Source organism: Sediminihaliea albiluteola (genome assembly GCF_014077625.1).
Classification (GTDB): domain Bacteria; phylum Pseudomonadota; class Gammaproteobacteria; order Pseudomonadales; family Halieaceae; genus Sediminihaliea; species Sediminihaliea albiluteola.
Genome location: NZ_JACFXU010000013.1, coordinates 980414 through 1038084 on the forward strand (window position 1 = coordinate 980414; position 57671 = coordinate 1038084).

Genomic DNA, 57671 nt, shown 5'->3' on the forward strand with positions numbered 1-57671 from the left:
GCAATCCCTGCTGCCCCCATTTTGACCCAAGAGGCCTGGATATTATCGATCAGGCCATTGAACACTAGGCGAGCCACGGCGTGCATCAACAGCGCCTCACGGAAACTGGGGCCGCGCCGCGCTTTACCGCGCAGAAACATCGGCGCTTCCATGTGCACAAAAGGCAGTGGCACGAATTCAGTAAAGCCACCGCCGAGCTCTTGCAGCTGCCGAATTTCTAAGAGGTGTCTTGCCCAGTGGCGCGGCTGCTCAATGTGGCCATACATAATTGTGGCGGTAGTTTTAAAGCCAACCCGGTGAGCAGCTCGCATAACCTCCAGCCACTGCTGGGTATTTAGCTTGTCGGGGCAGAGGATCTCGCGCACCTCATCGTGCAGCACTTCTGCTGCGGTGCCAGGCAAAGTATTTAGGCCCGCCTCTTTGAGCTGCTGCAAAAAGGCTTCCGGTGTTAAGCCCAGGGTTGCCGCTCCCTGCCAAACTTCAAGCGGCGAGAAAGCATGAATATGCATATCTGGGGTAGCTGTGCGTACCGTATGCAGAATATCTAGGTAGGTCTGCCCTGTATAATCAGGGTGGATACCACCCTGCATGCAGACCTCGGTGGCGCCGCGCTGCCAAGCCTCAGTGCAACGCCGTGCTATTTCTTCGCCACTGATGTCGTAGGGCTTGCCGCGCAAGTCTTCATTGCCCTTGCCTTTAGAGAAGGCACAAAACTGGCACTTAAAATAACACACGTTGGTGTAGTTAATATTGCGGTTAACCACATAAGTGACTGTCTCGCCACAGCGACTGCGCCGCAAGTCATCAGCGGCCCGCACAATATGGACATAATCATCACCGCGGGCTTCAAATAAACGCGTCACTTCCTGTTCCGATAAAGCCTGCTGTGAACGACAGCGCTCAATCAGCTCGGCCACATCGGCCGATACTGGAGCCAATGTCCGGTCTGGCTGCAACAGCCAAGCATCCTCTGCGGGAACGGCCATTTCTGTCCCAGGTGACCAAGAATCGCGGCGTGCGAAACCACTGGCATCCATCTGCCGCATCACCGGGCCATGCAGGGCTGGATCTAACCAGCGCTGTGCCTCGCGGGCATACTCTGGATAAATGGTCAGGCGCTGCTCTAGGTATTTCCCGGTCGCACGGGTCTCGCGACTGAGGCGGTCGAGATGCGGCCACGGCGCTTCTGGGTTGACGTAATCTGGGGTCAGCGGCGACACACCGCCCCAGTCATTGATACCCGCCGCCACCAACTGCTCCAATACGCCTGGACTCAGATTCGGCGGCGCCTGAATATTCATGCTCGGGCCAAAGATCAAGCGCGCCACCGCGATACTCCACAGCAACTCGTTTAAGTCTGGCTCCGGCGCCTCCGCCATCAAGGTGCCAGGCTTAGCCCGGAAATTTTGGACAATGATTTCCTGCAGATGGCCGTAGTCTTGATGCAGACGGCGCAGCGCCAACAGCGACTCAATGCGCTCCACACGCGTTTCACCAATGCCAATTAGAATGCCGGAGGTAAAAGGCACCCCCGCTCGCCCGGCCTCTTCGATAGTCGCCAAGCGGCGCGCCGGTTCTTTATCTGGAGAGCCGTAGTGAGGCATCCCCTTTTCGGTCAAACGCTCGGCAGCCGACTCCAGCATAATGCCCATGGAAGCGCTCACCTTGCGCAGCTCAGCCACTTCCTCTGCGCTCATACAACCAGCGTTAATGTGTGGCAGTAAGCTGGTCTCTCTCAGAATTGCTTCGGCGACTGCGCGAACATACTCTAAAGTGGTGCTGTAGCCCATCTCAGCCAGGGCTTCACGAGCAGTGCTGTAGCGCAGCTCGGGCTTCTCTCCAAGTGTCAGCAAGGCCTCTTGGCAGCCAGCCAACTCCGCCGCACGGCACTGCTCTAAGACCTCCTCGATACTCATATAAGCTCGCTCTACACGCTTGGGAGTACGTGCAAAGGTGCAGTAGTGGCATACATCGCGGCACAAATGTGTCAGCGGCAGAAACACCTTGCGCGAATAGCTGATGACATTGCGGTGCCCTATATCTCGCAGCACACTCGCTGCTGCAGCAAGAGTGGCGGTATCTTCACAGTCCGCCAGCGTCATCGCTAAAGCCTCCGATGGCAGCTCACCACCATCCCAACTAGTGATAAATTGATCCGCTAGTGCCTTGGCACGCTCATTTATCATGGCCGCAATAATCCTCTGAAAAAGTAGCTTGTGGTGACCCCTGCTCATCATCGAGGTCTGCCAGTGCAATGTGTAGACGCGCCGCCAACTTAGGCTCAGACAAAAAGGCCCGGGTGGACGCACCTAGCGCGCTGTTAGGGTCCAGACTGGCCTGCAAAAGCATCAGCACGTCCCGGGGTTGATCGACATCTCGAGCTACCCCCGATGTTTGCAAAACCTGCGCAGGCAGACCAGCTTGACGAGCCCAATCTTGGTGCTTAGCACAACTATCAACACCAAAGTGAAATAAGGGGCGCTCATTTGCAGCAAACAGCAAGAGGTTAGTACCGCTCTGCTCGCAGTCAGTACCAATCACTAAACCGCCGCTTTGCTGTTGCCGCTCTAAGGCCAGCTGTATTTCATGGCCCTGTAAAAAAGGTAAATCAGCGTGCAATACTAAGATCTGTGTTTCAGCCTGTGGCGATATTCGCTCACAGGCTGCTGCCAATACCGCGTTCAAGCCCTCAGCAGCGAGCTCCTGCTCCGGCAGGTGCTCAATAGCGTAATTAGCTGCCAGTAACGAAGCCCCAGGGTCATCAGACACTAAGGTGACAGCGCTCAGTCCTGGATGATTGCTCAATACTGCAAGCACATCTTGCGCCATCGCCTGCATCAGGCCGCGACGCTCTGATGCCGACAAAATGCCGGACAAACGCGTCTTAGCGGCGACCAAATCCTTTAGGGGTAAGAGCGCGTGGGCCACAGAGTCAGTGCCCTGCCCGTGACAGCACAAATCGCGCCAAGCGGCGCTTGTCGTCCAAGCTTTTCATCAGTGTATCAGTAACCGCCACAGATACCCCTAAGTCGGCAACCTGATCTGCTAGAGCAGCATCGCTTTGATCGATGACGAAGGTATCAATAAAGCCTGGGTAATGCGTACTATAGTGGCGCATCACTGCTTCGGCGCTGACCTCCTGACCCAACTCGCCCAGCATTTTTGCTGCCGGACCTTTAACTGCCTGACCAGCAAGGATCGGGGAAACTGCCACCACCGGCACCTGCAGGGCAGCGATTTTTTGCCACAAGCCGGGCAGCTGTAACACCGGGTCCACACTGACAAAAGGGTTGGAAGGACAGATTACCACAGCTGCCACTTGTCCAGAGTCAAGCAACTGCAGCAGCTCTGAACTGGGGCTGGCCTGCTCAATCCCCCGAAAACTGAAGCCGCTGACCTGAGGCTCGCACTGGCGCCGCACAAAATAATGCTGGAAGGCTAAGTCACCCTCGTCACTATGCACCACAGTACTGACGCTATCATCTGACATGGGCAAGATACCAACCTTTACTCCCATGCGCTGAGCAAGGCCCCGTGTGACCGAACTTAAGCTCTCTCCCGCAGCCAGACGCGCCGTGCGCCATAAATGGGTGGCCAAGTCATTATCGCCAAGGCGAAACCAAGTTTCACCACCGAGCTCTTCCAGGGCCTTCATCACCTGCCAGCTCTCGCCTTCTAAGCCCCAGCCTAAACTGCGGTTGCTGCGACCCGATAAGGTATAAAGCAAAGTGTCAATGTCGGGACAAATCTGCAAACCCAAGTGGCGAAAATCATCGGCTGTATTGACCAATACTGCCAAGGCTTCAGGCTCGAGCTCATTAGCTAAGCCCAAGGCTAGCTTGGCGCCACCTACACCACCGGAAATAGCCAGAACTTTAGCCGTGCCTGTCATCAGCGGAACATATCCATATTGCGGTCCCGCAGCAAGGCAGCTGAGCCGCCTACCGAAGGACGTAAATTAGCGCCTCGCGCCAACACCACTGGGCATGCCTCAGCCGCTTGTCCCTGCACTAGAGAGGCCGCAGCCGCAAGCTCATCGGCCACTGCAGCTTCGGTGACCTCCAGCACATTATTGAACAGGTCGCGCTCACCCACCTGGTTGTAAAGAGGGTCCAGCCCCGCCGTGCCAATCGCTAAACCGACCGTGCCATTACGCCAGGCCCGGCCAACACTATCATTGATAATCACCATGGGCGCATTGCTTGGCGACAGCCGCAGGGCACGGCGTAATTCTTCCGCTGAGCGGTCTGGGTCAACAGGCAGCAACAAGACCTGCGGGTCACCGTCGCTTTGGCTAATATTCGACTTATCGATACCAGCATTAGCCATTACAAAGCCCAAGCGGTGTTCGACAATGATCACACCTGGGCGCACCCGCAGTACCTCCCGGGACTCGCGCAGGATGCACTCCATTTGACGCGGGTCTTTATCCGCTTGTTCAGCGAGCAGCTGAGCGCGCTCCGAGGGCTCCACATCAGCAAGGCGCACATAGCGACCCTCCGCCTTGGACACCACTTTTTGCGCTACGATCAATACATCGCCAGGCTGCAACTCAAGCTGATTAGCCCGCAGACAATCACCAATCAAAGCAGCAAGGTCATCGCCGGGTTCAACCAGCGGAAAACCCTGCAAAGCAAATAGTTGCAGGCCGGGCTTCATTCAGTGCGGTCCAAACCAGAAATAGTGATACCGGCGTGACAGCCATACTGCTTATTAATAGTGATTAGCACAGAGGTCAGCGCTTCGGCTGCGGCAGCATTATTGATCATGCCCGCGTGAAAACCGCGCATTCCCGCTGCCTCAACCAACTTAATCACTTCAGCTCGGGCATCTTTTTTGTTGCCACAAACCAAAACATCACAGTCTAAGCCACTGCCTTCTTGGAGGTGCGCCGCCGCCACATTCTGAAATGCGGAGACCACGTGAACATCTTCACCGAGTAGCTCTTGGGCGATCTGGCCGGCGCTACCTTGCGGTGGCAGTTGGACTCGAGCTACGCGGGGCGGCACCAAAGGCACGGTCACATCGATCAGAATTTTACCTTGCAGGGCATCCTTAACCAGTTCTAGTGTTGAGCTCTGGTGACTAAAAGGCACGGTCAATGTGACAATATCCGCCGCGCTTGCTGCCGCTAGGTTATCCATTGCATCCACTGCAATATCAGCCAAGCCACGCTCTGCCATCACTTCACGCAAATCTGTCACCGCAGCCTGGGCTTTTTCTTCTGTACGGGAGCCAATAATGACGCGGTAACCGGCCTGCACCCAGCGGCGAGCCAGCCCCGTGCCGAGATCGCCAGTGCCACCAAGTATCGCCAGAACCGGCAAAGTATCTGTTGTCATAATATATTCCTAATTGGGCTGGATGGAGTTGGGGGGTTCAGATTTTACGACCAGTAGCGTTTCACTGAGCCAGCGAAACCTTCACTGCGGTCCTTCGCTTGCTACCACCCATAATTGAGTTAGCATGCGCATAACCACAGCATCTTATGGAAATCACTGAACAATCACAAGGCAGCCCGGAGCTCTACACACTACGCTCCGAGGCCTCGTCATAAGGAGTTAAACTGAAATGGACACACCCCTGGATTTTAGCGGCAAAGTGGTACTGGTCACCGGCGGCGGTAAAGGTGTAGGTCGCGGAATTAGCGAACGTTTTTTGGCGGCCGGAGCCGATGTTATGATTTGCGGTCGCAGCGAACCGGAGACTTTGCCCGAAGTCGACGGTCGCCAAGCTGTCTTTACCCCCTGCGATGTACGAGACTTCGAGCAAGTAGAAGCCTGTGTCGAAGCCACTATAAAACGCTTTGGCCGACTCGACGTGCTAGTTAACAATGCCGGCGGCGCTCCCTACGCTGAGGCCGCAACGGCATCACCGCGCTTCTCTGAATCGATTATTCGACTCAACTTGATAGCGCCGCTGAACTTCTGCCAGGTGGCCAACCGCTATATGCAGCAGCAAGAAAGCGGTGGCAGCATCGTAAACATTGCCAGCGTCAGTACTATCCGTCCCTCGCCTGGCACTGCGGCCTATGGCGCGGCTAAGGCAGGACTGGTCAACTTAGGCACCTCGCTAGCGGTGGAATGGGCACCTAAAGTTCGCGTTAACGCGGTGATTGCCGGACTGGTACAAACCGAGCAGTCCCACCTACACTACGGTGACGAAGAGGGCATTGCCGCAGTGGGAGACACTATTCCACTGGGGCGCATGGCCGTACCTCAGGATATCGGCGATGCCTGCCTATTCCTCGCTTCGCCACTAGCCTCTTACGTGAGCGGCGCCAGTATCGCAGTACACGGTGGCGGCGAAAAACCGGCCTTCCTCAACGCCTCTAACTCCGACGTCGGCAGCAAGGCGCAATGAAGCCAGCAGCACTGCTACTCACCCTGCTGTCGAGCAGCCTGCTAGCGGGCTGTGAAACTGGCGCCGAAACACCAGCGGCGGCGGCTCAGGCCAATAAGACTGAAAAAGCTGTCGCCGAATGGACTATGTACGGAGGGCAAGATGCGAGTCGCTTCTCGCCCTTGGCCGACATCAATGTCAGCAATGTAAAACAGCTGGAAGTCGCCTGGGAGCATCGCTCTGGCGACATTTCCGACGGCACTGGCGAGTGGGGTTTTAGCTCACTGCAGGTCACTCCTTTGGTGAGTGATGGACGACTCTATTACTGCACACCCTTCGGCCGAGTTTTTGCACTAGATGCCGAAAGCGGTCGCGAACTGTGGCAGTTTGATCCCCAGGTAAAAAACAAAAAAAGCGGTATCTACCCAGCGGTTTGCCGCGGCGTGGCCTTGTGGCAAGCCCCTGAGGGGGAGCGTGACAAACCCTGCGCTACGCGAATTATCTACGGCACCCGCGACGCCGAGTTGATTGCACTCGATGCCCAAGACGGCCAAGCCTGTGCCGACTTTGGCCACCAGGGTCGCATTTCCCTGAAAGAAGAAATCGCTGGGGCCAAGCCCTGGGAGTACTACCCAACCTCGCCGCCTTATATTCAGGGAGATATAGCGGTTATCGGCGCCTTAGTGCCTGATAATGAGCGGGTTGATGTCCCCAGCGGCGTGGTGCGCGCCTTTAATGTACGCAGCGGCAAACTGGTCTGGGCTTGGGAGCCAGTGAGCGAGGAGTACCGGCAACGTCATCAAGACGCAAGGGGGCAAACTCAATATCACCTTGGCTCACCCAACGTCTGGGCTCCCATATCTGGCGACCCCGAGCGCGGCCTAGTGTATGTGCCAACTGGCAACCCCTCACCCGATCTCTACGGCGGCGACCGCGACGGCATCGACTACTATGGTTCATCGACGGTGGCGCTAGATGCTGCCAGCGGCCAGGTTCGCTGGCATTTTCAGACCGTACATCACGACGTATGGGACTACGATGTCGCCTCTCAGCCCACGCTATTTCAACTGCCAGAGGTTGGCGGTGGCCGCCCAGGTCTTGCCCAAGCGACCAAGATGGGCCACATCTTCTTACTGGATCGAGAAACTGGCGAGCCTTTATACCCAGTGGAAGAGCGCCCAGTACCCCAAGGTGGCGTAGCCGGTGAACACTTATCGCCGACTCAACCTTTTCCTACCCACCCAGCGCCACTGCATCTACCGGAACAACTCACGGCAGATAATATGGATGGTTTTGTTTGGTTCGACCGCAAAAGCTGCCAGAGAGAGTTAGCTAAATACCGCTCCGATGGAATGTTTACCCCGCCCAGCCTGCAGGGCAGCGTGCTCTACCCTTCGACGACCGGTGGCATCAACTGGGGTGGCGTCAGCATTGATCCATATAATGGGCTGATGCTGGTTAACCAAATGCACCTAGCCAGCGTAGTACAGCTGATTCCACGCGATCAATACGATGCCGGCAATTACAGTATCGACTACCCGCTGGAGTACTACCCGATGGAGGGCAGCCCTTACGGGGCCAAGCGCTTCCCCCTACTGTCCTCGCTGGGTGCACCTTGCAATCCACGGCCATGGGGCAGCCTGACAGCGGTTGACCTGGCCAGCGGTGAAGTTGTGTGGCGCAAGCCTTTAGGTACAACTCGCGGCCAAGCCCCCTGGCCGCTGTGGTTTAACACGGGCAGTCCAAATACTGGTGGGCCGTTGACCACCGCCGGCCAACTAACCTTCATCGGCGCAACTAGCGACGGTTATTTCCGCGCTTTCGACAGCCGTAGCGGAGAGCTGTTGTGGCGGACAGTCCTCCCCTACACCGGCAACTCAACACCGCTGAGCTACCGCGCGCGTAAAAACGGCCGGCAATTTGTCGTAATAGCAGCTGGTGGCCACGGCTGGTCTGCCCCCGGCGATGCTATCGTGGCTTTTGCCCTACCCGAAGACTGAGCAGACAAACCTACCTGAGGCTGACGCCCTGCAGCCTCAGGCCCTGTACAGTTGTCCACTACAAATAAGGGGGTATACTGAATCATAGGGCTAATAATCTAGCCTATAGAGCGACTGTGCACAGTCCTCTTTCTTGGCAACCTAAGCAGAAATTGCATGATAAACCTCAGTATTCTCACACCCCGCAGCGCTGTGCTTGAATTGCCTGACAAGCTCAGGCTGTCTGGTCTGATTGAGCTGGAAGACGATAATCAATTGCTGCTGCGTGATCTGAACTGGGCCAATACCGCCCCCACAGAGCAACAACTGGCTTTGGGCACGGCAGCTACCCTTTGCATCCCCGAACTGACCGACACTCGGGGCACAGTTCCTAGCATCCCAGTTTTTATCACTGAAATTACCCAAGACGCGCTTTTATTAACATTCGCCCGCGCCGACAACTCGCCATCAGTCAAGCGCTATCTAAAAGCGCTGAGTAGCCAGCCTGCGCTTAATGATGGGCAACAAAGCCAAAACACAAAACTCAGGCAGACTCAGGACTTATTAGCTAGTTTTGAAAGTTTGGGGCTAAGCACGCTCGATCAGATGTTCCGGCTTTTTATTCAGCGGCTCGGCACTTACCTATTCGATGAATCTACCACCCCCGGGCGCAGCTCTATCGCGCTGAGGGAGGCACTGCGCCTCCTGCAATACCATCAGCGAGCTATTGGCGATAACTTTATTACTCGTATCCAACAGCGCTGTAGTGATTTAACACCCGCGCGGCAGCAACGCTACCAACAAAGTGACAGTGAGATAGCCTGGCAATCCCTGCATTTAGTAAACCTCGACGAGTTTGAAGAGTCGCTAGCGCTAGATCGCATGATCAATACCGGCAGCCAGGCGCAGGAGCTTACACTAGAATGCCTAGTGATCCGCCTTGCCACTGCGATTGGCGTTGACCCACTTGAGCTGCGCCTCCCTTTTCATGTGACCGAATTGTGCAGCAGCCTTCAGCAGGCACTGCAAGAGCATGATATCGAACACCCTGCCACAGTTTACGTTTACGATTATTTTGTCGGGCAATTTCTCAGTCAGCTCGATCAGCTCTACCGCCCTCTGAATCAGCTGCTCATAGATGCTGGACTATGTCCTGGCCTAGAGCAGGACATTAAAACCCATGGTTCACAGCTACAGCGCCCAGCGGCGACTTCCGCAGCCCGCCCAAAGCGCAAGAAAATAAGCCCTGAGCCGGCGCCAGATCAGCAGACTGAGGCCCAGCAGCAGGCCCCAAACAAGCCGAGCACTGTCGCGAGTCTGAGCCCCGAAATGCTCTACCGCTCGGTGATCGATGCACTGAATTTCAGCCGTCACCACAGTGAGGCCCCAAGCAGCCATGAGAGCAGGCCAGAGCAGCTCGCCGATACTGCCACACTAGTTAATGCCCTTGCTTTACTACAAGAGAATGATGAGGCGAGGAAACTTATCGAACAAAGTGGCTCGCTGCGCGATTACCTGAAGCAGCACTCAGAGAGTATCAGCGGCCTCGAGGGAATCACTGCCCTAAATACTGACAGCATGAATCAGCTCGACCTAGTGGACAACCTATTCCAAACCATCCACTCACAGCGGGAGCTGAGCGCAGAACTGCAACCTGCCATCGCGGAATTACAACTCCCCCTAGCTCGACTTGCGCTGCTCGAGCCGGGCTTCTTTTTCGATCAACAGCACCCTGCCAGAGAGCTAGTGGATAAGCTTTCTCAACTGGCCAGTGCAGACAACTTTCCCAACCGGATACTGGAAGAAAAGCTGTCCAGTATTATCGCCGAGATAGTGACAGGCTATGAGCGCGATAGCGCTGTATTTAATAGCGCCTTGGAGCAGGTCAACAAACTAATTGCCCAGCGCAATAGCGCGCATATACGCAATGTTGAACGAGTGGTCAAAACCCAAGAAGGACAGGAGCGGCTACGCCAAGCCCGAGTGGAAGTCGACCGCGCCATTGTCGCTGCTCTGCCAAGACCTCAGCCCCCCAAAATCTTGCTAGAGTTGATCGACAAAGGCTGGCGTGATGCCCTGGTTCTTATCTATATAAAGGAGGGCCCGACCAGTGATAGCTGGCAGGAGCAAATGCGGACGCTGGAATTACTTGGCGAATGGCTCACCGAGCAACAAAACGAATTTAACAGCGTGCAGCGCGCCTTAGAAGCAGCGCCTTTTATCGACTTACTGGCCCAGCAGATCGCTGTTGTCAGGCCCGCTAATATTGAAATAGAAGCGGTCTTTGATGAGCTGCGCAGAGTCTTATCCGGCGAGCAAGCCGTGCTCAATTCTGAGCTCAACAGCGAGTCTTTGATCAACGCTCAGGAAAGCAGCAATATCCAACAGCGCTTACAGCGAACCCATCGCCTGCGCCGCTGGATAGAGCGGGTCAACCAGCTCAACTTAGGTGCTTGGCTGAGCTACAGAGATCGGCATGGCGAACGGCGGCGTATGCAGCTTGCCTGGATCAATGCCGATCGCGATCGATTTATGTTTGTCAATGAACACGGCCAAAAGGTCACAGAGCTCAACGCTGTACAACTCGCTCGCCAGTTGAGTCACGGCGCCAAACCGCCATCACAGGCAGAAAACATGCCCCTGGTCGATCAAAGTATGTACGGCACGCTAGAGCAAGTGCAGCAAACGCTGAGCTTTGCCCGCCATCGCGATAAAGTGACTCGCCTACTCAATCGCGAAAGCTTTATAGAGCAGCTCAACAAAGCCTTGCGACATGCCCAGCGTCGATCGTCCCAGCATGCAGTGCTCTATTTGAATATCGATCAGTTCAACTTAGTCAATGAGATTTACGATCGAGTGTCAGGGGATCAAGTACTGGCTGAATTTGCCGAGCTATTATCACAGCTGCATGACAAAAAATTCTCTTCCGCACACTTGGGAGAGGATAATTTCGGTATTCTGCTTGCCGACCATACACTGTCGGAAGCACTCGCAGTTGCCGAAAGTATTCGCAGTGACATCCATGCCAACAACTTCGATATCGAGCAAGAGCCTGTCCAGTTAAGCGTTTCAATCGGGGTTGCAGCTCTGCGTCACTTCAGCCCCGACGCCGATTCAGTGATCGAGGCTGCAGAACAGGCTATGCAAGCAGCCAAGCAGGGTGGTGGCAATCAGGTGCAGCAACATATTGCAGCGGCAAACAGCATTACACGGCACAAACAGGATCGCCGCAAAACCCGTCAAAACTTGGAGCAGGCTCTGACCACAGAGCGCTTTGTGTTGCGCGCCCAGCCCATTGTGCAAAACGCAGTGGCCAGCCAACAACCCTCGAGCCAACATTTTGAGCTTCTATTGGGCATGCGTGAAACGGATGGCTCACTGAGCTCTCCCAAGCAATTTATCAAGAGTGCCGAACGCCACGGCTACATGAGCTTAGTTGACCGCTGGGTGATCCGCGAAGCCTTCCAATGGATCAGCCAGCTGATGGATGCCCAAAAAGTGGTGCCCAACCTGTCGATCAACCTTTCCGGCACCAGCATCACTGACGATGCTTTTATGGAATACCTCTTCGAGCAGATATCTGAGTTCGGCGTCGGCACCAGCCGTCTGTGCTTTGAGGTTACTGAAGCCGCCACTATGACCAATCTAGTGAAGTCTGCTGACTTTATTCGCGCTTTTCGCAATATTGGCTGCAAATTTTCCCTGGATAACTTTGGCACTGGCTTGAGCAGCCACAACTACCTGCGCGAGTTATCTGTAGACTATGTCAAAATTGACGGCGCTTTTATCACCGGAATCAACGATAATCCCAATGATTACACGATGGCCAGGTCAATCAATGACTTAGCGCACTTTTTAGGCCAGGAAACCATTGCAGAGTCGGTGGAAAACGAACGAACTATTGCCCGCCTACACGAAATTGGCGTGGACTACCTTCAGGGCTGGGGCATTGGCCACCCTGAGCCGCTAACAGACATAGTGGGGCAGCTTCAAAGCCTCCAAAAGTAATCAGAGTGTGAGCAGCACAACGATGAGTCTCGCGACCGACAAAACGAGTCAGTTAAATCAAGACGCTGAATACGACCACTTAATCAGCCTCATTTACCAGGGGCCGCTGGAAGCTAGGCCCTGGCAAAGCGCCCTGCCCTACCTGCGTGAATTGTTTGATGCTGAGGCTGCCTCACTGGTGCTGCGTCCACCGGCAGAAGGTGACCGCGGCGTAATCCTCAATAGCGTGCGAGGTAATTCAACGCGCAGTGACAACACACTGGCAGATCCCAACGACTGGCAGGTCACCACCTATCGCGAGCAGTTCTTCGCTCTGGATCCATTTATCAACCTGCCACTGAATAAAGTGGTGACCCTGCAAGATCTACTGAGTGACGAGGAGCTAGAAGCATCTGACTACTACCGTCACTATCTCCAACCGGTCAATCTATTTTATATTCTGGGTGTCGATACCGCCGAACCCGACGGCATGGTGGCGCGCCTGCGTTTCTCGCGGCGTCGTGAAGAGGGTAATTTCAAGCAGTCCCAGAGAGACTTACTAGCGCGCATATCGAGCCACCTTCAACGCGCTATTCACATCTTTGCCAAGCTGAGCCGCACCACTTCCGAGCGCGATCTCTATTCTGGCGCCGTGGATCAACTCGCCGTGGCCACCATTATCCTTGATCAGCAGGGGCGCCTGCTCAACACCAATGCCTTAGCCAAGGCGCTACTCGATGATCGCCGTGGGCTGGGCTTGAAAGATGAGCACCTGCATGTCGGTGGCAGAGAGCAAAATCGCGAGTTACAAGCTGCTTTGAGCACTGTGATTAGTGCCCAGCAGCGCGGCGAAACCTCTGTGATCCGAGCTCTGCGCATCCCCCGGGATGGCGGTCGCTCAGATTTAGGGCTGGTAATACGCCCCATTCCAAGCTCGGAATGGGGGGAAGGCCAAGGCAGCCCCTGCGCCGCGGTATTTATCAGCGACCCAGACCTACGCGAAACCGCCTCCCAGCAAACCCTGAGCGAGCTGTTCAGCCTGACACCAGCTGAGGCCAATTTAGCCATCTTGTTATCTCGGGGCCTGAGTTTGGCTGAGGTTTCCGAGTCACAGCACATCTCCCAACACACCGCCCGGGCACAACTTAAGTCAATTTTTGCCAAGACCGGCGTGTCTCGCCAAGCTGAGCTGGTGCGACTAGTATTAAAAAGTGTCGCATCATTGGGCTAAAACACGGCTGTTGAATTGGTAAGCGCAGTGAATTGCGCTACAATAGCGCGGCGGCATAAGTGGTGTTGATGCCGCCCAACAGGATCGTCTCGGAGCCTGTGCTCGAGACACAGAATCCGGCTCGAAAGACTCTTTTTCGGGCATCTTATAATCAGGGCATATGACTGCCATCCCGGCGGCTATAACCTTGGGGGAGAAGCAAACACTATGATCCAACATACCTTTGGCCTGCTGGTAAAACCCAGTGCTCAGTGGCGTACAATCGCCAAACTACCAACACCATCGTTTAATACTCTGATTCTCTATCCTTGCTTAATGGCTTTACTGCCAGCGATTGCCTGGTACTACGGCACCAGTCGCATCGGCTGGTCAGTGGGTGATGGGGGACAGGCTATTAAACTCACCATGGAGAGTGCACGACAAATCAGCATTCTCTTCTATCTGGGCATGGTCGCTTGTGTGCTGGCCATTGGCTACTTTGTGCACTGGATGTCGCGCACCTATGGTGCTGATTCCAGTTTTGCCAAAGGTATCGTGGTGGCCGGACTTACCGCTACACCATTGTTTATTGCCGGCCTAGTCGGCTTTTACCCGGTGCTATGGGTAGACCTACTCATCGGTGTTGTTGCGATCAGCTGGTCCATTTACCTGCTGTATCTTGGCATACCGATTGTCATGGGCATCCCTGAAGAGCGTGGATTTCTTTTTTCCAGCGCTGTCGTTGCAATCGGCCTGGTCATTTTGATTGGCCTTATGGTGACCTCAGTGATTCTTTGGGATATGGGCGCCGCACCCGCCTTTACAGATTAGCCGTGCACTGGCACGGGACCTTTAACCCTCTCATGAATGGAAGCAAACCATGAGCGAACTTAACTCCGCCTTGGAGCACCCAACATACAACTACAAGGTAGTGCGCCAGTTTACAGTGATGACTGTAGTCTGGGGTATTGTAGGGATGCTGATTGGCGTGTGGATCGCCGCCCAACTCGCTTGGCCGGCTCTAAACTTTGATTTACCTTGGATCAGCTTTGGACGCCTGCGGCCCCTGCACACCAACGCAGTGATCTTCGCCTTCGGCGGCAGCGCCCTGTTCGCCACATCTTACTATGTGGTACAGCGAACCTGCCAAGTCCGGCTGATATCCGACAAGCTAGCTGCCTTTACCTTCTGGGGTTGGCAGGCAGTGATTGTCTTGGCGATTATTACTCTGCCACTTGGCATGACCTCTACCAAAGAGTACGCCGAGCTCGAGTGGCCGATCGATATTCTCATCGGCTTGGTCTGGATAACTTACGCCTTTGTGTTCTTTGGCACTATCGGCCAGCGTAAAACCAGTCATATCTATGTTGCCAACTGGTTCTATGGCGGTTTTATTTTAACCGTTGCGGTACTGCACATCATCAACAGCATGGCAGTGCCAGTAGATTTGACCAAATCTTATTCGGCTTATGCGGGTACCGTTGATGCCATGGTGCAGTGGTGGTATGGCCATAACGCAGTGGGCTTTTTCCTCACAGCGGGCTTCCTTGGCATGATGTATTACTTTGTGCCCAAGCAAGCCGAGCGTCCGATCTACTCCTATCGCTTGAGTATCGTGCACTTCTGGGCACTGATTGCTGTGTATATCTGGGCTGGCCCTCACCACCTTCACTACACTGCTCTGCCAGACTGGGCTCAGAGCCTGGGTATGGTGATGTCCATCATCCTACTGGCACCCTCTTGGGGCGGTATGATCAACGGCATGATGACGCTATCCGGTGCATGGCACAAACTGCGCACCGACCCGATTTTGCGCTTCCTCGTGGTCAGCCTGTCGTTCTACGGCATGTCGACTTTCGAAGGCCCGATGATGGCTATCAAGACCGTAAACTCGCTATCGCATTACACCGACTGGACTATCGGCCACGTACACTCTGGCGCTTTGGGCTGGGTTGCCATGATTTCCATCGGCAGTGTGTATCACCTCATTCCCATTCTCTATGGCAAAGAGCGTATGCACAGTGTTGACCTGATCAACGTCCACTTCTGGATGGCCACCATCGGTACGGTTCTGTACATCGCCTCCATGTGGGTCAACGGGATCATGCAAGGCTTGATGTGGCGCGCCTACAACCAGGACGGCACCTTGACCTACACCTTTATTGAGTCGATGGTCGCCAGCCACCCTGGCTACCTGGTGCGCTTAGCAGGTGGAGCGATCTTCTTTGGCGGTATGTTGGTGATGGCCTACAACCTTTACATGACCAGTCGCAGAGATGTTACAGCGACTGAGGCGGCCCCTGCGGCCACCGGCACGGCGTAAGGAGCAAGCAAAGCATGTCCTTAAGTAAACACAGCAAAATTGAGACGAACGTCAACCTGATGATCGTTCTCACTATCGTGGCGATTAGTTTCGGCACCTTGGTTGAGCTCGCTCCGCTGGTTTTTGGCCAGCAGGTAAAAGAACCTATAGATGGCTTGAAACCCCTGCCAGCTCTAGCCCTTGAAGGGCGCGACATCTATATCCGTGAGGGCTGCCACGTCTGTCACTCGCAGATGATCCGGCCCCTGCGCGCTGAAACCGAGCGTTACGGTCACTACACTGTTGCGGGTGAATTGGTTTACAACCACCCCTTCTTGTGGGGATCCAAGCGCACCGGACCAGACTTGGCGCGAGTTGGCGGTCGCTATAGTGACGACTGGCACCGAGCTCACATGTATAACCCACGGGACGTAGTTCCTGAGTCAATCATGCCGTCTTACCCCTGGCTATTTGACAATACTCTCAGCGGCGAAAAAACTGGCCGCAAGATGAGTGCACTGCGCACCGTGGGCGTACCCTACACCGACGAAGACATTGCCGGAGCCCAAGAGGCCGTGGCGGGCAAAAAAGAGATTGATGCCTTGATCGCCTACCTGCAACAGCTCGGCACACTGCTGCAAATAAGGCGTTAAACATGGATATTAATGATCTCAGGGGTTTAAGCACCCTATTCTTAATGCTGTCTTTTATTGGCCTATGTATCTGGGCTTACAGTGGAAAACAGCGCGAGAGCTTCAATCAGGCGGCACAATTGCCCTTTGCCGATGATGAAATGAACAAACGCAGCATGCGGGAGGAAGTCAGCAATGACTAGTTTCTGGAGTCTATGGATTATTATCCTCACTAGCATCACGCTGATTGGTATTACTTGGATCCTCTTGGGCAACCGCAAGTTAGGTGCAAAAAAAGAAGATCAGGCTACCGATCATGTCTACGACGGTATTGAAGAGTATGACAACCCACTGCCGGTGTGGTGGTTCTACATGTTCGTCATTACTATCGTCTGGGCAGTCGGCTACCTGATCGTCTACCCCGGCATGGGCAACTACCCCGGCCTGATCGGCTGGACCCAAATCGCTCAGTATGAAGAGCGCGTCGGCGCCGCAGAAGAACGGCACCGCGCTATGTACGATCGCTATCTCGCTATGCCGATTGAAGAAATTGCCGATGATCCAGTAGTCCGCCGCATGGGTATGCGCATGTTCGGTAACGACTGCGCTCAGTGCCACGGTGCAGATGCTCGCGGTGGTTACGGCTTCCCTAACTTGACCGATGACGACTGGATTTATGGCGGTGAACCAGAGCAGATTGAAACAACTATCACCCAGGGTCGACAGGCAGCTATGCCCGCTTGGGGCAGCGTGATTGGCGATCAGGGCGTTGAGCAAGTCACTGCTTATCTACTGGAACTGAACCATCGCAATCCCGATGCAGAATTGGCCAAGGCAGGTCAAGGCGTGTTCCAGACCTATTGTGCGGTCTGTCACGGCCCCGATGCCAAGGGCAACATCGCTCTGGGTGCACCTAACCTGACCAACGGTATCTGGCTCTACGGCGGTTCGGAAAGCGAAATTGCGCACAGTATTCGCGCAGGTCGCAACGGCGTTATGCCAAGCTTCAAGGACACACTTGGGCCTGAAAAGATCCATATTCTTGCAGCTTACGTATACGGCTTACGCAACAGCGCACAAAATTAAGCTCCTCCACTGCGCCCTAGCTTCCGCTTAGGGCGCCCTCTCCCAGCGTTATCCATGGGATCCTGACATGCAAGATAGTAACAAGATCGACGTTAAGCAGATTGAGCCCTCCGAATTTGGCGAGCTCGACCTGTATCAGCAGCGCGAAAAAATTTACACTCGCAAAATTAAAGGCTTTTATCAGCGCATCCGGGTGTATACCGGCTGGCCGCTACTACTAGCTTACTTTCTTTTGCCCTGGGTAAACTGGGGTGACCGCCAAGCGATTCTATTTGACCTGCCGGCACGAAAGTTCCACATTCTGGGACTGACTTTGTGGCCGCAGGACTTCCCCTTGCTGGCCTTTCTGCTGATTATTGCTGCTTTTGCCCTGTTTGCTATTACGGTGTTCGCCGGCCGGGTTTGGTGTGGCTATACCTGCCCGCAAACCGTGTGGACCAGTATTTTTATGTGGATTGAACAGCGCACTGAAGGCAGCCGCAACCAGCGCATTAAGCTGGACAAGGCACCTTGGACGACTGAAAAGTTTCTGCGTAAATTCTCCAAATATTGCGGCTGGATGATTGTGTCTCTAATCACCGGCATCACCTTTGTTGCGTATTTTTACCCCGTGCGGCAGTTGGTACCCGAGCTGCTGACCTTTTCTACCGGGTTTTGGCAGTGGTCTTGGACCCTGTTCTTTACCCTTGCGACCTATATCAATGCCGGCTGGTTACGCGAACAGGTCTGTACCCATATCTGCCCCTACGCCCGCTTCCAATCGGTGATGTTTGACCAAGATACGCTGATCGTCTCCTACGACCCCAAGCGCGGCGAGGCACGCGGCTCACGCAAACGCGGTGCCGACTACAAAGCCCAGGGGCTTGGTGACTGCATCGACTGTGAGCTCTGTGTACAGGTCTGCCCCACCGGTATCGACATCCGCGACGGCCTACAATACGAGTGTATTGGCTGTGCCCTGTGCATCGATGCCTGTAACTCAGTCATGGACAAGATGGAGTACCCGCGCGGGCTCATCAGCTACACTAGTGAACACCAGTTAGAGGGCGGTACTACCGACTGGGTACGGCCACGCATGATTGGCTATGTAGTCGTACTGAGCCTCATGCTAGGCGTATTTAGCTATACCATCTTCAGCCGTATTCCGCTGGAGCTCAGTGTCTCCCGTGACCGTAATCAACTCTATGTGACATCCGGCCAAGGTGATATCGACAATATTTATACCTTAAACATTGCCAATATGGACGAACAAATGCACGAGTTTGAGGTCAATGTCAGCGGGCTAGACAACGTTGAGCTTATTGGCGAGCGCAGCTACACACTTAACGGTGGTGAAGTCCGCGAGATCTCCCTGCGACTACGGATGCCGCCAGAGACGCTTAGCAAGCCCAGCACACCGGTGGAGTTTGAAATTTACGCCACGGATGATGACAGCATCCGCGCCACCTCCGAATCACGTTTTATGATGCCTTTCAAATGAGTAATAAAGCCACTTATCGCGAAGCCTCATCGCCTTGGTACAAGCATTCTTATGCCTGGCTCCTGTTTGGACTTCCCGCCTGCGCGGTTGTTGCAAGCCTGTGGACTGTATTTATCGCTTACACGGGTTCAGATGATCTCGTGGTCGACGAATACTATAAAGACGGACTAGCCATCAATCGGCAGTTGGATAAAAAGCACAATGCCAGCAGTGCCAATATGCAAGCTGATATACAGATTCGCGGCGATGAGGTTCTGTTAAAACTGACAGGCGATCTTCACCCTCCCCGCTTGCGTTTATTGCTGTCTCACCCCATTGAGGCCAACAAGGATTTCAGCGTCACGCTACAGCGTAGTAGCGCCAGCGAATATCGGGCGAGAATGCCGAGCACTCCAGCGCCCCGCTGGCACTGGGTGCTCGAAGAAGCATTAGACAGTGGTAGCAGTTGGCGCCTAGATGGCGCTTTCACTGCCAGTGACTTCAGCCATGCCAACTCTCTCTAAGCTTGCCCTCAACAGTCCCGTAGCGCCAAGTGAAAATCTAGATTGCTACCACTGCGGTGAAAGGCTTGACTCAGGTCAGGACTTTGGTTTTGCGATTAACGGTGAGCATCGGCCGATGTGTTGCCCCGGCTGTCGCAGTGTTGCCAGCCTGATCTATGACAGCGGTATGTCCGCCTATTACGAGCGGCGTAGCGCCTTTGGCGAAAGACCCGATGAGCCCTCAAACATCGCCCAAGAGGCTCTCCTGATTTATGACGACCCTGAGGTGGCCGCTCAGTTTTGTGACATCACTGGCGATGAATGGGAAGCGCGCCTGCTGATCAGCGGCATTCATTGCGCCGCCTGTACTTGGCTAATTGAACACAGCCTGCTGCGTCTTAAGGGCGTCAAGCAAGCCAATGTTAGCCTACAGCATCAGCGCTTAGACATTCGTTTTGACAGCTCACTACAGCCACTCTCGGCCATCTTCGCTCAAATCGAAGCACTCGGTTATAAGGCCCAACCCTTCTATGCCGGAGCCCAGCGCGAACAGGCACAAGCAGAGTATCGCTTGAGCTTGCAGCGCTTGGCCATAGCTGGCTTAGGAATGATGCAGGTGGGTATGTTTGGCATCGCTCTGCATGCCGGCGACTTACAAGGCATTGCCAGTGAACACCAAGGCCTGATGCGCTGGGTTAGCCTGATTATCGCGACCATTGTAGTGCTATTCTCCTCGCGAGTGTTTTTCAGTACCGCCTGGCGTCACCTTAAGGCTGGCATGCTGGTCATGGATCTACCTGTTGCTATTGCCATTGGTCTGGCTTGGTTGGCCAGTGCGTGGGCCACCATAAGCGGCAGCGGACAGGTCTATTTTGACTCAGTGGTGATGTTTACCTTCTTTCTATTGCTGGGGCGCTTTCTTGAACAGCGCGTACGCCGCCGTTTTCAGCTCAACTGGTTCCAAATTGAAAACACCCTCCCCCAAGCTGTACAGCGCTTTGAACAGGGCACTTGGCTAACCGTGCCCCGTATCGCTATTAACAAAGACGATATCGTACTGGTACCCGCCGGCAGCACAGTGCCAATTGACGGCAGTGTTATTAAAGGTCGCAGTTCAGTGCGCGAAGACACTTTTAACGGCGAGCAAGATCCACGCCCGGTGGGACTGAACGACAGTGTCTTTACCGGTACGCTCAATCTAGAGGCTGCTTTAGAGGTAAAAGCAGCTGGCAGCTACAATGAATCTCGTCTAGCAGCGCTGCAGGAATCTGTGGGCCGTGCCAACACCGGCAAGCCGCGCCTAGCGAATTTAGCCGATAAAATCGCCGCTTGGTTTGTGCTACTGATTTTAGTCACAACCGGTGGCACGGCCTTAATTTGGAGCCAGATTGATCCCTCCCAAGCACTGTGGATTAGCTTATCGGTACTTGTCATCAGCTGCCCCTGCGCTTTGGCCTTGGCCACGCCGGTGGCCCTGACCAGCGCGGCAAGCGCCCTGCGTCATCGCGGCGTGCTAGTGCATGGTGAAAATGCCCTTGAAGCACTGTCGCGCAGCACGCGATTAATCTTGGATAAAACCGGTACGCTCACAGAGGGGCGATTAACGCTCAATCGATTAGAACTACTTGGGCCGCTGAGCCAAGACAAGCTGACAACTATTGCTGCTGCTTTACAGCAGAGTTCGCGACACCCGATTGCCAAAGTGTTTGAGCATGAGCAATCCGCCCCGGGCGTCAGCGAGCTCCATTACCAAGTAGGTGCTGGCGTCAGCGGTGTGCTGGATGGCCAAGAGTACCGCATGGGCAGCCTGGCCTACTGCCGAGAGTTGGCCCCTAGCCTAGCGGCGCCACCTAGCCACTCTCTGTACTGGGTAGCTCTGGTTCGCGATCAACAGCCCCTGGCCTGGTATGGTTTTCAAGACCCAATCCGCAGCGAAGCTGGCGCACTAATAAAGCGTCTGCAAGAGCGCGGAGTGACCCCGGAAATTCTCTCTGGTGATACGCCGGAGCGAGTCGCCGAGGCTGCCGCGGCGCTAGGCATAAGCAAAGCCCTAGGTGGGCAAAGCCCCGAGCAAAAAATGGCACGCGTAGAGGCACTTCAAGCTGAGGGCTTTACGGTGACCGCAGTGGGCGATGGACTGAATGACGCGCCCTTATTAGGCATGGCCAATGCCTCCTTTGCGGTGACCGATGCCACCGACCTAGCTCGTGCACAGGCAGATTTCGTGATCAACAACGGCAATCTTAATGCCGTCGACTTAAGCTGGCAGATGGCGCTGCGCTGCCGGAGTATTATCCGGCAGAACCTGTGCTGGGCACTGGGCTATAATATCTGCGCTATTCCCCTTGCGGCGATGGGCTACATTCCCCCTTGGGCTGCGGCTATTGGCATGTCGGCTAGCTCACTACTGGTGGTGTTAAACTCATTGCGTTTAACCCGCGGCTTGCGCTCGCCACTAACAGCGCAAGTAAGCGCCTAAGAGAGATCACTATGGCCAGCCTTTACCTCTTAATTCCTATCGCCTTGATTTTTTGTATCATCGCAATTCGTTTACTGTTGTGGGCTATTGGCAATGGCCAATATGACGATCTCGACAAAGAAGCCTGGCGTGTTCTGCTCGACGAAGAACCAGCAACAAAAAAGCCAAGCTCGCTAGAGCAATCCATCAACATCAAGGAAAAACCCCAGGATGGATAGTGCACTATTAGCAGCCTTTCTCGTTGGTATCGCCGGAGCCGGACACTGTCTTGGCATGTGCGGCGGTATTGCAGCTGCACTCAGCCTCAGTGGCGTCAACACTAAGCGGCTGACCTTGGCCTATCACGCCGGGCGTCTGAGCAGTTACAGCCTACTTGGTGCCGCCCTTGGCTTTGCTGCCAGCGGCATCGATATTGCGGCATGGACCATCACCCTACGCTACTTAGCCGCTGTTCTACTCATTGCTATGGGGCTTTATATTGCCGACTGGTGGCGTGGCTTACAGTGGCTGGAGCGCGCTGGCGCGCATCTGTGGAAACCCATTCAAGGCTTAGCAAAAAACTGGATCCCAGTGCGCAACATGCGACAGGCACTGGCTTTAGGTTTGTGCTGGGGCATGATGCCCTGCGGTTTGATTTATAGCGCCCTAGCTCTAGCAGCAACTCGACAAGAGCCACTAGGCTCTGGCTTGATGATGCTGGCTTTTGGTATTGGCACACTACCGGCGATGTTAAGCAGCAGTTTAGGGGCCGCGAAGCTACAGCAGCTACTCAGACGCAGAGGTTTAAAACAAGTCATTGCTGCCTTATTGGTGATATCCGGCGCTTGGACTTTATATATCACCGCCTCTCACAGTGATCACCTACTGCAGCAAACTCAGGCCGATCAAACAAGTAGTGGCCATCACAGCCACCACTGATAGGCGCACCCTCGCCAAGAAACAATCACTCAACGAGGGTGCCTGCAATAGGCTCGTTTAAGAGGCTAAGCAGATAGCGCGTCCATGGTCGTGGGGCTCAACGAGACCTTCGTGTAGGCTCTTAATCGCCATCTCGTAGTCTTCTTCATTGACCACAAATTGCATATCAACCTGGCGCATCGACTGATGAATAGCCAGCACGCTGATATTGTGCTGCGACAGTGCGCCAACAGTTTTGGCTAGGATGCCTGGCACCTGCATGTCACTGCCAATCGCTGACACGATCGCCACTTTTTGCTCTCGGATCTCAGCTTCAGGAAACTTCTCCTGAAGTACCTTTTTAACTCGCTTGACGGTTTTAAGGTTGGTCGACAAATAGTTTGTCACGGTATTGGCATTGATATCCTTAGCCACATTGTGAGCCTTAAAGCGCTGTAATGTCTTAAGGATTTCCATGTCGTAGTCGGCGACTTTCCCCGCCATATCCTGGTCAAAGAGTTCCAGTGCGTAGACCCCAGGGCAACCGGCAATGATTTCTACGCAAGCTGTATCACTCACATAATCACTGGTGATCAAGGTGCCGGTATGTTCTGGTTCAAAGGTATTCTTCACCCGCAGCGGGATACCATTCTGGCGCAAACCTTTAGCGGCCTTAGGGTGAATGGCTTCCATCCCCAAGTTGGCTAATTGGTCTGCTACATCGTAGTTGGTTCGACCAATCGGCACCGCATTTTCTTCGCCTACCAAACCGGGATCGGCACTACTTAAGTGGAACTCTTTATGAATAATGGCTTCGCGCGCATTGGTCAAAACAGCTAAACGACTAAAGGTCATCTCACTGTAGCCACGGTCAAAACTGGTAATCAGGCCATCTTCACTGTGCGCATAACCGGTGACAATCGGCATCTGCTTACTCAGATCGATATCGGCAAAAGCCTTTACAATACGCTCATCGAGAGAGATATGTTCGAGAGACTTCCAACCTGTCAGATCGACAAAGCAAGCATTGACCCCATCTGCTTGTAGCAAATGTGCCGTGTTCCAAGCCGAATGCGCTTCACCGACACTGGCCAACATTTCGCGCACAGTAGCCAGGTGATCTTCTACTGAGAAATGCCCATGGCGACAGAGGCTTTGCAGGTCTTCCAAGACTTGTTGCGCATTATCGAGGCGCTCACCAATAAAGCTATTAGCGGCTTTTAGCGCAGCAGGGTCACTAAACAGTGCGGCATTTTTGTCAAACATACTCTTGCGCACGCGATCCAAAGCTTCGGCCCAGCTGTTATCTCTAAAAGCGCCGGCAAAATAAGCGTAGACCCCGGGAGAACCATCTTTCTTATCCTCCAGCAATTGGTTGGTCATGCCGCCGTATGCCGATACCACAAACACCCGCTGATAGAGGGTATCAGCATTGGCTTGGGCAAAAATAATACTATCGCGCACCGCATCGTAATTACTCATCGAGGTGCCGCCGATTTTTTCTACACTGTGCAAACTCATGTTTATACTGGGTCCTGTCTGGAATTCCTTAATGGCCTTGCTCGGCAAGCAGCTATATCGCTATATAGCTGCGCCGAGAGCGAGAGGGGAAACCTGAGGATTAGTCTGTCACCGCTTCCGCTGTTAACTCGTAAGCCCCTTCCTTGTTATGCACTTCTTTACCGTGCAGTGGTGGATTAAACACGCAGGCCATTTTCATTTCTTTGAAGGCGCGCAAAATATGCTTGTCGTGTTTGTCTAGAATGTAAATGGTGCCTGGCTTGATGGGGTATTTTTTGCCATCGGCGACGGTTTCTACTTCACCTTCACCGGACATGCAGTACACCGACTCCAGGTGATTCTGGTAGTGCATGCCAAAGTCTGCACCTTCATAAATGGTTGTGATGTGAAACGAGAAACCCATATTGTCGTCTTTCAACAACAGACGAGTGCTATCCCAGTTGCCATCAGGAGAAACAATTTTACGCCCTGCAGCAGCGGCACTTTCCATATCTCTTACAATCATATTTTTACTCCTATCTACTTAGCAGAGTCCGCAGACCCTGCTGTAATATTGAATTAAGGCTTGCCTAGTTGACTATTAACTAGCCTGCTTTACGCCTACGTCGGTCTGGTAATCGTCTTCGAAATAGTCAACGGTTTCCGGGATAAAGTCTTCTTTATCACAAACCTCGGCAATGGCTTGTTCCAAAATATCCATACCGCGCTTGAGGTTTTCCTCGCTGATCACCAGCGGACATAAAATCTTGACCACCTGATCATCTGCGCCACTGGTTTCAATAATCAGTCCTTTACCGAAAGCACTGTGGGTGATTTTTCCAGCGATATCACCGTTCACGCAGTTAATACCGCGGAACATACCCCGACCACAGGTGTTGAAGTTGCCTTCACCATACTTCTCCACAAACTGATCAAGGCGCTTAGCGATGTAGTCACCTTTCTTGCGAATATTTTTGGCAAACTCATCATTCGTCCAGTATTCATTCAAGGCTGCAGTAGCAGTCACAAATGCAAAGTTATTACCGCGGAAAGTACCGTTGTGCTCACCGGGCTTCCACTGGTCCAAGTCGGGACGAATCAATACCACGGCAAAGGGCAGACCATAGCCACCGAGTGACTTCGACAGTGTCACGATGTCAGGTGAAATACCGGCTTCTTCAAAACTAAAGAAAGTACCGCTACGACCACAACCTGCCTGGATGTCGTCAACAATCAGCAATACGTCGTGCTTGCGGCAAACAGCTTCTAGGTTACGTAACCAGTCGAAGCTAGCGGCATTGATCCCGCCTTCACCTTGTACAGTTTCCGCAATCACTGCCGCTGGAAGGTCCACACCGCTACTGGAGTCCGACAGGACTTTATCCAGGTAGGCAGTGGTATCGACGTCTTCACCTAGGTAACCGTCAAAAGGCATACGGCTGCTGCCACTCAAGCTTACGCCTGCTGCGCCGCGATGATGAGAGTTACCGGTTGTGGCCAGCGAACCCAAGCTCACGCCATGGAAACCATTGGTAAAGGAAATCACGTTTTCACGGCCGGTGACGTTGCGCGCTAGCTTCAGCGCCGCTTCTACAGCGTTGGTACCAGTAGGGCCAGTGAACTGCATCATGTACTCAAGTTTGCGCGGCTTGAGGATAATTTCATTAAAGGCTTCCAAGAACTCGCCTTTAGCGCGGGTATGTAAATCGAGTCCGTGAGTAATACCGTCGCTGTGGATGTATTCCAGCAGCTTCTCTTTAAATACAGGGTTGTTATGACCGTAGTTTAAAGTGCCAGCGCCGGCCAGGAAGTCGATATATTCGTTGCCGTCTTCGTCATACAGAAACTCGCCTTTTGCGCGGTGAAAAACTCGCGGAAAAGAGCGCGCATAGCTTTGTACTTCGGATTCGATTTCTTCAAAAATTTTCATTGCAGTTCCTCTGCGTGAATGAATTAAAAATGTGCTGTCTTAGAAAATGCTGCTCAACCAGCTAGTTATGCTGAAGCCAGAGCACCAAAGGGACCAATCTTGACCAGCATCTCGGATGCGTGAGCACCACCAAAATGCTTTTTCTCATCAAACATAAGCTCATGGCTCAAAGGGGCCCTGCGGCGCTCGGCAAAACCGCGGAACAAAGCCCAGGAAGCCTCGTTATCTTCAGTGATTGTGGTCTGCATATTGTTTACTGAGCTACAGCCCTCACGGTCGACGATAGCTGCCAGCATCTTGCCGGCCAGGCCTCGGCCTCGGGCCTGCTCCCCTACAGCGACCTGCCAGATAAAGAGCGTATCTTCCTTGCCTGGCACGATATAGCCCGACACAAAACCAACCAATTCTCCATTAAGAAGGGCGGCTACAGAGGTCTCGGCAAAATGAGAGCACTGCAGCAAATTGCAATACATGGAGTTCACATCCAGCGGCGGGCAACGTTCAATCAATTTATATACAGCATTGCCATCTTCCCGTGTCGGGACTCGCAATGTGAGCTCAGAATCCATGCAATCACTCCAATTTGTTTCTGTTCAAATGTTTAGTGCACGATATTATAAAGGGACTAAATCTAATTATTAACCCTTATTTTCCATTAATTGTTCACATTTTGAGCTATTTCATGGAGAATGGTGAAATATCACGAAGAAAATATGTATTGGACACTAATGAATTTATTGAGGTTTATTCGGTTATGCCCCAGAAAAACCACAGCACTAAGCAGAAGCAAGCAACAGCAGAATCGCTCGTGGGTTTAGGCCAATCTGAACTGACCCGCTATAATCTTGGCTTTATGTTTTCTGAGCAGGAGTCTCTCTTGGGCCGCATTGACGAAGTATTGGTAGCTTTGCGTCGCGTGATTCGCGCCACAGACCTTCACTCTAAGCACTTAGCTAAAACCACTGGTTTAACAGCACCGCAAATATTGCTGCTGCAAACCATTCGTGACCGCGGGGAAGAGGCCACCATCGGCGAACTAGCCAGCGACATCAGCCTCAGCCAAGCGACTGTAACTTCTATATTAGATCGACTGGAAAAGCGCGAACTGGTTTACCGCGAACGCTCTAAAACAGATAAGCGTAAAGTACACGCCCACCTGACCGAACGCGCCACCGAGGTACTCAAAAGCGCGCCGATACCTTTACAAGCACAATTCGCCCGTCAATTTGGTGACCTGCAAGAATGGGAGCAGACGATGATCATTTCATCTCTGCAGCGGATCGCCCAGATGATGGACGCTGAGCATATTGATGCCTCACCAGTGCTGGACATTGGCATGCTAGACCGCCAAAACGCTGCACCTGAGCGCAATGACACCTTTGGTGGGGATAAACATAACTAAGTGCCACAGCTGAGAATTTACCTAGCTTTGCAGCAGGTTTACAATAGGCCTATTTAGACCAGCCGCAATACTCGGCGCCAAGGGAAGATATGCCATGACAAGTTACGATTACGATGTACTGGTAATCGGCAGCGGCCCCGCAGGTGAAAGCGCCGCTTTGAACGCTGCAAAGCACCACCAACGCGCCGGCGTCATCGAAGACCGATCTATGGTCGGCGGCGGCTGCACTCACCGCGGCACTATCCCCTCTAAAGCACTGCGTCACGCTGTAAAACAGCTCATGCGTTTCAACACCGGTCGCCTATTCCGGGAAATTGGCCACAGTCGTCAAATCCCCTACCCAACAGCGCTGTCGGTAGCCAGTGGCGTAATAGAGAAACAAGTGGAGATGCGCAGCAAGTTCTACGCTCGCAATAATATTGATTTGCACATTGGCCAGGCCTGCTTCGTCAACGAGCATACACTCGCCGTTCGCCAAGCCGATGGCATTATCGAAAAAATTACCGCAGGGGACATTGTCATTGCCACCGGCTCACGCCCCTACCGTCCCGCCGACGTCGACTTCGATCACCCACGCGTCTACGACAGCGACACCATTCTCGACCTGAAAAACACCCCTCGTAAAATTTTGGTTTACGGTGCCGGCGTGATTGGCTGTGAATACGCTTCGATTTTCAGTGGTCTGGGGATCAAGGTCGAGCTGATTAACAGCTTCGATTATCTTTTGGCTTTTTTGGACGATGAGATTTCAGTAGCCCTCAACTATCACCTGCGCGATATGGGCGTCATGGTGCGCCACCGCGAAGAATACGATCATTTAGAGGCGAGTAGTTCAGGGGTGGAGCTGCACCTAAAGTCAGGCAAACGCTTACGCGGAGATGCTTTGCTCTGGTGCAATGGCCGCACCGGCAACACCGACGGCCTCAATCTTGAAGCAGTCAATTTAGAAGCAGATCAGCGCGGTCATCTACAGGTTAACCGCAACTATCAGACCAGCACCCCCAATATTTATGCAGTCGGTGACGTGATCGGCTGGCCTAGCCTAGCAAGTGCCGGATATGACCAGGGGCGCTCTGCTGCTGCGGCCTCCCGGGGCAAAGAAACTGTGCGCTATGTGGACGATGTGCCCACAGGTATCTATACCATTCCGGAAATCAGTTCCGTGGGTAAAACCGAACGGGAGCTCACCGACGCCAAGATTCCTTTTGAAGTCGGCCGAGCCTTTTTTAAAGATACCGCTCGCGGCCAAATATCTGGTGAAGATGTGGGCATGCTGAAGATACTATTTTGCCCAGATTCGCTAGCAATACTTGGCATTCACTGCTTTGGCGCAGAAGCCACCGAGATCATTCACATTGGCCAAGCCATCATGAACCAGAAAGGCGAAGGCAACACGCTAAAATACTTTATCACCACGACCTTCAACTATCCGACTATGGCGGAAGCCTACCGTATCGCAGCGCACAATGGCCTCAATCGCTTGAACGATTACTAAAGCAAGGGCTAAAAGAAACACTTAAGACGGACTATCGTACTGTGAAAGCTGGGCGATAGTTAACAGGCTCGATACAAGGAAGGTGTCAACCGGGCGCGAGCTGCGCCCGGTCTCGGAGGGCATTAAGCCTTTTCAGCATCCCGCTGACGGGCCATATCCAATGCCAAGTCTTCGATCATGTCTTCTTGACCGCCGACTGTGCCACGGCGCCCCAGCTCAACCAAAATATCTCGAGATGACAGGTTATATTTAGCAGCGCTGCGCTTGGCGAAGAGCAGGAAGGAAGAGTACACACCAGCCCAACCCAGAGTCAGTGAATCTCGGTCTACTCGCACCATGTGATCCATCATCGGCAGGATCAAGTCTTCAGCGACGTCCATGGCCTTGAACAGGTCGACACCTGTTTCCACACCCATGCGATCACAGACTGCCAAGAACACCTCCAGTGGAGTGTTACCAGCACCGGCACCCAAACCTGCCAGTGAGCCATCGATACGGCTCGCACCGGCTTCTACGGCGGCCAATGAGTTAGCAATGCCCATGCCCATATTGTGGTGGCCGTGGAAGCCGATTTCGGTCGCGGGGTCCAACTTCTCACGGGCCAGCGCCACCCGAGCCGTGACATCATCAGGCAGCATGTAGCCTGCTGAGTCAGTGATGTAGACACAGTTCGCACCGTAGCCTTCCATCAACTTGAGCTGCTCAACCAATGCTTCCGGCTCAATCATGTGGGCCATCATCAAAAAGCCTACTGTATCGAGCTTGTCATACTTGGCTGCCATAGTGATGTGCTGCTCTGAGACATCGGCCTCAGTGCAGTGAGTAGCCACTCGAATGCATGAAATACCGCAGTCCACCGCCATTTTAAGATGGTCAACAGTACCGATACCAGGCAGCAGGAGTGCCGATACTTTGGTCTGCTTCACAGCACCACATACTGCAGTCAGATACTCTTCATCGCTATTAGCGGGGAAGCCATAGTTCACCGACGCGCCACCAAGGCCATCGCCATGGGTGACTTCGATCATCGGAATGCCAGCTTCATCCATGGCTTTTGCCACAGTAACCATTTCATCCACAGTGATTTGGTGCTGCTTGGGGTGCATCCCATCACGCAGGCACATGTCGTGAACGGTAATTTTTTTGCCTTTCAGATCCATGTCTTGTCTCTCTATATCTGTCTCGGTAACTCATTGGCTTCGATGTGCACGGCAATTGCCCTCACATCGGCTTGCTTAACTCGCCTTAGGCACAAAGTTTCCTGCCAAAATTTCCTCGGCATACATCTCTGCTGTACGCAGACCGGCGGCGGTCATGATATCTAGGTTACCGGCATACTTAGGTAAGAAATCTCCCAAGCCTTCTACTTCCATGTAAATCGATACACGCTTGCCATCGAATACTGGGCCATTCTTCAAGGTGTAACCAGGTACGTACTTTTGCACTTCAGCAATCATATCGTGTATCGACTTGGTGATTGCCTCTTGGTCTGGCTCATCCACAGTCAGACAGTGAACCGTATCGCGCATGATCAACGGTGGCTCAGCGGGGTTAATGATAATAATCGCTTTACCTTTTTCAGCACCGCCAACTTTTTCAATACCAAGGGCTGTGGTGCGGGTAAACTCATCGATGTTTTTACGCGTGCCAGGCCCGGCAGACTTACTGCTCACAGTCGCTACAATTTCGCCATAGGATACCGGCTGCACACGACTAACCGCTGCGACCAGTGGAATGGTAGCCTGACCGCCGCAAGTCACCATATTCACGTTCATGGCTTGCTGCTCTACGGCCTGAGCCAAGTTCACCGGAGGTACACAGAAGGGACCGATTGCCGCGGGGGTCAAGTCAATCATCACCGCGCCTTCGGCATTCACTTTGCGGCTATTTTCCTCGTGCACATAGGCCGAAGTCGCATCAAAACAAATTTGCACGCCGTCGGCTTTCATTTGCGGCAGCATGCCGTCGACACCTTCAGCAGTTGTTTTAAGACCCAGCTCTTTAGCGCGCGCCAAACCGGGGGAATCGGGCACCACACCCACCATCCACACTGGCTCGATGACATCGCTGCGCAAAGCTTTCATCAGCAAGTCGGTGCCGATGTTGCCGGGGCCTATAATAGCGGCTTTAATTTTTTGACTCATGATCTTCTCTTCTCACTCAATCTGTAGGGTTTGCTAGCAACACTGCTGCAAGCGCTTTATACAAAGCGACAGGAACAGCCACCAATACCTTCAATTTCCAGCGACATTTCATCACCTGCCACCACCGGAATGAGGGGGGCCAAAGAGCCGGACAATATCACTTCCCCAGCTTTGAAGGGTATGCCAAATTCGCCCAAGGTGTTGGCCAACCAGGCAACTGCAGTCAATGGGTTACCCTGTACTGCTCGACCTTCACCCTCACTGTGAAACTCGCCATTTTTAAAGATTTTCATCTTCAGAGATGGCAAATCAAAATCGCGGGGATCTACTTCATTAGTGCCAAGGACATAGACACCACAGGAAGCATTGTCAGCCACAGTGTCCTGAATCTTGATCTGCCAGTCGTCAATACGTGAATCAACAATCTCAAAGCAGGGCATGATAGATTCTGTTGCGTCCAGAACATCCTGCTCGGTCACTCCCGGACCCTGCAAATCCTTTTTCAGGCGGAAGGCAATCTCACCTTCTGCACGCGGAGCAATCAAGTGCCCCGCCACCGGGATGTCGCCTCCGTCAGGGAAAACCATGGCATCGGTCAAAAAGCCAAAGTCGGGCTGAAAAACACCCAGCATCTCCTGCACCGGCGCACTGGTAACTCCGATTTTTTTACCCACAATACGCTCACCATCACGCGCTATGCGCTGATTAACCATGTGCAAGCTAATGTGGTAGGCATCTTCAATAGTAATGTCTGCTTCGCGATCTGTCAGCGGTTTGACCGTGGTGCCAGAACGCAGTGCTTGGTAGAGCTCCTCTGCGAGCTCCTCGATACGCTGTTTATCCATGTTGCAAAAAGTCCAGACAGGCCCGGTTGAACATTTCTTCGTGCTCAACCATCACCCAGTGGCCACACTCGGTCACTAGGATAAGGCGCAGTTGTTTAATGTTTTTGGCCATCGCCATGATGCCATTTTCTGGCATCATCTGCTCGTCCATACCCCAAAAACCCAGCACAGGGCACTGTAACTCAGACAGGCGATCGGTGAGCACCGGCACTTGCATGGTCGCCATCACGTGGCCGTTCATGATCTCCATGATCTGCATACGCTCTTCCACCAACTCATCGGTGGCGTGGCGCGCATCATACATCAAGCCAGTGGCAAAAAGGTCTTTCATCACCGCAGCGGTCACCGGCTCACCGGAACCAAAGACCTTGAATACTTTCTGCATACCGGGCATTAGCTGGTATTCAGGCAGCTCACTGAGACCGCCGGGGGCCATCAAGATCAGCTTCTCAACCAGCTCTGGATGCTCCAGCGCCAGTCCCAAAGCCACCGCGCCACCGAGGGAGTTACCCACCAAGGTACAGCGCGTCACACCAGCCACATCGAGCGTTTGCTTGATGCACTCCACAAATAGTGACAGGGGGTGATCAATATCGTCAGGCTTGTCGGAAAAGCCATAGCCAATGTGATCGGGCACAATGCAGCGATAGCCAGCTGCTACTAGCGAGGGATAGTTACCTTTAAAGTTACTATAGCCGCTAGCACCTGGGCCGGAGCCATGCAAAAACACCACAACTTCGCCCTGCCCCTCATCCAGATAATGAATTCGGTGACCATTGGCACAGTCTGCGTATTTGCCTTCGGGAAGGCGCCCGATCATTGTCATACTTACTTCCTTTTCAACTAATAGTTAGGCCTTTAGATCGCAAAGTCCTGGTTCTCTTCGCCAAACATTATGCCACCCATATTGTTAGCAAATGGGATGGAATGGTTGGCCACGTGCGCCTGACTGGCGAGGATATCCAGATGACGCCAAAGCAGCTCACTGCCGTGGCGGATACCACTGCTGCCAGAGGCTTTAAGCATCTTGCTAGAAAGTGCCAAGCAGCGATCAGCGACAATCGCTGAGTCATAGCGATAGCGCACGCGATCCTCTACTGGAATTGGCTGACCAGCGCGGGTACAGGCCATCATCGCCTCGAAGTTATACAGCATAGTGCGCTTCATATCTTCGATCTCAGTTCGCACTTCAGCGGCGAGCTTACGAGCAAAGGGATCGTCGCTCATTTTGTTGGGTCCTACCCGACGGGTTTTGGCCACTTCAATAAAGGCTTGCAGTGAACCTTCTAGTGCACCGAGGCTGGCATTACATACGGCGCGCACAAAGACCTGCATAAAGGGCATGCGATACAAGGGCGCTGTGTTGACCTTATTACCTGGGTTGTCGCACAAGAAACCATCCATCGATTTGTGTGTGCGATGCTCTGGCACAAACACTGTGTCGACACGGATGTCGTGACTGCCAGTACCCTGCAAACCAACAACGTCCCAGTTATCGACAATTTCATAATCGCTGCGGGGCACCAAAAATGTTCGGTAATTGGCCATATCAAATGGCGCTTCGGGAGTCGGTACAACGGCGCCCAAGAAAGCCCAATCACAGTGCTCTGAGCCCGATGAGAAGCCCCACTGGCCGCTCAGTTCATAGCCGCCATCGACAACTTTTACCTTGCCCACTGGCGCGTAAGAAGAGGAGATCAATACGCTCGGGTCATCCCCCCACACATCTTGTGCAGCTTGGTCATCAAATACCGCTAACTGCCAGTTGTGTACTGCAACAACGCCTAGTACCCAGGCGCTAGACATACAGTGCTGGGCAATTTCCAGACCTACGCAGTAAAAGACTTGCGGGTCCATGGCATAGCCACCCCACTTCTCTGGCTGCAGAATCTTGAAAAAACCGGCTTCGTGAAACTCTTTGATTGTGGCATCAGGCACCTTGCCTTGTGTTCGACATTGGTCGGCACGCTGTCGCAGCGCCGGCGCCATTGCTTTTGCAGCGGCGATCAGTTCCTGTGCTCTGGGCGATTCAAGTCCGTAGTTATTCATGGCATTACCTTGTGTCATTGTTTCGTGTGCCGTCATCGGTTCACTCCTACCGGGTCAACATGACCCTTGAGTGTCTTATTAAAGACCTTAAACTCAAGGGCCACATCCTCTATTTAGGGTATTGTCACTAGCGCCCTATTCAACCACGGCATCGCCAAATTCAGTTGGTGCGCCAAAAAAGGCGCGGTGTGAAGGTGGCTGCTTACCGTCTTTATCGCTGATCCCATATTCCTGTGCAAGCTCCGCACCAATGTGCACCTTGCCGGATTTTTGCATGCGCTCTGGGTCCTGCGCCAAGGCTGCGATAACACGCCCGGTAAACACAGGGCTCTCTGTTGCCGCTGCTAATTCAGCGTATTTCTCCGGCTCACTATCAAATACCCGCTGGGTACGCTCGGTCATCAGCAGCCCCATCCACAAGGACACCACTGCCACATTGTGGGGGCGGAAATCGACCGCCATGTCATGGGCCATTTTATCAACCGCCGCCTTCCCTGCGCCATAGGCAGGGCCGTGCATATAGATTCGGCCGCCAAAGGAGCTGGTGTTAACAACCAGGCCAGCCTCACTTTTGAGCAGTAAAGGCGCAGCGTACCAGCTCGCTACATAGTGGGAGCGCATGCCGACGTTCCAAATCTCAGTCAGCTCCAGTGGCTTTTCCCAAAACGGACCAGCATCCACTAAGGCATCGTGAATAGTGGTGGCGTTGTTAACGAGTATATCGAGATGCCCTTGCTCTTCGCGCACGCGATCAAACAATGCCTTAACCTGGGCGTCATCACTGTGATCGCAAGCGACCGCAATACCCTGGCCACCTGCTGCTGTCACTGCCTCAGCTGTGGCAGCAACCGTGCCAGGCAGTGGCGCTGCTCCCTCTTCCACTGTTCGGCCAGTGACATAAACAATGGCCCCCGTTGCACCAAGTGCTTCAGCGATACCTTTTCCTGCACCGCGACTGGCACCAGTGACCACCGCCACTCTCTGTTTACTGCTCATATCTACTCCATACCCTTTGCATCATTTTTCTGCTCAAACAGTGCTAAGCTTTACCCTAGCTGAGCACTGCATTAATATCATTGACCATGCTACTGACCCTGCCCGCATGGGCCAAGCAACCGCCGCGGGTGAGGGGCCAATATGTTGTGCCAGCTAGGGAAAACTTTGCCCCAAACTCTCTCTATTATCGCCAGCTTGCTACTCAGCGTTATTTTAGCTGCAGCGCCAAATGCTCAACCGAGTCAACAACTTAGCTCAGTTGACCCCCGATCTGTGTACCGAGAAGGCCAGTCACCAAGCTGGCTCCGGGCGGTGGGAAAATTAGTAGTACCAGGCATTCGCTACCACAATGGCTACCCTAAACATCACACCGAACGTTGCAGTGCAAGCTTAGTCAGCAGCGGTCCAAGCAGCTCCGCCGATATTATTGTGACGGCCTGGCATTGCCTGGAGTATTACGAAGACCTGAGTCAGCAAATTCTGTTCACTGTGGAAACCGCCGCCGGCGAACGAATCGAAACGCCGGCGACACAACTTGCCAAGGGCGGTGACATCGAGGCTGATTGGGCAGTTCTGCGCCTGCAGCGCAGTCTACCACTCCACTTAATTCCGGTACTCAAACTTCAGCCTGGTCGACCAGACCCACAGAGCCCGCTGCTGATGGCGGGCTACTCTAGAGATGCTGGCCGCGGCGACTTCGGAAACAGACTGAGCTACGACCCTAGTTGCTTCATCACCAAGCAGTACTCGCGCTACTCCGATAGTGACTGCAAGGCCTACAAAGGAGCCTCTGGCGGCGCCGTCATCCAGCTATCGACGGGCGGCGAACCGATGCTCTCAGGTGTCATCTCACAGGGCAATGGCGACGACCTGAGCCGTTTCATTCCACTGGCCGTGTTTAGACAAAGCCTACTGAGCCATCTGTACTGAAGTACAGAAACAAGTGGTTAGCCAGCCCCGCTGCCTTCCGGTTTAGCTTCCTGACGAGCGGGCGGCGCTGCACCAACGTGGACTTCTCCGCGCTGTGCCGCCAATTCAATCTGCTTCTGCCGCTCAGCAAAGCGTCGTTTTTGATCATCGCTCAGGCTGTCGTAACAGCCTGGGCAGCAGACACCTTTTTCGTATTTTTTGGACTGCTTATCCTGCTCAGTTATTGGATGGCGGCAACCATAGCACTGGTCATACTGGCCTTTTTCGAGTTTGTGGTTAACCGCAACACGGTTGTCGAATACAAAGCACTCACCTTGCCAGGTACTGTCTTGCTCGGGCACTTCTTCTAAGTATTTGAGAATACCGCCCTCGAGGTGATAGACCTCCTCGAAACCCTCATTGAGCATAAAGGCCGAAGCTTTTTCACAGCGAATACCGCCTGTACAAAACATCGCCACTTTTTTGTGCTTAGCGGGGTCTAATTCTCGACGCACATACTCGGGAAACTCGCGAAAGGTGGTGGTTTTCGGATCGACAGCACCGCGGAAGCTGCCGATACCGTATTCGTAATCGTTGCGGGTATCGACCAGTAATACCTCGGGATCATTGACCAAGTCATTCCAATCTTTGGGTTTAACATAGGTACCCACCCTCTGGTTGGGATCAATGCCTTCGACCCCCATAGTGACGATCTCTTTTTTCAGTTTCACCTTCATGCGGTAAAACGGCATGTGATCATCAAAAGACTCTTTGTGGTCGATATCTGCAAAACGTGGGTCGGCACGCAGCCAGGCCAGCAACTCATCAATTCCCTCTCGAGTTCCGGCCACCGTGCCGTTAATGCCCTCTGAGGCCAGCAGCAAGGTGCCTTTCAAACCGGCATTGATGCAGCGGTCTAGCAAGGGCTCGCGCAAATCGTGATAATCTTCCAAAGCCACAAACTTGTAGAGGGCGGCAACCACTACCTCCATTAGTTGTTCTCCTTATCTGCCTGACTACCACCCATGCAATCTGGGGATGGGCGCGCGCTAGCCTCGCGGGACTGCCACTCTGCTGGCGTGTATAAATGGAGAGCCAATGCGTGAACTGGGCCTTCAAGCTGGCTGGCAAGCAAGTGATAGATACGCTGATGTCGGGCCACTTTGCGCTGCCCTTCAAACTGCTCTGCCACCGCAACCACTCGAAAGTGGGTCTCTGAATTAGGCGGCACGCTGTGCATATGGCTTTCATTGGTAACTTCCAGAAACAGCGGCTCTAATGATTGCTGCAGCTGCGTCTCAATTTCCTGTTGCACCAACATGCTGTTCTCCGGCTAAAAAGGGCTGGCGATTATAGCGTAGCTCAGGCCCTCTCAACCAGCCTTAGGGCATGGCCTGAACGCTTTGCCAAACAAAAGGCCCGGGCCTATCACTTATCCCTATCAGTGACTTATGAGCAGCCGCTGCGGCTGCTCAAGCCCCCATTCGCATTGTGACCGACAGCTATCGCTGTATACTGCTTAGCATCAAGCCCATTGCAGGTGCGGGGAGCTGATGATGGACAGGCAGTACAATGTATATTTTTCTGGCGAGTTATTGCCGGGGCAAGAATTGGCAGCCGTGCGTCGCCGACTTGGCCTGCTATTTAAGGCAGACCAAGCGACGCTCGACCGCCTGTTCAGCGGCCAGCCACAGCTACTTAAAAAGCACTGCGATAAACCGACCGCGCTGAAATACAAGCAGGCCATGGAGCGCGCTGGTGCCCGCCCGCTGATCAGACGCAGCCAGACCAACAAAAAACCCAGCGCCGCACAACGCATCGCCGCTATAGCAGCGCAGCCCGCGGCAGATAAATCTAAGCGAGAAGCCGCGCCAGCTGTGCAAGATAGCACTGGCCTTAGTCTCGCTGCTGCCGGCAGCGACGTGCTTAAGCCAGAGGAACGTCAAACACGGGAGCCAGTGGATGTTGACTGCTCTGCGCTATCCCTGAGTGCCGACTTTGAGCGCTTATCCCCAGTCCCGCCACCGCCCCCAGCTGCTCCCGACACTGAGCATCTAAGCCTTGGCCCGGTGGGCGAAACCATTCCGACGCTGCCTCGCTACACACAAACCCTCAGCCCCAACACTGATAGCCTAAACTTGGCGCCAGAAGGGAGCGACTTTAGTGACTGCGCCACGGCGCCACCCGCGGCTCCGGCACTGGATTTGTCGAAATTTGAGATCAGTCCTGCTGGTGAAGATTTACTAGAGGCACAGTACCGGGACCGAGATAAGCCAAAGCCACCCGACAGCTCTCAGCTAACACTGGAGTCCTGATAATTTTAGGGTAGCGACACCACCACCCGCAGGCCTGGGTTGTTATTAGCTAAGCTAATGGTGCCCTGATGATACTGCACAATGGCCTGCACCAAACTCAAACCTAAGCCGTGACCCGGCTCTTTGCCACGGCTGCTCTCCAAACGATAAAAGCGCCTGAACACATGCTGCCGATCTGCTGCTGGTATGCCCCGGCCAGTATCACTGATTTCCACCCGTGCACCGCCGGTCAAAGCAGACTGTAAACGCAGTTCTATCTGACCACCCTCGGGAGTGTATTTAATAGCGTTGTCTAACAAATTAGCAAACATCTGGAATAACAGATCGCCATCACCACACAAGCTGAGCTGAGCCGGGCTATAGAAGGCCAAGCTAATCCCTTTATCATTGGCTAAGGGCTCATACAGCTCTGCCACATCCCCCAGCAAAGCGGCTAAATCAAGCTCTGCATCTGGACTTGATTTGCTGCCAGACTCCAGGGCCGAGATACGCAATAAAGCATTGAAAGAAGATAATAATTCATCGCACTCTTCAATCACCCGGTCGACTGCTTCTTGTCGCAGCGGGTCGAGACCACTGCGCAACTGGTCCAGCTGGTTGCGTATCCGCGTCAAAGGCGTGCGCAAGTCGTGGGCTATGTTGTCAGAGACCTGCCTGACGCCCTGCATCAAAACAGACATCTGATCCAACATACGGTTAGTAAGCAGTGTCAGCTCTCGCAGGTAGCCCTCTTCACCTTCAAGGGGCATTCGCTCTGTGCCGCCCTTCTCACGCACAATGCGGGATAAGCGCTGGCCAAACTGCTCCATTCGTCGCAGGGCAAAAGAGGCAGTGAAAAAACCACCAATAATGCCCAGCATTAAGGTAGCAATCATGGCGCGAACCAAGGTGTCGAAGACTAAGCCACCACTTTCCACGGCATCGGCAAAGGAGCGCGCCACCATCACGGTGAGCCCCGAATCCAGCTCTCTGGAGCGGGCCAGAAAATCTACTTCGCTAGCGTGTTCAGACTGCAATAGGGATAGTTGAAAGCTGAGCCAGCCACCGACAAATTCACGATAGCGTGGGGCGCTGGGCAAATCTCCCGCGAGTTTCTGACCCGCCGCATCTGTCACCAGATAAGAAAAGCTTGTGCTTGCTGGCACTGCGCCCTGATCGTCGATGTACTGCTTCACACCTTCGAGGGACTGACCGCGAAACACCGCTTCGAATGTATCTAACTCCTCTACCACACTGTCGCGTAAATCGCTGAAGTAGTTGTAGCTAAAAAAGGCGTAGAGCAAACACAGCACTAGAGATACTGTCGTCACTAGCACAATGACGTAGCGTGCAATAAAGCGGAAGGTAAGGCTATTGAGTACCTGTAAAATACGCATTGACGAAGTCCAGCCCCTAGGGTGAACCTAAGCGGTAACCCGCACCACGCACGGTGGTTAGTAACGGGGTATCAAAACCTCGGTCAATCTTCTGCCGCAGCCGAGAGACATGCACGTCGATGACATTGGTCTGTGGATCAAAATGGTAGCCCCAAACATGCTCCAGCAGCATGGCCCGAGTCACCACCTGCCCCGCGTGTCGCATCAAAAACTCCAATAATTTGTACTCGCGCGGCTGCAAATTGATCAGGTCCTGCTGGCGTCGAACTTCTTGACTTAGTAGGTCCATTTCCAAGTCGGCGACCTGCAGCCGAGTCTGCGTCTCACTCGGGTTATTCGCCCGGCGGTATAGCACTTCAAGCCGGGCCTGAAGCTCAGCCATGGAAAAGGGTTTAGTCAGATAATCATCAGCGCCGCTGTGCAGGCCTTTGACGCGATCTTCCACTTCCGCCAGAGCACTGAGCACCAGCACTGGTGTCAAATGGCCGGCCTCGCGCAGACGGCTGACAATGGATAAGCCATCCAAACTAGGCAGCATGCGATCGACCACCACGATGTCGAAATCACCCCTGAGCGCCGCCTCAAGACCCTCAAGGCCATCGGACTTGAGGGTACAGTTATAGCCCGCGGTAGCCAGCTCACTGGCGATAAACTCTCCGACCGAAGGGTCGTCTTCTACCAGCAGAACATTCATTTTTTTACTCCCCTGTGTAGGCGCAAATGTAGCACGCGTAGCTGCTGCGCCCAATTTACAATTCGGTAATGCTGCCGTCGGTGCACGCTTTTTGATAGACTCGCCGCCATGCCAAAGGATGCCCCCAAATTGACCCACCCCGCCTTGCCACGACGCTTGATGGCTATGCTCTATGACACTTTTCTGGTGCTGCCACTCATCATGCTCAGCGTAGCTATTGGTATGGGCATTCACAGTTACTTAAACGGCGCTGATGCCGAGCCCTTAGCGCCGTGGCTAGTGCAAGTAATCACTCTGCTCACCCTGATTGGCTTTTTTAGGGCTTTCTGGCTTAAAAGCGGCCAAACTCTGGGCATGCAGGCCTGGCGTATCAAGTTGGTAGGAATTGATGGCAGCGTACCCAACACTAGCCATGTGATACGGCGCTGCCTAGGAGCGGCCTTGTCAGCACTGTGCTTTGGTGCGGGCTATTGGTGGTGCTTATTTGACCCTAACAAACGCTACTGGCACGACTACCTATCCGGTACCGAGCTGATCTTAGTCGACAAAAAGCGCTAATCAGCTTCGCCCCTTGTCCCTAGGCCCGCCGCAACATAAGCAGGCCCGCTAGCATACAGGCTAAAACCGGAACCAAGGCCGCGTACAGCGGCGAAAAACCAAACACCATGCTGGCCGGCCCAAGCAGGTCCTGACTGGTGCGAAATACAATCCCCACAATCACCCCAGCAAATATGCGAAAGCCCAAACTGCCATCGCGCAGCGGCCCAAAAATAAAAGAAATTGCCACTAACACCAGACTCGCCACCGTCAGGGGCTGCAACAATTTACGCCACAGCGCCAACTCAAAATCATCGGCATCAAGCCCCTGCTGCGATAAATAGCGGCTGTAAGGGTATAAGTCGCTCAGTGGCAGCTGCCCTGGCTGAACGACTTCCATGGTCAACAACTGTGGCGTAATGGCTGTATCCCAGCGCAAGCTCTGGTAAGGGACCCGCGTCGTTTGCCAACTACTAAAATTGGTCCGCACTACCTGCTCCATCATCCAGTGATCGCCAGCATAAGTGGCCTGTTGAGCACGCAGGGCCGACTGCAGACGGCGGCGCTCATCAAATTGCAACAGAACTACCCCATACACAACGCCACCTGGCTCCAGCGCATTAAAGTGGAGGAAGGTATTGCCCTCGCGGTTCCACAAGCCGTGGCGGCCGGCCACACCCTCACCGGGATTTTGCGCAATAGCGCGCCGACTCTGGGCCAGCTGCTCGGCTTGAGGAGCCACATACTCGCCCACTAAAAATGCCAGCAAGGCCATCACCAAGGTGGGCTTCATCACAATCCAAACGAGACGGGCAATCGAGACACCCGCAGCGCGCATAACGACCAATTCACTGCTTGAAGCCAACTGACCGAGACCAATTAAGCAGCCAATCAATGCGGCAAAAGGCGTGAACTCATAGAGACGACCGGGGGTCGTTAGCAGGATGTAACGCAGTACCTCCATGCCGGTATAGGAGTCACTGATATCACCGGCTTCATCGATAAATGCAGCAACTGCATCAATGCCCACAATAATGAGCAAGACCAGCACCGTCGCACTGACCACTGTGCGACCAATGTAGCGATCAAGCTTTCGCACGCAAACGCCTCCAGTATTTCCAGCGGGCAGTTAAATTGCCGCCATGGAGCATGCCCAAGCCCAGCGCCAGAAACAGCAGATGAACACCTATAAAGCCGCCCAAGACACCACTCTCCCCCTCTTCAACTGCAGAGCGGGCGTTGGCTAAAAGCATCAAATAGAGCAAGTAAACTAAGAACGCTGGGGCCATTTTAATATAGCGGCCGCGCCGGTGATCGGTGCGGCTTAGGCACAGGGCAATGAGTGCCACAATCGGCACCATGATGGGCAGCGATAGGCGCCAGTAAAGAGCAGCGATGTCCTGTGGTAGTTCGGAGTTGAGCAACTCCCGAGTCGGCCGGCCATCGACCGCCGCAGCGGTACGGATGCCGCCCTGAGGTTCGGGTATTAACTCCCCAAAACGGGCAAACTGAACCACCCGGTAATCCAAGCGCCCTGGTGTGCCCTCGTAGCGATAACCATTGCGCAACTCCAAATACCGGGCGCCGCTCTCCGGATCCATTTTTATTTCACCCTCTTCTGCGACAGTAACCACCATAGCGGAGCCGCCATCGGCACTGTCATTGCGCTGGGAGAGAAACACCGAGTGCATAATGCCGGTGTCCGGTGAAACACTTTCGGCATAACTGACGATGCCACTGTGCCGCCGGGTCTGAAAGCGCCCTGCGGCTAAGCTTTGCAAGCCTTGGGAAGAGGCTGGGTCCTGCAGTAACTCGGCCGAGCGCGCAGCACCTAAGGGCGTCACCACCAAGCTCAGCAGTGCTACCAGCAAGGTCACTAGGCCAGCTGAAACCATGGTATAGGCGGCCAGGCGGCTGGGGCTCACGCCGCAAGCTGACAAGACCACCATTTCACTTTCCACATAGAGCCGGCCGTAGGCCATGAGAATGCCGATAAACAAGCCCAGTGGTACAATCAGCTCCAGAAAGCCCGGCAGCCGGAAGAACATAACGGGCAGGAGAATGTCGGCAGCCAGATCGCCAACCGCTGCCTCGGCCAAATATTTGACGAAGCGGCCGCTAAAAATAACTACCAGCAGCACGAAGCTGACTGCCAGCATATGGGTCAGGATGTCTCGTGTAAGATAGCGAAGAATTTTCATCGATTTGATCGCCAGTGAATTGGCCGCTTAGTCGGTTCAGTTTCGGCGCCCGACATCATACACTAGAGCATTGCATAACGGACAAGGAAACCCAATGACATCAATGACTTTCACCGCTCGCCAGAGCGTAGACCCCAGCAAGACCAAAACGCAGTGCGCAGTGGTTCCGGTATTTGGCAAATCCCTGTCTGCGGCGGCGCAAGCCTATGACGAACTCAGTGCGGGTGCCATCAGCGCCACAATGGCACTGGGCGACTTCAGCGGCAAGTCTCGGCAAAGCTGCATGCTGCCTGGTGCCGGTGGCGCCAAGCGCATATTATTACTAGGCTGCGGAGAACAGAAAAAGTTCGATTTAGCTGCCGCGAGAAAACTCACCGAGACCCTCTATAACAGCCTTAATAAGAGCAGCGCAAAAGATGCCCTTATCTACACTGCCGAACTCAAGCCGCAAGATGGCGAGCTGGCGACAGTCTTGGAGTCAATGGCACGGAACCTCACAGCCCTGGCCTACCGCTACACTGAAACAGTCGCCAAACCCAAGAAGGCCCTGGCTCTGAGCAAGCTTTTAGTCAGCAGTGACAAGGAGCAATTATCGACCAAGGAGGCTCAAGCGGCCTTGGATAGCGGCGCCAAAACCGGCCAGGGGATTAACACCGCTCGCAACTTAGCCAACCTACCCGGCAATATCTGCACCCCTAGCTACCTCGCCAAGCAGGCTCGCGAGCTCGCCCGCGGCAATAAAAAGCTCAGCGCTACCATTTTGGATGAGAAAAAGATGGCTGAGTTGGGCATGGGCTCACTGCTGTCGGTGTCAGCAGGCAGCGATGAGCCAGCCAAGCTAATCGTCCTTGAGTATAAAGGGGGCAAAGCCAGCCAGCAGCCCTATGTACTTGTGGGCAAAGGCATCACCTTTGATACCGGCGGTATCTCACTTAAACCCGGCGCCAAAATGGACGAAATGAAATTCGACATGGGCGGCGCAGCCAGTGTCCTTGGCACCATGCAAGCGCTGCGTGATTTGGAGCTACCACTGAACGTAGTGGCCATTATCGCCGCCGCCGAAAACATGCCCAGTGGCCGAGCTACCAAGCCAGGTGACGTGGTAACGAGCATGTCAGGCAAAACCATTGAAATACTTAACACGGATGCCGAAGGGCGTCTGGTACTGTGCGATGCCTTGACCTACGCCGAGCGCTATAAGCCCAGCGCTGTGGTTGATATAGCCACACTGACAGGAGCCTGTGTCGTGGCACTGGGTTCGCATGCCTCGGGACTCTATGCCAACAAGGATGAGTTAGCCGAGCAGCTTCTTGCGGCTGGCCAATATACTCATGACCGCGCTTGGCGTATGCCCCTGTGGGATGACTACCAGAAGCAACTATCAAGCAACTTCGCTGATATCGCCAACATAGGCGGACCCGGCGGCGGCAGCATTACTGCAGCCTGCTTCTTAGCGCGCTTCACCGAGAAATACGATTGGGCACACCTCGATATTGCTGGCTCAGCCTGGGATAGCAGCCCTAAAGGCGCCACCGGCAGACCTGTTGCCCTGTTGACTCGATATCTGCAGGAGCGCGCGGAACAGCAATGACCCGCGTCGGTTTCTATGTCGTACAGGCCGCTGGTGAAAGCCAGCGCCTACAGGTGGCTGCACGCCTTACTAATAAGGCTTTCCAGCGCGGCCACCGCGTTTATCTCAATGCTAATAGTGAAGCTCAAGCGCGCGAGCTCGACACTCTGCTGTGGAGTTTTCGCCCCGATAGCTTCCTACCTCATGGCCTGAACGGTGAGACCGATAGTGATCAAATCGCCATCGGCTGGGGACAAGAACCTCATGGCCACGACGATTTACTAATTAACCTCCAATTAGAAATTCCGCCCTTCTTTAGTCGCTTTCAGCGAGTGGCCGAAGTGGTCACCCAGGACCCCACTAGCCTGAGCGCATTGAGACAATCCTGGCGCTTCTATAAAGAACGGGGCTATCAATTGGAAAAACACGACCTATAACGCGTATAATCGCGCCCTTTTTTAGGCAGCTGCCCCTCGGACTAACACTGTAATGGATAAAACCTTCCAACCCGCCGCAATCGAAACCCGCTGGTACCAAGAATGGGAAAATCGTGGCTACTTTCAACCACAAGGTGGTGATCAAGCCTATAGCATCATGATCCCACCGCCCAACGTCACCGGCAGCCTGCATATGGGCCACGGCTTTCAGGAAGCCATTATGGACGCCCTGATTCGCTATCACCGCATGTCTGGCTTCAATACCCTGTGGCAACCTGGCACCGATCACGCCGGTATTGCCACACAGATGGTGGTTGAGCGCCAACTAGAAGCTGAAGGCCTCAGTCGCCACGACTTAGGTCGCGAAAAATTCGTCGAAAAAATCTGGGAGTGGAAAGAGCAATCCGGTGGCAACATTACCCGCCAGTTGCGCCGTTTAGGCGCATCCCTTGATTGGTCCCGCGAACGCTTCACTATGGATGAGGGCCTCAGCAAAGCGGTACAGGAAGTCTTTATCCGCCTCTACGAAGAAGGTTTGATCTACCGCGGTCAGCGCTTGGTTAACTGGGACCCAGCCTTACACACAGCGGTATCTGACCTGGAGGTGCTGTCAGAGGAGGAGCAAGGCCATCTATGGCACTTTAAATACCCCTTGAGCAGTGGTGAGGGCCACTTGATCGTGGCCACGACTCGCCCTGAAACAATGCTCGGAGACACGGCCGTTGCCGTACATCCAGAAGACGAACGCTACGCTCACCTGGTCGGCCAGAGCATCACTCTGCCCTTAAGCGGACGTGAAATCCCCATCATCGCCGATGACTATGTCGATCCAGAGTTCGGCACCGGCTGTGTAAAAATCACTCCGGCACACGATTTCAATGACTACGAAATGGGCCAGCGTCACGGCCTAGAGATGATCAACATCCTCGACGACAACGCCGCCATCAATGAGCAAGCACCTGCAGCCTACGTCGGTCTTGATCGCTTTGAAGCCCGCACACGCATTGTTGCAGACTTGGAGCAACTGGGCCTACTCGACAAAATCGAGCCTCATACGCTAAAAGTGCCCCGCGGCGACCGCTCTGGGGTGGTGATCGAGCCCTACTTGACCCAGCAGTGGTACGTGGATGCTAAGTCACTGGCCGGCCCAGCTATTGAGGCGGTCGAAAACGGCGACATCCAATTCGTGCCAAAGCAGTGGGAAAACACCTATTTCTCATGGATGCGGGACATCCAAGACTGGTGCATCAGCCGCCAGCTTTGGTGGGGGCACCGCATCCCCGCCTGGTATGACGATGCTGGCAACATCTACGTGGGCAAGGACGAGGCCCAAGTACGCGCCCAGAACAAACTGCCAGAGAGCTTGACGCTGCGCCAAGATGAGGACGTGCTCGACACCTGGTTCTCCTCTGCTCTGTGGACTTTTTCAACCCTAGGCTGGCCCGATAACACCGAAGAACTGGCCACCTTCCACCCTAGCTCTGTGTTAGTCACCGGCTTTGATATCATTTTCTTCTGGGTTGCCCGGATGATCATGATGACCCTGCATTTCCGCAAAGAAGTGCCGTTCCACACCGTCTATGTTCACGGCCTAGTACGCGATGCGGAAGGCCAAAAAATGTCCAAATCCAAGGGCAACGTGCTCGACCCCATCGACCTGATCGATGGCATCGATTTGGAGAGCTTAGTCGATAAACGCACCGCTGGCATGATGCAGCCACAGCTGGCGGCCAAGATTGAAAAAGCCACTCGCAAACACTACCCCGAAGGCATTAATGCCTATGGTACCGATGCGCTGCGTTTCACCTACTACTCACTGGCTTCCACCGGCCGCGACATTCGTTTTGATATTGGCCGCATCGAAGGTTTCCGCAATTTCTGCAATAAAATCTGGAACGCCGCTCGCTATGTGCTGATGAATTGTGAAGGCCAAGATTGTGATGCCAATGGCGCAGGCGAGGTGGAACTGAGCCTCGCCGACCGCTGGATTATCAGCGAACTGCAGCAAACTAAAGCCGCTGTCGCCAAAGCTATGGCCAGTTATCGCTTTGATCATGCTTCCCAGGCGCTGTATGAATTTGTCTGGAACCAGTACTGCGACTGGTACTTGGAACTATCAAAACCTGTGCTGTGGGATGATGAGGCATCAGAGGCGGCCAAGCGCGGTACCCGGCGAACCCTAATCCGCGTGCTGGAGTCGACGCTGCGCTTGCTGCACCCTTTTATGCCCTATATCACTGAAGAAATCTGGCAAACAGTGGCGCCATTGGCTGGGCAATCTGGGGCCACTATTATGCTGCAGCCCTATCCACTCTACGACGACAAAGGCGTGGACAGTGCTGCAAATGCAGATATAGAATGGCTAAAAGGAGTGATTGAAGGCCTGCGTAACATTCGTGGTGAAATGAATATTGCGCCGGGCAAGTCACTCAGTGTATTACTGAGGAACGCTGGCGAAAGCGATAAATCCAGATTGGAAAAAAATGCCGCGTCTCTGAAAAAGCTGGCTAAGCTGGAATCTATCCGGCTGCTGGCAGATGGCGAAGAAGCACCGATAGCGGCTACAGCGCTAGTGGGCGAATTAGAAATCTTGGTGCCCATGGCGGATTTAATTGATAAGAATGCCGAACTACAGCGCCTCGCTAAAGAAGTTGAAAAGCTGGAAAAAGAACTGCAGCGTATTGAAGGCAAACTGAATAATCCGGCCTTTGTCGATAAGGCGCCAGAGGCCGTAGTAGCCAAAGAGCGCAGTAAACTGCAGGCACAACAGCAGGCATTAGCCAAGCTGCGAGAACAAAAACAGCGTATTGAGCTAATGTAAGACTCGGTAGTAAAGGTTTAACAAGCTGCCGCTATAAACAGCGGCAGCGGATAATAAAAAGTGCAGTGGTAAACCGAGGATAGTGGTATGAGTGAACGTGTTAATGGCACGGTAAAGTGGTTCAACAACGCCAAAGGGTTTGGCTTTATCACCCGTGAAGAAGGTGACGATGACATATTCGTGCACTTTCGCTCCATTCAGGGCGAAGGCTATCGCACCCTCAATGAGGGGCAGGTAGTGGAGTTCAACCTCGTCAAAGGGCCCAAAGGCCTACAGGCTGAGGAAGTACTGAAGCTCTAAGAGCTCTCGCCTTGGGAAGCACCGCAGCGAGCAGCTTCCCAACACCTCCACGGTGTTTCAATCGCTGTAAATAACGCCCTTCCTGTAATGGCAGAGTATGCTGTTGCCGGGTGTTTTAGCAGTTTGTCCCCACTGTTTTCCTGGGGTCACCATTGTTGTGTTGGCATTTTACAAGGCTGGCACTGTAGATATTTTACTAAAGAGGATTAGCATGAACCTTAGCGGAAAGCTTGTAATCAGCCTGATAGTCGCGGCCGTAGCTTCCACCTCTGCCACCTTGATACAGGGCGGCAGTATTCCGGACCTCACTTTAATTGCCAGTTTTTGCGTAGCAACTTTGGCTACAGCTTGGCTGGTGTCCATCCCCACAGCCAAATCATCCACTGCGGTGCAGGGCGAGCGACAGGACAGCAAACGCAGCAGCACGACAGCCCTATCAAGCGCGAATCGCGAAGACGGTACGGTGAAGTGGTTCAATGTATCAAAAGGTTTTGGCTTCATTACCAAAGACGATGGCGAGGAGATCTTTGTTCACTTTCGCTCAATTCGCGGTGAGGGTCGACGCAGCTTACGTGACGGCCAACGCGTTACTTTCGAAGTCGCCGACAGCGAAAAAGGGCCTCAGGCTGAGGATGTAGAAGCTTTAGATTAGTAACTAGCCCCGCACCACAGTAACACTCCCCCTGTAGGCCGAGCGGCGCTCGGCCTACACTGATCACACCCAAAACGCCCCCTCCGCAGATGCTAAACCTTGCTATTGCTAGTTCAACTGGCCACAGTCAGGGCCAAAATGTCACAATATAGCCGAGCCTACAAAATTGATTAAGGACAGAACTTGAGCCAGAAGCCACGACTGACACGGCGCTTTCGCGGAGTGAGCATGCCGACAGCAAGTCACCCTGCAATTCGCCGGGTCAAACGCGAGGGCAACTACCCCTCAATTCACGGTAACAAACTGTGGAAATCCAGCGCCTTGCTTATCGATTACTTAGAAAAAAATCCACCCGAACACCACGGCAAAGTGATTGATGTCGGCTGTGGCTGGGGGATTGGCGGTATCTGGTGTGCCAGTAAACTGGGCTCTTCTGTGACATCTGTCGACGCCGACCCAGATGTCTTCCCCTTTTTGACTGAGGTTGCGAAACTCAACAAGGTCAGCACAGAGCCCCTCGTTAAGCGCTTTGATCAATTAAGTACCAAAATGCTGTCTGACTACGATGTATTAATTGCCGCAGATATCTGTTTCTGGGACGAACTAGTTAAACCGGTGTTCAATATGGTCAATCGCGCGGTTAAAGCCGGTGTCAAACACATCTATATTGCCGACCCAGAGCGTAGCACCTTTCTGGAAATGGCTGAGCGCTGTATCGATAAGCACTGCGCCGACCTGATCGAATGGAAGGCTCGCGGTAGCATGGAAGCCCGCGGCGCGATCATGGTTATTGAAAACGCTTAATGACAAAGCCGGCAAAATGCCGCCTGAACTTCCCTCTTAGCCTGTCGCATTTACAGCCATAGCTTCAACAAGGGGCCCCTGAGGGCCCCTTAAGTATCAGCGACTTCTGAGCAATCAGAAGCTGAACTGCGCTTCCAATCCGTAGGTGCGCGGGTTGCCGAAGAAACTGGTGGTCATCGGGCCGAAGGGGATTGTGTTTAGGCGGTATTCCTCATCGCGCAGATTCTTACCCCACAGGGACAGCTGCAGCTGGTTGTCACCCACTGGGATATTTGACAGCGTCAACCGTGCGTTGAAGAGTCCGTAACCATCAACTTTGGATACAGCTCTCTGATCGGGTTTTACGTAAGGGGTATAGTCATCATTGTAGCTGTAGTCTACATGGGCGTTAAGCTCACCGAAATCCGCGCGTAGCAGTGTGTAGTCGATCCCCAAGTTGACCGTATGTCTAGGCGTGTACTGAGTGTAACGCTGGTCGGCGACGTTAACGGACCTGCCCAGCACTGGGTCAAACTCCATAAACTCCTTAAACTTGGAGTCCAAGTAACCATAGTTGGCGCTCAGCATCAGGTCAGCAGTAGGGGCATAGACCACCTCTACTTCGGCCCCTTTTTTCTCAGCACTACCGGCGTTTTTGACCACCGAGGATGTCCCGCCAGAAGCGTCGGGTACGAACACCGTCAGCTGGATGTCTTTTTCGTCATTGAAAAAGGCGGCAGCGTTAATTTGCAGTGTACTGTTTAGCCAGCGGCTCTTAATGCCGATTTCCCAGGAGTCAATTTCCTCAGCAGTATAACCTTCGTTGAAAGCTTCAAGACTGACCGCTTCGCCAGAAAAGCCGCCAGATTTCCAGCCCTGAGCGTATTTGGCGTAGGCATTTAGTTGGTCGCTGAAGTCGTAGGCTACGATGACAGTCGGCGAGACATTGCTAAAGCTTTTTTTGTTCTTGCCCTTGAACGGGGGGTTGTCGCCGGGGTGATCGATATAGACCGACTTCTCTTCGTCAGTCCAGCGCAATCCTGCGGTCAGAGTGAGACGGTCTTCTAGCATCGCTGGTGTCCAGTTTGCCTGAGCGTAGGCCGCGACCTGATCGGACTCCAGGCCATATCTATTGTCATTGAGCAGGGGACCAAAGAAACTGTTCAACGGGCGCAGTGGGTTCTCGACATCCGCTTGCTCTTCAAAATAGTACAGCCCCATTACATAGTCGACTCGGTCCAAGTTGCCAGTCCACTGTAATTCGTGGGAGCGCTGGCTGTAGTCCTCGAAGATACTTGAGTGGTAAATATGGAAGGGCGTGCCATCATTATCCAAGCCAAAAGTGAAGTCTAGGTCGCGGTCATTGAAAATGTATTTTAATGAAACGTCACCCATGAAACCGAGTTCACCTAAGCCGTACTCTGCAGTAAGCGTATGGCTTTTGGACTCAAACTTTTCCCAAATATCGGCATCCAGCGAGTTTTTGCTGAGGTTTTTGCTCTCACTGCTAATAAATTGCGCCAGATCTGCCGGTAGGGGGAAACCAAAGGTCAGGTTTGTGGTGTCCAAGTGGGTAAACTGTGGCTTAGCCGGCGTGTTGTCTACGTCGACATCGTCATAAGCATAGCGAATGGAGAGGCGGTCACTGACGTCCCACATCAGGTCAATTCGACCGATAGTGCTGTCCGCAGCATTGCTATCTTTTCTTGAGGCAGGGTTGGCCGGGATCGGCTGGCCAGTGAAGGGGTGCGTAATCGTCGTGCCCGGAGCTGGATCGACATTATCATAGAAGCCATCGCGTTCGTCAGTGCTCAAACTGAGTTTCGCCGCCAAGCTACCCGCCTCACCGAGCTGCAAAGCCGGGAGATCCAGTGTGCCCGACAGTTCGCGGTAGCCAAAGTTGCCCACTCCAGCGCGCAGTTTGCCACCCAGCTCGCCGGTAGGCACCTGGGTAATCACGTTAATGGCTCCACCGGAGGTATTGCGACCGAACAGGGTGCCCTGGGGGCCTCGCAAGATTTCGATGCGCTCTACCTCTGCCAACTTGAACACGTTACCGGAAAACTTTCCGACATAGGCCCCATCCAGATAGATACCCACGGTGGGCTCCCAATAAATACCTGGGTTGGAAGTGACCGAGCCGCGAATCGCCACCGTCGCTTTAGCAGTGTTGGAAGGTAGTGGCGCCACCTTGACGTTGGGCGCGAAGGTGCCGAGATCGACCAGGTCGCGCACACCTTTTTGCTCAAGGGCATGCTGGCCAAAGGCCGTAATAGCGATGGGCGCATCCTGCAGGCTCTGTTCACGTTTTTGCGCGGTTACTATCACTTCTTCTAGTTGGGCTTGGGCTTGGCTGGCAGCCAATACCGCAGTAGATAAAAGTAGTGGTTTCAGGTGGCGCGGTAGTCGAACAACTCGGTGGTATGCCATGACTAAAATCTCCATTTTACGGTTCTACTATTTTAATAGTTATCGTAGTAACGGCCGTGAAGCGACCATTACCCTGTTAAAAAGGCTTTTCTATTGCTGTAAAGCAATATTCATTTCTTATATTATCCAAATCTTGGAGCGGATTGTTTAGGGCGCTAAAGCCGTACTTTTTACTTCTTGGCGTTGCTCTGCCGGGTGCTATAAAGCAGAGCTGCGCGCAGAAACACCATCTTTTATAGAGAATAGTAGCAGGGCTTGTTAATCACAGGTAGAGCGAATGTTTGTGATAATTTAGAACAGCGCCCCTCAAGATGCTATGCGCTATGCTTAGCGCAAAAAAAAACCCGCCAAAAGGCGGGTTTTAAAAAATAACTCTAGTGGACCTGGATGGGTTTCCATCACGGCATGCGAATAGCCGCTTACACCCCCAACTAGGCTCATCGAGGGCGCAACAAATTGAGTTGCAGCAATTTTAATACATTTCATTAATATACCTCCAATGTACTCTTATCATAGGTAACATGAATATTATTCATATTACCTGCGGATTTGCTTATGCCACCTAGCGACGATCGCCAGCTCTACAAAACCGACCTCAATTTATTGGTCGCACTACAGGTACTGCTAGAAGAGCGCAGTGTGTCACGTGCTGCAGCTCGCCTGCATATTACTCAGCCAGCCATGAGTAAAACCCTGTCTCGTTTACGCGAAGCATTCAAAGACCCTCTGTTCACCCGCAGTCATCGTGGTATGCAACCCACGCCTCGCGCTCAAGAGCTTGAACTGACCCTACAGGCGACGCTGGCCGATATCACAAGACTGCTGGCAGGAACACGCTTTGATCCTATGCGCTACAGCGGTGAAGTGGTGTTGGCGCTATCAGAGTATGTGGGAGTAACCCTACTCCCTCCATTGATTCAACGCCTACATAAACAGGCGCCCCATCTATCGATTCGCACGATTACCCGCGTCGACAACCAACTTGAGCAACTCGCTGTCGGCAACCTGGACTTTGCTATTCATATTGCCCAAGCCCACTACCCAGAAGATTTCCAAGTTCAAGCGCTGGGCGGCTCACCACCGGCTATATTGGTGCGCGAAGGTCACCCGCTAACAGAGGGTGAGTTTAGCTGGGAACGGCTCAGCAGCTACCCGGTGATCCGCTTGTACGTTTCCGATCTCGATCAAGCCGAACTGACTCGCAGCTCAGATGCCTTTACTCGGATGCGAAATCCGCAACAGAGTTCGCTGGAAACCTCGCACCTACTGACGGCTCTGGAAGTGCTGCGCAATACGGATTATTTTTTGCCCGGCCCCGCTTATATGTTGCGCAATGCCACTGCGGCATCAGGCATTGTCGCGCTACCAATTCCCGGTGACGCCAGAGACAACATGAACTATATGCTCGTCATGCACCAGCGCTGCGCTAACTCACCGCTACATCATTGGCTCTGGCAGCAAATCCTAGACACTCTGTCAGTACTTGAGCAGGTCGAGTAAACTAAGGAAAAGGTGTACCCTTTTCCCACAAACTCAGCTGCACTATGCTTAGCCCCCGTGTGCAAAAACCCATAGCACAGCCAGCCATTATCAGCATCAGGATACTATGAGTAAGCGCAAGCGACGCGACATTCCCCAATACCAAACCCCACTCATCGAGACCCATTGCCACCTTGACTATCTCGATCAAGAACAGCTAGAGCAAACGCTACAGCGCAGTCGGGAAGTAGGCATTGAGCGCATCATTACCATCGCTGTCTCAGCCGACAACCTAGATAAGGTCTGGCAACTCGCACATAGCGCAGAGGATATCTGGGGTACTCAAGGCCTGCACCCGCATGAAGCCGAGGACTACGACGAAGCGCTGGCCGATATTATTCGGCAACGGGCGTCCGATGAGCGGATTGTGGCAATCGGTGAAATTGGCTTGGATTATTTTTATGATCACGCTGATCGCGCGGTGCAACGACAAGTATTTGAAGCGCAACTGGCACTAGCTGTCGAATTGGACTTACCTGTGGTAATTCATACCCGCGAGGCCGATGAAGACACTCGCGCCATATTGGCTAACTTTAGCTCCTCACTGGCGGGTCAAGGAGTCATCCACAGTTTCACCTCGGGCTTGCCTCTGGCGGAATACTGTCTATCAGAAGGCTTCATGCTCGGCTTTAATGGCATCAGTACCTTTAATCGCGCCGATAATGTTCGCGAGATCATCGCGCACACCCCGGTAGAGCAACTTTTACTAGAAACCGACTCTCCCTATCTCACCCCGGTGCCCTACCGAGGCAAAACTAACGCGCCTTACTACCTCCCCTTTGTGGCAGAAAAAGTCGCCGAGGTTAAGCAGCTAGAGGTAGAAACACTGCTCCGCCAAGCCAGAGAAAACAGCATGAAACTGTTCTTCCAGGCAAAGTGAGTAGCAGCACAGCGAGTCATCGAATTCGGATCTGCCAAGTGATTTCAATACGGCACTAAACATGCGGCCATTCGATGTTAAACTACGCGACTTTTCTGCCGGCAGCAGGCCGGCTCGATCCGACAAAAGGTAGTTATGGAGTACATTGTAGGACAACGCTGGGTCAGTCATGCCGATGCTCAATTGGGCTTAGGGGTGATTGTAGAAATCGAACCACGCCGTGTAACCGTCAACTTTCCAGCTGTTGGAGAGGAGCGTACTTACGCAACCGATGGGGCCCCACTAACTCGACTGCGCTTTCAGGAAGGTGACCACATCTCCACCGTCAATGGCGTGGAACTGGTGGTCAGCAGCATTGCAGAGCAGCACGGCCTACTCCTCTACACCGGCACTGATCACCACGACGAGGAAGTCACGGTTTCCGAGCTGGAGCTAGATGCCTTTGTGCAGTTGACCACTCCGCAGCAACGCTTGTTGAATGGCCACTTCGACCGCAATGCTGCATTCGCCTTGCGTGTTGCCACCCTAGAACATCTAAACCAGCAACAGTGCTCACCGGTACAGGGCTTGATCGGTTCGCGCACTAGCTTGCTGGAACATCAAGTGTACATCGCCAATGAAGTCGGACAACGCTTTGCGCCTCGTGTATTACTGGCCGATGAAGTTGGCCTAGGCAAGACGATTGAGGCGGGTATGATCCTGCATCAGCAATTGTTGAGCGGCCGCGCTAAGCGGGTCTTGGTGATGGTGCCAGAAAGCTTGCTACACCAATGGCTAGTGGAAATGCTGCGGCGTTTTAACCTCCACTTCTCCTTATTTGATAGCGAAAGACTGGCCGAGATCGACGCCGACAACCCCTTTGAAAGCGAGCAGTTAGTGCTCTGCAGCACCGACCTTTTCATCGGACAGCCTGAGCGACAGCAGCAACTCTTGGCTGCCGAGTGGGATATGGTTGTGGTGGACGAAGCTCACCACTTGCACTGGAGCGAACAAGACCCGGGGGAAGATTATCTGCTGGTGGAGGCGCTGTCGAAGGTCAGTGCTGGCCTACTCCTACTGACCGCTACGCCGGAGCAAATTGGCCAGGCCAGTCACTTTGCTCGCCTGCGCCTGCTGGACGCCTCGCGCTTTCACTCCCTTGAGCAGTTTGTGGAAGAGGAACAGCAGTACCGCCGCTGGAGTGATATGGCGCTGCAGCTGGAGGCTGGCGAGATCCCCGATGATTTACCTGAGGGCTTGGACCCCGAGGCCCCTGCGGAACAGTTAATCGAACAGATACTCGACCGTCACGGCACTGGACGGGTACTGTTTCGCAACACCCGCGCCGCGATCACTGGCTTTCCTCTACGCAAGCTTCAGCGCCACCCGCTGCCTACACCAGATGAGTATCGTTTTGCCAGTTTAGACCTGCAGTCTAGCTTGCACCCAGAATTGCCCTATATCGATGACAGCTGGCTATCTTTCGATCCCCGCGTGAAGTGGCTCGAGAGCATCCTTAAGCAGCTGCGCCCTGCTAAAGCCTTGGTCATTTGTGCCCATGCCGATACCGCAGTGGCCCTGGAGCACTACCTGCATCTGCGCGCCGGTATTCGCTCAGCGGCTTTTTATGAAGGCCTATCTATTATTGAGCGCGATCGCGCCGCGGCCTACTTTGCCGACGAAATAAATGGCGCCCAAACCTTGGTGTGCTCCGAAATTGGTAGCGAAGGACGCAACTTCCAGTTTGCTCAGCACCTGATTCTCTTCGACCTGCCGCTTAATCCCGACTTGCTAGAACAGCGTATTGGCCGATTGGACCGCATCGGCCAGCAGCAAGACGTACAAATACATGTGCCCTACCTAGAGGGCAGTGCGCAGGAAACTCTACTTGACTGGTATGAGCATGGCCTCGATGCCTTCAGTAATAGTTGCTCCGCCGGCTATATGATTTTTGAGCAATTCCGCGATCGTTTATTGGCGCAACTAGAGCAGCGCGGAGCTGAGTTTGAAGACTTAGTATCCGACACCGCCGAGTTTACTCAGGCCACCCGCCGCGAGCTGCGTGAAGGTCGCGATCGCCTGCTAGAGCGCAACTCTTGCAAGCCAGCTGTCGCTCAGGCATTAATCCAAGAAATCGGCCAGCGCGAAAACAGTGAAGCGCTTCAACCCTATCTAGAAGCGCTCTGTGATGCTTTTGGTGTGGACCAAGAATACCACTCGGAAGGCGCGCTGATCTTGCGCCCTACTGAGCATATGCTCACTGGTCACTTCCCCTATCTTCGCGAGGAAGGCACCACCGTGACCTTCAATCGCGATAAGGCCCTATCTCGAGAAGATATGCTGTTTCTTACTTGGGAGCACCCCATGCTGGTAGAGGCAATGGATATGGTGCTTTCCACAGAGTTGGGTAATGCCGCCATTGGCACTATCAAGCTCAAGGGTATCGCCCCGGGGACGATGCTCTTAGAAAGTGTCTTCACCATTAATTGCGTGGCCCCGCGCGAGCTTCAGGTGGAGCGCTTTCTACCCCTGTCGCCCACCCGCCTGCTGATCGACGCACGGGGTAAAGACCTAGCCCACTTGGTGCCTCACGAGCGCCTCAATACGCTGGTGCAGCATGTTAAAAAACCGGTCGCCTTGGCTATTATTAAACAGGTGCAGGAAGAAGTTGACGCCAAAATGCTCGAGGCAACAAGGCAAGCCCAGGCGCGCCTAGATGACATACTCAGCAGCGCTGAAAAGACCATGAGAGAGACACTAGGGGCTGAACGAGAGCGCTTACAGGCCCTGCGCGCAGTGAACCCTGCTATTCGACAGGAAGAGTTAGATCACTTGGACTACCAGATCGACGAGTGTGCCGTACATATTCGCCACGCGAGCTTGCAGCTCCAAGCTTTGAGACTAATCCTAACTACCTAATAGCTAGGCAATCAGCGCGAGATTCATCCGGCGCTCTGCCCCTGTAGAGTTGCAGCGGGCAGGCACCGGATTGAGCAAAACTGGCTTTATTT

General features: G+C 53.6%; 51 protein-coding genes (2 of these 51 running past the window's edge). 28 read left to right on the forward strand and 23 right to left on the reverse strand.

What is annotated here, in order from left to right; all coding sequences use genetic code 11:
- The 5 genes in view from cofH to npdG are tightly spaced (at most 4 nt apart) and all read right to left on the reverse strand, a layout consistent with a single transcriptional unit that may run on beyond the window.
- A protein-coding gene (cofH, locus tag H2508_RS05430) for a 5-amino-6-(D-ribitylamino)uracil--L-tyrosine 4-hydroxyphenyl transferase CofH (protein WP_182169760.1) crosses the window boundary here: on the reverse strand, window positions 1-2186 show its 5' portion. It extends 346 nt beyond the left edge of the window; 2186 of the gene's 2532 nt are visible here — the first part of the coding sequence; it begins with the start codon at window positions 2184-2186; the stop codon falls past the left edge of the window.
- Complete coding sequence (gene cofC / locus H2508_RS05435; protein ID WP_182169763.1) at window positions 2176-2928, reverse strand: 2-phospho-L-lactate guanylyltransferase; 753 nt, start codon at window positions 2926-2928, stop codon at window positions 2176-2178. The genes cofH and cofC overlap by 11 nt, the downstream gene beginning before the upstream one ends.
- 4 nt (window positions 2929-2932) lie before the next feature.
- Window positions 2933-3892, reverse strand: coding sequence for a 2-phospho-L-lactate transferase (cofD, locus tag H2508_RS05440; protein ID WP_182169766.1), 960 nt, complete (start codon window positions 3890-3892; stop codon window positions 2933-2935).
- The gene (cofE, locus tag H2508_RS05445; RefSeq protein WP_182169769.1) at window positions 3892-4659 is read right to left on the reverse strand and encodes a coenzyme F420-0:L-glutamate ligase; all 768 of its coding nucleotides are present in this window, start codon (window positions 4657-4659) and stop codon (window positions 3892-3894) included. The genes cofD and cofE overlap by 1 nt, the downstream gene beginning before the upstream one ends.
- On the reverse strand, window positions 4656-5342 hold the full coding sequence (gene npdG / locus H2508_RS05450) for an NADPH-dependent F420 reductase (RefSeq protein WP_182169772.1): 687 nt from the start codon (window positions 5340-5342) through the stop codon (window positions 4656-4658). Before npdG ends, cofE begins: the two co-directional genes overlap by 4 nt.
- A 229-nt stretch (window positions 5343-5571) precedes the next feature.
- Between npdG and H2508_RS05455 the strand changes: the two genes are divergently transcribed.
- The 14 genes from H2508_RS05455 (at window position 5572) to H2508_RS05520 (ending at window position 22897) form a co-directional block, all read left to right on the forward strand.
- A complete protein-coding gene (locus H2508_RS05455; protein WP_182169775.1) occupies window positions 5572-6363 on the forward strand; it encodes an SDR family oxidoreductase in 792 nt (263 codons plus the stop codon).
- The gene (locus tag H2508_RS05460; protein ID WP_182169778.1) at window positions 6360-8342 is read left to right on the forward strand and encodes a pyrroloquinoline quinone-dependent dehydrogenase; all 1983 of its coding nucleotides are present in this window, start codon (window positions 6360-6362) and stop codon (window positions 8340-8342) included. Before H2508_RS05455 ends, H2508_RS05460 begins: the two co-directional genes overlap by 4 nt.
- Before the next feature lie 156 nt (window positions 8343-8498).
- Window positions 8499-12329 carry a DUF1631 family protein gene (locus H2508_RS05465; RefSeq protein WP_182169781.1) on the forward strand — a complete coding sequence of 1277 codons (3831 nt, stop codon included), beginning with the start codon at window positions 8499-8501 and terminating at the stop codon, window positions 12327-12329.
- A 22-nt stretch (window positions 12330-12351) separates the two neighbouring features.
- Complete coding sequence (locus H2508_RS05470) at window positions 12352-13539, forward strand: helix-turn-helix transcriptional regulator (RefSeq protein WP_182169784.1); 1188 nt, start codon at window positions 12352-12354, stop codon at window positions 13537-13539.
- Window positions 13540-13746: 207 nt separating this feature from the next.
- Window positions 13747-14349: a Yip1 family protein gene (locus H2508_RS05475; RefSeq protein WP_182169786.1), complete on the forward strand. Its 603-nt coding sequence runs from the start codon at window positions 13747-13749 to the stop codon at window positions 14347-14349.
- A gap of 49 nt (window positions 14350-14398) precedes the next feature.
- On the forward strand, window positions 14399-15841 hold the full coding sequence (gene ccoN, locus H2508_RS05480) for a cytochrome-c oxidase, cbb3-type subunit I (protein WP_182169789.1): 1443 nt from the start codon (window positions 14399-14401) through the stop codon (window positions 15839-15841).
- A gap of 14 nt (window positions 15842-15855) precedes the next feature.
- Window positions 15856-16473 (forward strand): cytochrome-c oxidase, cbb3-type subunit II, encoded by a 618-nt coding sequence (ccoO, locus tag H2508_RS05485; protein ID WP_182169792.1) that lies wholly within the window; start codon window positions 15856-15858, stop codon window positions 16471-16473.
- Between the two features lie 2 nt (window positions 16474-16475).
- A complete protein-coding gene (locus H2508_RS05490) occupies window positions 16476-16655 on the forward strand; it encodes a cbb3-type cytochrome oxidase subunit 3 (RefSeq protein ID WP_182169795.1) in 180 nt (59 codons plus the stop codon).
- The gene (gene ccoP / locus H2508_RS05495; protein ID WP_182169798.1) at window positions 16648-17538 is read left to right on the forward strand and encodes a cytochrome-c oxidase, cbb3-type subunit III; all 891 of its coding nucleotides are present in this window, start codon (window positions 16648-16650) and stop codon (window positions 17536-17538) included. Before H2508_RS05490 ends, ccoP begins: the two co-directional genes overlap by 8 nt.
- A 67-nt stretch (window positions 17539-17605) precedes the next feature.
- A complete protein-coding gene (gene ccoG / locus H2508_RS05500; protein WP_182169801.1) occupies window positions 17606-19018 on the forward strand; it encodes a cytochrome c oxidase accessory protein CcoG in 1413 nt (470 codons plus the stop codon).
- Window positions 19015-19521 (forward strand): FixH family protein, encoded by a 507-nt coding sequence (locus tag H2508_RS05505; RefSeq protein ID WP_182169804.1) that lies wholly within the window; start codon window positions 19015-19017, stop codon window positions 19519-19521. The genes ccoG and H2508_RS05505 overlap by 4 nt, the downstream gene beginning before the upstream one ends.
- Window positions 19475-21979, forward strand: coding sequence for a heavy metal translocating P-type ATPase (locus tag H2508_RS05510; RefSeq protein WP_235964857.1), 2505 nt, complete (start codon window positions 19475-19477; stop codon window positions 21977-21979). Before H2508_RS05505 ends, H2508_RS05510 begins: the two co-directional genes overlap by 47 nt.
- Before the next feature lie 11 nt (window positions 21980-21990).
- Window positions 21991-22197 (forward strand): cbb3-type cytochrome oxidase assembly protein CcoS, encoded by a 207-nt coding sequence (gene ccoS / locus H2508_RS05515; protein WP_182169806.1) that lies wholly within the window; start codon window positions 21991-21993, stop codon window positions 22195-22197.
- The gene (locus H2508_RS05520) at window positions 22190-22897 is read left to right on the forward strand and encodes a sulfite exporter TauE/SafE family protein (RefSeq protein ID WP_182169809.1); all 708 of its coding nucleotides are present in this window, start codon (window positions 22190-22192) and stop codon (window positions 22895-22897) included. The genes ccoS and H2508_RS05520 overlap by 8 nt, the downstream gene beginning before the upstream one ends.
- 57 nt (window positions 22898-22954) lie before the next feature.
- On the opposite strand, the gene H2508_RS05525 is transcribed toward H2508_RS05520, so the two are convergent.
- The 4 genes from H2508_RS05525 to ectA all read right to left on the reverse strand — a co-directional run bounded on the left by H2508_RS05525 (window position 22955) and on the right by ectA (window position 26875).
- Window positions 22955-24397, reverse strand: coding sequence for an aspartate kinase (locus tag H2508_RS05525; protein WP_182169812.1), 1443 nt, complete (start codon window positions 24395-24397; stop codon window positions 22955-22957).
- Between the two features lie 100 nt (window positions 24398-24497).
- A complete protein-coding gene (locus H2508_RS05530; protein WP_182169815.1) occupies window positions 24498-24902 on the reverse strand; it encodes an ectoine synthase in 405 nt (134 codons plus the stop codon).
- Window positions 24903-24977: 75 nt separating this feature from the next.
- Window positions 24978-26306, reverse strand: coding sequence for a diaminobutyrate--2-oxoglutarate transaminase (ectB, locus tag H2508_RS05535; RefSeq protein WP_182169818.1), 1329 nt, complete (start codon window positions 26304-26306; stop codon window positions 24978-24980).
- A 65-nt stretch (window positions 26307-26371) separates the two neighbouring features.
- Window positions 26372-26875 carry a diaminobutyrate acetyltransferase gene (ectA, locus tag H2508_RS05540; RefSeq protein WP_182169821.1) on the reverse strand — a complete coding sequence of 168 codons (504 nt, stop codon included), beginning with the start codon at window positions 26873-26875 and terminating at the stop codon, window positions 26372-26374.
- A 284-nt stretch (window positions 26876-27159) separates the two neighbouring features.
- On the opposite strand from ectA, the gene H2508_RS05545 reads away from it, so the two are divergent.
- Window positions 27160-27708, forward strand: coding sequence for a MarR family winged helix-turn-helix transcriptional regulator (locus tag H2508_RS05545; protein WP_182170858.1), 549 nt, complete (start codon window positions 27160-27162; stop codon window positions 27706-27708).
- 94 nt (window positions 27709-27802) lie between these two features.
- Window positions 27803-29203 (forward strand): Si-specific NAD(P)(+) transhydrogenase, encoded by a 1401-nt coding sequence (gene sthA / locus H2508_RS05550; RefSeq protein ID WP_182169824.1) that lies wholly within the window; start codon window positions 27803-27805, stop codon window positions 29201-29203.
- Window positions 29204-29325: 122 nt separating this feature from the next.
- On the opposite strand, the gene dmpG is transcribed toward sthA, so the two are convergent.
- From dmpG to H2508_RS05580, 6 genes are all read right to left on the reverse strand, one after another.
- Window positions 29326-30363, reverse strand: a complete 1038-nt coding sequence (dmpG, locus tag H2508_RS05555; protein WP_182169827.1) for a 4-hydroxy-2-oxovalerate aldolase — start codon at window positions 30361-30363, stop codon at window positions 29326-29328.
- Between the two features lie 75 nt (window positions 30364-30438).
- Complete coding sequence (locus H2508_RS05560) at window positions 30439-31347, reverse strand: acetaldehyde dehydrogenase (acetylating) (protein WP_182169830.1); 909 nt, start codon at window positions 31345-31347, stop codon at window positions 30439-30441.
- A 56-nt stretch (window positions 31348-31403) separates the two neighbouring features.
- Complete coding sequence (locus tag H2508_RS05565; RefSeq protein ID WP_182169846.1) at window positions 31404-32192, reverse strand: fumarylacetoacetate hydrolase family protein; 789 nt, start codon at window positions 32190-32192, stop codon at window positions 31404-31406.
- The gene (locus H2508_RS05570) at window positions 32185-33018 is read right to left on the reverse strand and encodes an alpha/beta fold hydrolase (RefSeq protein WP_182169849.1); all 834 of its coding nucleotides are present in this window, start codon (window positions 33016-33018) and stop codon (window positions 32185-32187) included. Before H2508_RS05570 ends, H2508_RS05565 begins: the two co-directional genes overlap by 8 nt.
- Window positions 33019-33050: 32 nt before the next feature.
- Window positions 33051-34277: an acyl-CoA dehydrogenase family protein gene (locus tag H2508_RS05575; RefSeq protein WP_235964867.1), complete on the reverse strand. Its 1227-nt coding sequence runs from the start codon at window positions 34275-34277 to the stop codon at window positions 33051-33053.
- Window positions 34278-34376: 99 nt separating this feature from the next.
- Complete coding sequence (locus tag H2508_RS05580; RefSeq protein ID WP_182169852.1) at window positions 34377-35237, reverse strand: SDR family NAD(P)-dependent oxidoreductase; 861 nt, start codon at window positions 35235-35237, stop codon at window positions 34377-34379.
- Between the two features lie 312 nt (window positions 35238-35549).
- Here H2508_RS05580 and H2508_RS05585 point away from each other — a divergent pair, with 312 nt between their 5' ends.
- Window positions 35550-36167, forward strand: a complete 618-nt coding sequence (locus H2508_RS05585) for a trypsin-like serine peptidase (RefSeq protein WP_182169854.1) — start codon at window positions 35550-35552, stop codon at window positions 36165-36167.
- A gap of 17 nt (window positions 36168-36184) precedes the next feature.
- Here H2508_RS05585 and trhO read toward each other — a convergent pair whose 3' ends face one another.
- Window positions 36185-37138: an oxygen-dependent tRNA uridine(34) hydroxylase TrhO gene (trhO, locus tag H2508_RS05590; protein ID WP_182169857.1), complete on the reverse strand. Its 954-nt coding sequence runs from the start codon at window positions 37136-37138 to the stop codon at window positions 36185-36187.
- Complete coding sequence (locus H2508_RS05595) at window positions 37138-37467, reverse strand: BolA family protein (RefSeq protein WP_182169860.1); 330 nt, start codon at window positions 37465-37467, stop codon at window positions 37138-37140. The genes trhO and H2508_RS05595 overlap by 1 nt, the downstream gene beginning before the upstream one ends.
- A gap of 232 nt (window positions 37468-37699) precedes the next feature.
- On the opposite strand from H2508_RS05595, the gene H2508_RS05600 reads away from it, so the two are divergent.
- The gene (locus H2508_RS05600; protein ID WP_182169863.1) at window positions 37700-38461 is read left to right on the forward strand and encodes a hypothetical protein; all 762 of its coding nucleotides are present in this window, start codon (window positions 37700-37702) and stop codon (window positions 38459-38461) included.
- A 5-nt stretch (window positions 38462-38466) separates the two neighbouring features.
- On the opposite strand, the gene H2508_RS05605 is transcribed toward H2508_RS05600, so the two are convergent.
- Window positions 38467-39837 (reverse strand): ATP-binding protein, encoded by a 1371-nt coding sequence (locus H2508_RS05605; RefSeq protein WP_182169866.1) that lies wholly within the window; start codon window positions 39835-39837, stop codon window positions 38467-38469.
- Window positions 39838-39853: 16 nt separating this feature from the next.
- Window positions 39854-40531, reverse strand: a complete 678-nt coding sequence (locus tag H2508_RS05610) for a response regulator transcription factor (RefSeq protein WP_182169869.1) — start codon at window positions 40529-40531, stop codon at window positions 39854-39856.
- A gap of 108 nt (window positions 40532-40639) precedes the next feature.
- Between H2508_RS05610 and H2508_RS05615 the strand changes: the two genes are divergently transcribed.
- Window positions 40640-41089: an RDD family protein gene (locus tag H2508_RS05615; RefSeq protein ID WP_182169872.1), complete on the forward strand. Its 450-nt coding sequence runs from the start codon at window positions 40640-40642 to the stop codon at window positions 41087-41089.
- Window positions 41090-41108: 19 nt separating this feature from the next.
- On the opposite strand, the gene lptG is transcribed toward H2508_RS05615, so the two are convergent.
- Both lptG and lptF read right to left on the reverse strand, forming a co-directional pair.
- Entirely contained in the window at window positions 41109-42167 is a 1059-nt protein-coding gene (gene lptG, locus H2508_RS05620; protein ID WP_182169875.1) for an LPS export ABC transporter permease LptG, read from the reverse strand.
- Window positions 42154-43269 (reverse strand): LPS export ABC transporter permease LptF, encoded by a 1116-nt coding sequence (gene lptF, locus H2508_RS05625; RefSeq protein ID WP_182169878.1) that lies wholly within the window; start codon window positions 43267-43269, stop codon window positions 42154-42156. The genes lptG and lptF overlap by 14 nt, the downstream gene beginning before the upstream one ends.
- A 103-nt stretch (window positions 43270-43372) precedes the next feature.
- Between lptF and H2508_RS05630 the strand changes: the two genes are divergently transcribed.
- From H2508_RS05630 to H2508_RS05655, 6 genes are all read left to right on the forward strand, one after another.
- On the forward strand, window positions 43373-44860 hold the full coding sequence (locus tag H2508_RS05630; protein WP_408014923.1) for a leucyl aminopeptidase: 1488 nt from the start codon (window positions 43373-43375) through the stop codon (window positions 44858-44860).
- Window positions 44857-45276 (forward strand): DNA polymerase III subunit chi, encoded by a 420-nt coding sequence (locus H2508_RS05635; protein WP_182169884.1) that lies wholly within the window; start codon window positions 44857-44859, stop codon window positions 45274-45276. The genes H2508_RS05630 and H2508_RS05635 overlap by 4 nt, the downstream gene beginning before the upstream one ends.
- Before the next feature lie 52 nt (window positions 45277-45328).
- Window positions 45329-48097, forward strand: coding sequence for a valine--tRNA ligase (locus tag H2508_RS05640; RefSeq protein ID WP_182169897.1), 2769 nt, complete (start codon window positions 45329-45331; stop codon window positions 48095-48097).
- A gap of 87 nt (window positions 48098-48184) precedes the next feature.
- Window positions 48185-48397 (forward strand): cold-shock protein, encoded by a 213-nt coding sequence (locus H2508_RS05645; protein ID WP_182169899.1) that lies wholly within the window; start codon window positions 48185-48187, stop codon window positions 48395-48397.
- Window positions 48398-48860: 463 nt separating this feature from the next.
- The gene (locus tag H2508_RS15000; RefSeq protein WP_328799335.1) at window positions 48861-49049 is read left to right on the forward strand and encodes a cold-shock protein; all 189 of its coding nucleotides are present in this window, start codon (window positions 48861-48863) and stop codon (window positions 49047-49049) included.
- Window positions 49050-49232: 183 nt separating this feature from the next.
- Entirely contained in the window at window positions 49233-49853 is a 621-nt protein-coding gene (locus tag H2508_RS05655) for a class I SAM-dependent methyltransferase (protein WP_235964880.1), read from the forward strand.
- Between the two features lie 114 nt (window positions 49854-49967).
- On the opposite strand, the gene H2508_RS05660 is transcribed toward H2508_RS05655, so the two are convergent.
- On the reverse strand, window positions 49968-52262 hold the full coding sequence (locus H2508_RS05660; protein ID WP_182169903.1) for a TonB-dependent receptor: 2295 nt from the start codon (window positions 52260-52262) through the stop codon (window positions 49968-49970).
- A gap of 555 nt (window positions 52263-52817) precedes the next feature.
- On the opposite strand from H2508_RS05660, the gene H2508_RS05665 reads away from it, so the two are divergent.
- The 3 genes from H2508_RS05665 to rapA all read left to right on the forward strand — a co-directional run bounded on the left by H2508_RS05665 (window position 52818) and on the right by rapA (window position 57579).
- Window positions 52818-53762 carry a LysR family transcriptional regulator gene (locus tag H2508_RS05665; RefSeq protein ID WP_182169906.1) on the forward strand — a complete coding sequence of 315 codons (945 nt, stop codon included), beginning with the start codon at window positions 52818-52820 and terminating at the stop codon, window positions 53760-53762.
- A 106-nt stretch (window positions 53763-53868) separates the two neighbouring features.
- The gene (locus tag H2508_RS05670) at window positions 53869-54681 is read left to right on the forward strand and encodes a TatD family hydrolase (protein WP_182169909.1); all 813 of its coding nucleotides are present in this window, start codon (window positions 53869-53871) and stop codon (window positions 54679-54681) included.
- A gap of 135 nt (window positions 54682-54816) precedes the next feature.
- Window positions 54817-57579 carry an RNA polymerase-associated protein RapA gene (rapA, locus tag H2508_RS05675; protein ID WP_182169912.1) on the forward strand — a complete coding sequence of 921 codons (2763 nt, stop codon included), beginning with the start codon at window positions 54817-54819 and terminating at the stop codon, window positions 57577-57579.
- 86 nt (window positions 57580-57665) lie between these two features.
- Here the strand turns inward: rapA and H2508_RS05680 are convergent, their stop codons facing one another.
- On the reverse strand, window positions 57666-57671 hold the end of the coding sequence (locus tag H2508_RS05680; protein WP_182169915.1) for an enoyl-CoA hydratase/isomerase family protein. 777 nt of this gene lie beyond the right edge of the window; the window shows 6 of its 783 coding nt (coding positions 778-783); the start codon falls outside the window, past its right edge; it ends in the stop codon at window positions 57666-57668.

What these genes read in the sequence shown, in the direction of transcription:
- ccoO (WP_182169792.1), top strand. Translation starts at nt 15,856, where the DNA reads ATGTCCTTAAGTAAACACAGCAAAATTGAGACGAACGTCAACCTGATG.
- H2508_RS05635 (WP_182169884.1), top strand. Translation starts at nt 44,857, where the DNA reads ATGACCCGCGTCGGTTTCTATGTCGTACAGGCCGCTGGTGAAAGCCAG.
- H2508_RS05670 (WP_182169909.1), top strand. Translation starts at nt 53,869, where the DNA reads ATGAGTAAGCGCAAGCGACGCGACATTCCCCAATACCAAACCCCACTC.
- sthA (WP_182169824.1), top strand. Translation starts at nt 27,803, where the DNA reads ATGACAAGTTACGATTACGATGTACTGGTAATCGGCAGCGGCCCCGCA.
- ectB (WP_182169818.1), bottom strand. Translation starts at nt 26,306, where the DNA reads ATGAAAATTTTTGAAGAAATCGAATCCGAAGTACAAAGCTATGCGCGC.
- H2508_RS05610 (WP_182169869.1), bottom strand. Translation starts at nt 40,531, where the DNA reads ATGAATGTTCTGCTGGTAGAAGACGACCCTTCGGTCGGAGAGTTTATC.
- H2508_RS05520 (WP_182169809.1), top strand. Translation starts at nt 22,190, where the DNA reads ATGGATAGTGCACTATTAGCAGCCTTTCTCGTTGGTATCGCCGGAGCC.
- H2508_RS05660 (WP_182169903.1), bottom strand. Translation starts at nt 52,262, where the DNA reads ATGGCATACCACCGAGTTGTTCGACTACCGCGCCACCTGAAACCACTA.
- ccoP (WP_182169798.1), top strand. Translation starts at nt 16,648, where the DNA reads ATGACTAGTTTCTGGAGTCTATGGATTATTATCCTCACTAGCATCACG.
- H2508_RS05545 (WP_182170858.1), top strand. Translation starts at nt 27,160, where the DNA reads ATGTTTTCTGAGCAGGAGTCTCTCTTGGGCCGCATTGACGAAGTATTG.
- H2508_RS05565 (WP_182169846.1), bottom strand. Translation starts at nt 32,192, where the DNA reads ATGGATAAACAGCGTATCGAGGAGCTCGCAGAGGAGCTCTACCAAGCA.
- lptF (WP_182169878.1), bottom strand. Translation starts at nt 43,269, where the DNA reads ATGAAAATTCTTCGCTATCTTACACGAGACATCCTGACCCATATGCTG.
- H2508_RS05460 (WP_182169778.1), top strand. Translation starts at nt 6,360, where the DNA reads ATGAAGCCAGCAGCACTGCTACTCACCCTGCTGTCGAGCAGCCTGCTA.
- ccoN (WP_182169789.1), top strand. Translation starts at nt 14,399, where the DNA reads ATGAGCGAACTTAACTCCGCCTTGGAGCACCCAACATACAACTACAAG.
- ectA (WP_182169821.1), bottom strand. Translation starts at nt 26,875, where the DNA reads ATGGATTCTGAGCTCACATTGCGAGTCCCGACACGGGAAGATGGCAAT.
- H2508_RS05640 (WP_182169897.1), top strand. Translation starts at nt 45,329, where the DNA reads ATGGATAAAACCTTCCAACCCGCCGCAATCGAAACCCGCTGGTACCAA.
- H2508_RS05645 (WP_182169899.1), top strand. Translation starts at nt 48,185, where the DNA reads ATGAGTGAACGTGTTAATGGCACGGTAAAGTGGTTCAACAACGCCAAA.
- H2508_RS05470 (WP_182169784.1), top strand. Translation starts at nt 12,352, where the DNA reads ATGAGTCTCGCGACCGACAAAACGAGTCAGTTAAATCAAGACGCTGAA.
- H2508_RS05615 (WP_182169872.1), top strand. Translation starts at nt 40,640, where the DNA reads ATGCCAAAGGATGCCCCCAAATTGACCCACCCCGCCTTGCCACGACGC.
- H2508_RS05560 (WP_182169830.1), bottom strand. Translation starts at nt 31,347, where the DNA reads ATGAGTCAAAAAATTAAAGCCGCTATTATAGGCCCCGGCAACATCGGC.
- H2508_RS05455 (WP_182169775.1), top strand. Translation starts at nt 5,572, where the DNA reads ATGGACACACCCCTGGATTTTAGCGGCAAAGTGGTACTGGTCACCGGC.
- H2508_RS05525 (WP_182169812.1), bottom strand. Translation starts at nt 24,397, where the DNA reads ATGAGTTTGCACAGTGTAGAAAAAATCGGCGGCACCTCGATGAGTAAT.
- H2508_RS05465 (WP_182169781.1), top strand. Translation starts at nt 8,499, where the DNA reads ATGATAAACCTCAGTATTCTCACACCCCGCAGCGCTGTGCTTGAATTG.
- trhO (WP_182169857.1), bottom strand. Translation starts at nt 37,138, where the DNA reads ATGGAGGTAGTGGTTGCCGCCCTCTACAAGTTTGTGGCTTTGGAAGAT.
- H2508_RS05600 (WP_182169863.1), top strand. Translation starts at nt 37,700, where the DNA reads ATGATGGACAGGCAGTACAATGTATATTTTTCTGGCGAGTTATTGCCG.
- H2508_RS05510 (WP_235964857.1), top strand. Translation starts at nt 19,475, where the DNA reads ATGGCGCTTTCACTGCCAGTGACTTCAGCCATGCCAACTCTCTCTAAG.
- H2508_RS05605 (WP_182169866.1), bottom strand. Translation starts at nt 39,837, where the DNA reads ATGCGTATTTTACAGGTACTCAATAGCCTTACCTTCCGCTTTATTGCA.
- cofD (WP_182169766.1), bottom strand. Translation starts at nt 3,892, where the DNA reads ATGACAGGCACGGCTAAAGTTCTGGCTATTTCCGGTGGTGTAGGTGGC.
- rapA (WP_182169912.1), top strand. Translation starts at nt 54,817, where the DNA reads ATGGAGTACATTGTAGGACAACGCTGGGTCAGTCATGCCGATGCTCAA.
- H2508_RS05665 (WP_182169906.1), top strand. Translation starts at nt 52,818, where the DNA reads ATGCCACCTAGCGACGATCGCCAGCTCTACAAAACCGACCTCAATTTA.
- H2508_RS05570 (WP_182169849.1), bottom strand. Translation starts at nt 33,018, where the DNA reads ATGACAATGATCGGGCGCCTTCCCGAAGGCAAATACGCAGACTGTGCC.
- dmpG (WP_182169827.1), bottom strand. Translation starts at nt 30,363, where the DNA reads ATGGATCTGAAAGGCAAAAAAATTACCGTTCACGACATGTGCCTGCGT.
- H2508_RS05595 (WP_182169860.1), bottom strand. Translation starts at nt 37,467, where the DNA reads ATGTTGGTGCAACAGGAAATTGAGACGCAGCTGCAGCAATCATTAGAG.
- ccoG (WP_182169801.1), top strand. Translation starts at nt 17,606, where the DNA reads ATGCAAGATAGTAACAAGATCGACGTTAAGCAGATTGAGCCCTCCGAA.
- H2508_RS05475 (WP_182169786.1), top strand. Translation starts at nt 13,747, where the DNA reads ATGATCCAACATACCTTTGGCCTGCTGGTAAAACCCAGTGCTCAGTGG.
- ccoS (WP_182169806.1), top strand. Translation starts at nt 21,991, where the DNA reads ATGGCCAGCCTTTACCTCTTAATTCCTATCGCCTTGATTTTTTGTATC.
- cofE (WP_182169769.1), bottom strand. Translation starts at nt 4,659, where the DNA reads ATGAAGCCCGGCCTGCAACTATTTGCTTTGCAGGGTTTTCCGCTGGTT.
- H2508_RS05490 (WP_182169795.1), top strand. Translation starts at nt 16,476, where the DNA reads ATGGATATTAATGATCTCAGGGGTTTAAGCACCCTATTCTTAATGCTG.
- H2508_RS05580 (WP_182169852.1), bottom strand. Translation starts at nt 35,237, where the DNA reads ATGAGCAGTAAACAGAGAGTGGCGGTGGTCACTGGTGCCAGTCGCGGT.
- H2508_RS05575 (WP_235964867.1), bottom strand. Translation starts at nt 34,277, where the DNA reads ATGACGGCACACGAAACAATGACACAAGGTAATGCCATGAATAACTAC.
- H2508_RS05630 (WP_408014923.1), top strand. Translation starts at nt 43,373, where the DNA reads ATGACTTTCACCGCTCGCCAGAGCGTAGACCCCAGCAAGACCAAAACG.
- H2508_RS05530 (WP_182169815.1), bottom strand. Translation starts at nt 24,902, where the DNA reads ATGATTGTAAGAGATATGGAAAGTGCCGCTGCTGCAGGGCGTAAAATT.
- H2508_RS05505 (WP_182169804.1), top strand. Translation starts at nt 19,015, where the DNA reads ATGAGTAATAAAGCCACTTATCGCGAAGCCTCATCGCCTTGGTACAAG.
- npdG (WP_182169772.1), bottom strand. Translation starts at nt 5,342, where the DNA reads ATGACAACAGATACTTTGCCGGTTCTGGCGATACTTGGTGGCACTGGC.